The 53,752-nt window shown below is 68.0% G+C and carries 57 protein-coding genes and 6 tRNA genes (1 of these 63 cut by a window edge); 42 read left to right on the top strand and 21 right to left on the bottom strand.

Going from position 1 to position 53,752, the window contains the following annotated elements; translation table 11 throughout:
- The 7 genes from dnaX to E5K04_RS06600 form a co-directional block, all read left to right on the top strand.
- Positions 1–1,469: the 3' portion of a DNA polymerase III subunit gamma/tau gene (dnaX, locus tag E5K04_RS06630; protein ID WP_136552224.1), read on the top strand. It extends 451 nt beyond the left edge of the window; the window shows 1,469 of its 1,920 coding nt (coding positions 452–1,920); its start codon lies off the left edge, out of view; it ends in the stop codon at positions 1,467–1,469.
- 9 nt (positions 1,470–1,478) lie between these two features.
- Positions 1,479–1,814: a YbaB/EbfC family nucleoid-associated protein gene (locus tag E5K04_RS06625; protein ID WP_136552222.1), complete on the top strand. Its 336-nt coding sequence runs from the start codon at positions 1,479–1,481 to the stop codon at positions 1,812–1,814.
- A gap of 55 nt (positions 1,815–1,869) precedes the next feature.
- Positions 1,870–2,466, top strand: a complete 597-nt coding sequence (gene recR, locus E5K04_RS06620; protein WP_136552220.1) for a recombination mediator RecR — start codon at positions 1,870–1,872, stop codon at positions 2,464–2,466.
- Positions 2,467–2,581: 115 nt separating this feature from the next.
- The gene (locus E5K04_RS06615; protein WP_136552218.1) at positions 2,582–2,776 is read left to right on the top strand and encodes a hypothetical protein; all 195 of its coding nucleotides are present in this window, start codon (positions 2,582–2,584) and stop codon (positions 2,774–2,776) included.
- 91 nt (positions 2,777–2,867) lie between these two features.
- A complete protein-coding gene (locus E5K04_RS06610) occupies positions 2,868–3,353 on the top strand; it encodes a YajQ family cyclic di-GMP-binding protein (RefSeq protein ID WP_136552216.1) in 486 nt (161 codons plus the stop codon).
- Between the two features lie 126 nt (positions 3,354–3,479).
- Positions 3,480–4,442 (top strand): DMT family transporter, encoded by a 963-nt coding sequence (locus E5K04_RS06605; RefSeq protein ID WP_136552213.1) that lies wholly within the window; start codon positions 3,480–3,482, stop codon positions 4,440–4,442.
- Positions 4,443–4,510: 68 nt separating this feature from the next.
- A complete protein-coding gene (locus E5K04_RS06600; RefSeq protein WP_136552210.1) occupies positions 4,511–5,149 on the top strand; it encodes a CoA pyrophosphatase in 639 nt (212 codons plus the stop codon).
- Between the two features lie 139 nt (positions 5,150–5,288).
- Here E5K04_RS06600 and nadC read toward each other — a convergent pair whose 3' ends face one another.
- A complete protein-coding gene (gene nadC / locus E5K04_RS06595; RefSeq protein WP_136552208.1) occupies positions 5,289–6,128 on the bottom strand; it encodes a carboxylating nicotinate-nucleotide diphosphorylase in 840 nt (279 codons plus the stop codon).
- A 102-nt stretch (positions 6,129–6,230) separates the two neighbouring features.
- Between nadC and E5K04_RS06590 the strand changes: the two genes are divergently transcribed.
- Both E5K04_RS06590 and E5K04_RS06585 read left to right on the top strand, forming a co-directional pair.
- Positions 6,231–6,896 (top strand): energy-coupling factor ABC transporter permease, encoded by a 666-nt coding sequence (locus E5K04_RS06590; protein ID WP_136552206.1) that lies wholly within the window; start codon positions 6,231–6,233, stop codon positions 6,894–6,896.
- 21 nt (positions 6,897–6,917) lie between these two features.
- Positions 6,918–7,298 carry an MAPEG family protein gene (locus E5K04_RS06585; RefSeq protein WP_136552203.1) on the top strand — a complete coding sequence of 127 codons (381 nt, stop codon included), beginning with the start codon at positions 6,918–6,920 and terminating at the stop codon, positions 7,296–7,298.
- 1 nt (position 7,299) lies between these two features.
- Here E5K04_RS06585 and murB read toward each other — a convergent pair whose 3' ends face one another.
- From murB to E5K04_RS06570, 3 genes are all read right to left on the bottom strand, one after another.
- Positions 7,300–8,325, bottom strand: a complete 1,026-nt coding sequence (gene murB, locus E5K04_RS06580; protein ID WP_136552201.1) for a UDP-N-acetylmuramate dehydrogenase — start codon at positions 8,323–8,325, stop codon at positions 7,300–7,302.
- Positions 8,322–9,725, bottom strand: coding sequence for an MATE family efflux transporter (locus tag E5K04_RS06575; protein ID WP_136552198.1), 1,404 nt, complete (start codon positions 9,723–9,725; stop codon positions 8,322–8,324). Before E5K04_RS06575 ends, murB begins: the two co-directional genes overlap by 4 nt.
- 68 nt (positions 9,726–9,793) lie before the next feature.
- A complete protein-coding gene (locus tag E5K04_RS06570) occupies positions 9,794–10,102 on the bottom strand; it encodes a hypothetical protein (RefSeq protein ID WP_136552196.1) in 309 nt (102 codons plus the stop codon).
- 289 nt (positions 10,103–10,391) lie between these two features.
- On the opposite strand from E5K04_RS06570, the gene pcnB reads away from it, so the two are divergent.
- The 6 genes from pcnB (at position 10,392) to panD (ending at position 15,038) form a co-directional block, all read left to right on the top strand.
- Positions 10,392–11,735 (top strand): polynucleotide adenylyltransferase PcnB, encoded by a 1,344-nt coding sequence (gene pcnB, locus E5K04_RS06565; RefSeq protein WP_136552194.1) that lies wholly within the window; start codon positions 10,392–10,394, stop codon positions 11,733–11,735.
- A complete protein-coding gene (gene folK, locus E5K04_RS06560; RefSeq protein ID WP_136552192.1) occupies positions 11,732–12,220 on the top strand; it encodes a 2-amino-4-hydroxy-6-hydroxymethyldihydropteridine diphosphokinase in 489 nt (162 codons plus the stop codon). The genes pcnB and folK overlap by 4 nt, the downstream gene beginning before the upstream one ends.
- A gap of 27 nt (positions 12,221–12,247) precedes the next feature.
- Complete coding sequence (locus E5K04_RS06555) at positions 12,248–12,883, top strand: deoxynucleoside kinase (RefSeq protein WP_136552190.1); 636 nt, start codon at positions 12,248–12,250, stop codon at positions 12,881–12,883.
- Between the two features lie 59 nt (positions 12,884–12,942).
- Complete coding sequence (panB, locus tag E5K04_RS06550; RefSeq protein ID WP_136552188.1) at positions 12,943–13,734, top strand: 3-methyl-2-oxobutanoate hydroxymethyltransferase; 792 nt, start codon at positions 12,943–12,945, stop codon at positions 13,732–13,734.
- Between the two features lie 14 nt (positions 13,735–13,748).
- Positions 13,749–14,582: a pantoate--beta-alanine ligase gene (panC, locus tag E5K04_RS06545; protein WP_136552186.1), complete on the top strand. Its 834-nt coding sequence runs from the start codon at positions 13,749–13,751 to the stop codon at positions 14,580–14,582.
- Positions 14,583–14,654: 72 nt separating this feature from the next.
- Positions 14,655–15,038 carry an aspartate 1-decarboxylase gene (gene panD / locus E5K04_RS06540; protein ID WP_136552184.1) on the top strand — a complete coding sequence of 128 codons (384 nt, stop codon included), beginning with the start codon at positions 14,655–14,657 and terminating at the stop codon, positions 15,036–15,038.
- A 57-nt stretch (positions 15,039–15,095) separates the two neighbouring features.
- On the opposite strand, the gene E5K04_RS06535 is transcribed toward panD, so the two are convergent.
- Positions 15,096–16,235: an OmpA family protein gene (locus tag E5K04_RS06535; RefSeq protein WP_136552182.1), complete on the bottom strand. Its 1,140-nt coding sequence runs from the start codon at positions 16,233–16,235 to the stop codon at positions 15,096–15,098.
- Positions 16,236–16,877: 642 nt separating this feature from the next.
- Here E5K04_RS06535 and E5K04_RS06530 point away from each other — a divergent pair.
- Entirely contained in the window at positions 16,878–17,990 is a 1,113-nt protein-coding gene (locus E5K04_RS06530; protein WP_136552180.1) for a 50S ribosomal protein L11 methyltransferase, read from the top strand.
- Here E5K04_RS06530 and E5K04_RS06525 read toward each other — a convergent pair.
- The 3 genes from E5K04_RS06525 to E5K04_RS06515 all read right to left on the bottom strand — a co-directional run bounded on the left by E5K04_RS06525 (position 17,987) and on the right by E5K04_RS06515 (position 22,681).
- Entirely contained in the window at positions 17,987–19,183 is a 1,197-nt protein-coding gene (locus E5K04_RS06525; protein ID WP_136552178.1) for a lipase family alpha/beta hydrolase, read from the bottom strand. The genes E5K04_RS06530 and E5K04_RS06525 overlap by 4 nt on opposite strands.
- Before the next feature lie 124 nt (positions 19,184–19,307).
- Positions 19,308–20,426, bottom strand: a complete 1,119-nt coding sequence (locus E5K04_RS06520) for an OmpA family protein (RefSeq protein ID WP_136552176.1) — start codon at positions 20,424–20,426, stop codon at positions 19,308–19,310.
- Between the two features lie 56 nt (positions 20,427–20,482).
- Positions 20,483–22,681 carry a YgiQ family radical SAM protein gene (locus tag E5K04_RS06515; protein ID WP_136552174.1) on the bottom strand — a complete coding sequence of 733 codons (2,199 nt, stop codon included), beginning with the start codon at positions 22,679–22,681 and terminating at the stop codon, positions 20,483–20,485.
- Positions 22,682–22,878: 197 nt separating this feature from the next.
- Here E5K04_RS06515 and E5K04_RS06510 point away from each other — a divergent pair, with 197 nt between their 5' ends.
- On the top strand, positions 22,879–24,084 hold the full coding sequence (locus tag E5K04_RS06510) for a DUF1615 domain-containing protein (RefSeq protein ID WP_136552172.1): 1,206 nt from the start codon (positions 22,879–22,881) through the stop codon (positions 24,082–24,084).
- On the opposite strand, the gene E5K04_RS06505 is transcribed toward E5K04_RS06510, so the two are convergent.
- From E5K04_RS06505 to E5K04_RS06490, 4 genes are all read right to left on the bottom strand, one after another.
- On the bottom strand, positions 24,069–24,641 hold the full coding sequence (locus tag E5K04_RS06505) for a DedA family protein (RefSeq protein ID WP_168929170.1): 573 nt from the start codon (positions 24,639–24,641) through the stop codon (positions 24,069–24,071). The genes E5K04_RS06510 and E5K04_RS06505 overlap by 16 nt on opposite strands.
- A 106-nt stretch (positions 24,642–24,747) precedes the next feature.
- Positions 24,748–24,823, bottom strand: a tRNA-Ala gene (locus E5K04_RS06500).
- A 5-nt stretch (positions 24,824–24,828) separates the two neighbouring features.
- Positions 24,829–24,904, bottom strand: a tRNA-Glu gene (locus E5K04_RS06495).
- Between the two features lie 33 nt (positions 24,905–24,937).
- A tRNA-Ala gene (locus E5K04_RS06490) sits at positions 24,938–25,013 on the bottom strand.
- A gap of 205 nt (positions 25,014–25,218) precedes the next feature.
- On the opposite strand from E5K04_RS06490, the gene hpnC reads away from it, so the two are divergent.
- The 6 genes from hpnC to radA all read left to right on the top strand — a co-directional run bounded on the left by hpnC (position 25,219) and on the right by radA (position 30,979).
- The gene (gene hpnC, locus E5K04_RS06485; protein WP_136552168.1) at positions 25,219–26,031 is read left to right on the top strand and encodes a squalene synthase HpnC; all 813 of its coding nucleotides are present in this window, start codon (positions 25,219–25,221) and stop codon (positions 26,029–26,031) included.
- 12 nt (positions 26,032–26,043) lie between these two features.
- Positions 26,044–26,889, top strand: a complete 846-nt coding sequence (gene hpnD, locus E5K04_RS06480; RefSeq protein ID WP_136552166.1) for a presqualene diphosphate synthase HpnD — start codon at positions 26,044–26,046, stop codon at positions 26,887–26,889.
- 2 nt (positions 26,890–26,891) lie between these two features.
- Positions 26,892–28,172 carry a hydroxysqualene dehydroxylase HpnE gene (gene hpnE / locus E5K04_RS06475; RefSeq protein WP_136552164.1) on the top strand — a complete coding sequence of 427 codons (1,281 nt, stop codon included), beginning with the start codon at positions 26,892–26,894 and terminating at the stop codon, positions 28,170–28,172.
- Entirely contained in the window at positions 28,169–28,918 is a 750-nt protein-coding gene (locus E5K04_RS06470) for an SDR family oxidoreductase (protein ID WP_136552162.1), read from the top strand. Before hpnE ends, E5K04_RS06470 begins: the two co-directional genes overlap by 4 nt.
- 11 nt (positions 28,919–28,929) lie before the next feature.
- On the top strand, positions 28,930–29,442 hold the full coding sequence (locus tag E5K04_RS06465; protein WP_136552160.1) for a hypothetical protein: 513 nt from the start codon (positions 28,930–28,932) through the stop codon (positions 29,440–29,442).
- 178 nt (positions 29,443–29,620) lie between these two features.
- Positions 29,621–30,979: a DNA repair protein RadA gene (gene radA, locus E5K04_RS06460; protein WP_136552158.1), complete on the top strand. Its 1,359-nt coding sequence runs from the start codon at positions 29,621–29,623 to the stop codon at positions 30,977–30,979.
- Between the two features lie 2 nt (positions 30,980–30,981).
- Here radA and E5K04_RS06455 read toward each other — a convergent pair whose 3' ends face one another.
- Positions 30,982–31,545, bottom strand: coding sequence for a type II and III secretion system protein (locus E5K04_RS06455; RefSeq protein ID WP_136552156.1), 564 nt, complete (start codon positions 31,543–31,545; stop codon positions 30,982–30,984).
- Positions 31,542–33,227, bottom strand: coding sequence for an ABC1 kinase family protein (locus tag E5K04_RS06450; RefSeq protein WP_136552153.1), 1,686 nt, complete (start codon positions 33,225–33,227; stop codon positions 31,542–31,544). Before E5K04_RS06450 ends, E5K04_RS06455 begins: the two co-directional genes overlap by 4 nt.
- 107 nt (positions 33,228–33,334) lie before the next feature.
- On the opposite strand from E5K04_RS06450, the gene E5K04_RS06445 reads away from it, so the two are divergent.
- The 14 genes from E5K04_RS06445 (at position 33,335) to infA (ending at position 44,294) form a co-directional block, all read left to right on the top strand.
- On the top strand, positions 33,335–33,820 hold the full coding sequence (locus tag E5K04_RS06445; protein ID WP_235844295.1) for a C40 family peptidase: 486 nt from the start codon (positions 33,335–33,337) through the stop codon (positions 33,818–33,820).
- A gap of 98 nt (positions 33,821–33,918) precedes the next feature.
- On the top strand, positions 33,919–34,143 hold the full coding sequence (locus tag E5K04_RS06440) for a hypothetical protein (RefSeq protein WP_136552149.1): 225 nt from the start codon (positions 33,919–33,921) through the stop codon (positions 34,141–34,143).
- Complete coding sequence (locus E5K04_RS06435; protein ID WP_136552147.1) at positions 34,140–35,384, top strand: lipoprotein-releasing ABC transporter permease subunit; 1,245 nt, start codon at positions 34,140–34,142, stop codon at positions 35,382–35,384. The genes E5K04_RS06440 and E5K04_RS06435 overlap by 4 nt, the downstream gene beginning before the upstream one ends.
- Entirely contained in the window at positions 35,377–36,060 is a 684-nt protein-coding gene (gene lolD / locus E5K04_RS06430; protein WP_136552145.1) for a lipoprotein-releasing ABC transporter ATP-binding protein LolD, read from the top strand. The genes E5K04_RS06435 and lolD overlap by 8 nt, the downstream gene beginning before the upstream one ends.
- Before the next feature lie 35 nt (positions 36,061–36,095).
- Positions 36,096–37,373 (top strand): mechanosensitive ion channel family protein, encoded by a 1,278-nt coding sequence (locus E5K04_RS06425; RefSeq protein WP_235844293.1) that lies wholly within the window; start codon positions 36,096–36,098, stop codon positions 37,371–37,373.
- Between the two features lie 9 nt (positions 37,374–37,382).
- Positions 37,383–37,985: a response regulator transcription factor gene (locus E5K04_RS06420; protein ID WP_136552135.1), complete on the top strand. Its 603-nt coding sequence runs from the start codon at positions 37,383–37,385 to the stop codon at positions 37,983–37,985.
- The gene (gene nudB / locus E5K04_RS06415; protein ID WP_136552133.1) at positions 37,985–38,434 is read left to right on the top strand and encodes a dihydroneopterin triphosphate diphosphatase; all 450 of its coding nucleotides are present in this window, start codon (positions 37,985–37,987) and stop codon (positions 38,432–38,434) included. The genes E5K04_RS06420 and nudB overlap by 1 nt, the downstream gene beginning before the upstream one ends.
- Positions 38,435–38,455: 21 nt before the next feature.
- Positions 38,456–39,634, top strand: a complete 1,179-nt coding sequence (gene kch, locus E5K04_RS06410; protein ID WP_136552130.1) for a voltage-gated potassium channel protein — start codon at positions 38,456–38,458, stop codon at positions 39,632–39,634.
- A gap of 65 nt (positions 39,635–39,699) precedes the next feature.
- The gene (locus E5K04_RS06405; protein WP_136552128.1) at positions 39,700–40,449 is read left to right on the top strand and encodes an endonuclease/exonuclease/phosphatase family protein; all 750 of its coding nucleotides are present in this window, start codon (positions 39,700–39,702) and stop codon (positions 40,447–40,449) included.
- 216 nt (positions 40,450–40,665) lie between these two features.
- The gene (locus E5K04_RS06400) at positions 40,666–41,403 is read left to right on the top strand and encodes a methionine ABC transporter ATP-binding protein (RefSeq protein ID WP_136552126.1); all 738 of its coding nucleotides are present in this window, start codon (positions 40,666–40,668) and stop codon (positions 41,401–41,403) included.
- Complete coding sequence (locus E5K04_RS06395; protein WP_136552124.1) at positions 41,404–42,090, top strand: methionine ABC transporter permease; 687 nt, start codon at positions 41,404–41,406, stop codon at positions 42,088–42,090.
- Between the two features lie 39 nt (positions 42,091–42,129).
- A complete protein-coding gene (locus tag E5K04_RS06390) occupies positions 42,130–42,939 on the top strand; it encodes a MetQ/NlpA family ABC transporter substrate-binding protein (RefSeq protein ID WP_136552122.1) in 810 nt (269 codons plus the stop codon).
- Positions 42,940–43,011: 72 nt separating this feature from the next.
- Entirely contained in the window at positions 43,012–43,740 is a 729-nt protein-coding gene (locus tag E5K04_RS06385; protein WP_168929169.1) for a CHAD domain-containing protein, read from the top strand.
- 299 nt (positions 43,741–44,039) lie between these two features.
- Entirely contained in the window at positions 44,040–44,294 is a 255-nt protein-coding gene (gene infA, locus E5K04_RS06380) for a translation initiation factor IF-1 (protein ID WP_136552118.1), read from the top strand.
- 60 nt (positions 44,295–44,354) lie between these two features.
- Here the strand turns inward: infA and E5K04_RS06375 are convergent, their stop codons facing one another.
- On the bottom strand, positions 44,355–45,275 hold the full coding sequence (locus E5K04_RS06375) for a 2-hydroxyacid dehydrogenase (RefSeq protein WP_136552116.1): 921 nt from the start codon (positions 45,273–45,275) through the stop codon (positions 44,355–44,357).
- Between the two features lie 105 nt (positions 45,276–45,380).
- On the opposite strand from E5K04_RS06375, the gene E5K04_RS06370 reads away from it, so the two are divergent.
- Positions 45,381–45,593 (top strand): sigma factor-like helix-turn-helix DNA-binding protein, encoded by a 213-nt coding sequence (locus tag E5K04_RS06370; RefSeq protein ID WP_136552114.1) that lies wholly within the window; start codon positions 45,381–45,383, stop codon positions 45,591–45,593.
- A 1-nt stretch (position 45,594) separates the two neighbouring features.
- On the opposite strand, the gene dnaE is transcribed toward E5K04_RS06370, so the two are convergent.
- Positions 45,595–49,038, bottom strand: coding sequence for a DNA polymerase III subunit alpha (dnaE, locus tag E5K04_RS06365; RefSeq protein WP_136552112.1), 3,444 nt, complete (start codon positions 49,036–49,038; stop codon positions 45,595–45,597).
- An 84-nt stretch (positions 49,039–49,122) separates the two neighbouring features.
- Positions 49,123–49,368: a PhaM family polyhydroxyalkanoate granule multifunctional regulatory protein gene (locus E5K04_RS06360; RefSeq protein ID WP_136552110.1), complete on the bottom strand. Its 246-nt coding sequence runs from the start codon at positions 49,366–49,368 to the stop codon at positions 49,123–49,125.
- Between the two features lie 112 nt (positions 49,369–49,480).
- On the opposite strand from E5K04_RS06360, the gene E5K04_RS06355 reads away from it, so the two are divergent.
- The 4 genes from E5K04_RS06355 (at position 49,481) to E5K04_RS06340 (ending at position 53,106) form a co-directional block, all read left to right on the top strand.
- Positions 49,481–50,272, top strand: coding sequence for a ChaN family lipoprotein (locus tag E5K04_RS06355; RefSeq protein WP_168929168.1), 792 nt, complete (start codon positions 49,481–49,483; stop codon positions 50,270–50,272).
- Positions 50,273–50,350: 78 nt separating this feature from the next.
- Positions 50,351–50,869: a DUF2062 domain-containing protein gene (locus tag E5K04_RS06350; RefSeq protein WP_136552106.1), complete on the top strand. Its 519-nt coding sequence runs from the start codon at positions 50,351–50,353 to the stop codon at positions 50,867–50,869.
- Between the two features lie 94 nt (positions 50,870–50,963).
- Positions 50,964–52,598, top strand: a complete 1,635-nt coding sequence (locus tag E5K04_RS06345) for an NAD(P)/FAD-dependent oxidoreductase (RefSeq protein ID WP_136552104.1) — start codon at positions 50,964–50,966, stop codon at positions 52,596–52,598.
- A 118-nt stretch (positions 52,599–52,716) separates the two neighbouring features.
- Entirely contained in the window at positions 52,717–53,106 is a 390-nt protein-coding gene (locus E5K04_RS06340; protein WP_136552102.1) for a diacylglycerol kinase, read from the top strand.
- A 59-nt stretch (positions 53,107–53,165) separates the two neighbouring features.
- Here the strand turns inward: E5K04_RS06340 and E5K04_RS06335 are convergent.
- The 4 genes from E5K04_RS06335 to E5K04_RS16735 all read right to left on the bottom strand — a co-directional run.
- Positions 53,166–53,240, bottom strand: a tRNA-Thr gene (locus tag E5K04_RS06335).
- Between the two features lie 7 nt (positions 53,241–53,247).
- Positions 53,248–53,324: transfer RNA gene (locus tag E5K04_RS06330), tRNA-Asp, on the bottom strand.
- 1 nt (position 53,325) lies between these two features.
- A tRNA-Asn gene (locus E5K04_RS06325) sits at positions 53,326–53,401 on the bottom strand.
- Between the two features lie 110 nt (positions 53,402–53,511).
- Positions 53,512–53,752, bottom strand: a 241-nt coding sequence (locus E5K04_RS16735) for a hypothetical protein (RefSeq protein ID WP_205700310.1), incomplete at its 5' end; no start/stop codon positions are given.

Genomic DNA, 53,752 nt, shown 5'->3' with positions numbered 1-53,752 from the left:
AGTTCATCCTGGCGACCACCGACCCGCAGAAGGTGCCGGTGACGGTGCTCTCGCGCTGCCTGCAGTTTTCCCTGCGCAACATGACGCCGCAGCAGGTGTCGGGCCACCTCGCACATGTGCTGGACGTCGAGGGTGTCGCCTTCGAGGCGCCGGCGCTCGCGCTGTTGGGACGCGCGGCGCAGGGTTCGATGCGTGACGCGCTGTCGCTGCTGGACCAGGCGATCGCCTACGGCGTCGGCGAAGTGCGCGAAGACGGCGTGCGCGCGATGCTGGGCGCGGTCGACCGCAGCTACCTGTTTTCCCTGCTGTTGGCGCTGTCCGCCGGCGACGGCGTGCGCCTGATGCGCGAGGCCGAGGTTTTGGCCGACCGCGGTGTCGGTTTCGACGCCGCGCTGACCGAATTGACCGTGCTGTTGCAGCAGGTCGCGCTCGCGCAGGCCGTCCCTGCGGCGATCGCGGACGACGACCCGGAGCGCGACACCCTGTTCGCGCTCGCCGACGCGATGGCGCCGGCCGACGTGCAGCTGTACTACCAGATCGCGGTGCACGGCCGGCGTGACCTTGCGCTCGCGCCGGACGAGCACGCCGGCTTCACGATGGCGCTGATCCGCATGCTCGCCTTCCATCCGGTGCACCAGGCAGAGCTGGCCGAGCGCGCGCCGCGCACGCAAGCGCCGTCCGCGCCGCCGCCGTCGGCCGCCGCCGCGCATGTCGCGCGCAGCGGCATGGACGAGGCGCGCGCGCTGTTGGCAAGACACGATGCCAAGCCGGTACGCCCGGCGGCCCGTCCGGCCGAACCTGAGGCAGCGGCAGCCGCCGAGCCGTCGGCCGAGGCGGACAGCGAACCCGAACCCGCGCCGGCGCCCGCAGCGGCTGCACCGGCACCGGCTCCAGCGGCCGAGCCGTCGCTGCCCGCTTACGCCGAGGCCGGGCCGGACGGGTTGACGCCCGTGCCGGATAGCGCTCCTGAGGCCGACGACGAGCGGGACGGCGACGTGCTGCCCGACGAGGCGCCGCCGGTAGACGAGGACGCCGACAGCTACGTGCCGGCCGAATTGCTGGCCGAAGAGCGGGAGAAGCCGGTGTTCGACGGCGACTGGCCTGCGCTGGTCGCCGGCGTCGGCCCGCGCATGGGCAGCGCCCGCATGCTCGCGCAGAACGCGGTGCTCAAGGCCTGGCGGGACGGCGCGCTCCGGCTTGCGGTGCCGGAGGCGTTCCGTCATCTGGCCGGGCGTGACTACCAGGAAAAACTGAAGGCGGTGCTGTCCGAGCATTTCGGCCGGCCGTTTGCCGTCGAAGTCGTCGTCGAGGAGACCGGCGCCGAGACGCCGGCGATGCGCGGCGCGCGCGAGCGCGGCGAAGCGCGCGAGGCGGCCCGGCGCTGCCTCGAGGAAGATCCCAAAGTCCAGCAGCTGATGCGCGAATTCGGTGCGACGCTGCTGGCGGATACCATTCAACCCGTTGTTTGAGGAGTTACCATGTTCGGCAAAGCCGGGATCGCGGGCCTGATGAAGCAGGCCCAGCAAATGCAAGACAATATGAAGAAGGCGCAGGAAGAGCTCGCCCGCGTCGAGGTCGAGGGCCAGTCCGGCGCCGGTCTCGTCAAGGTGGTGATGACCTGCTCGCACGATGTCAAGCGCGTGTCGATCGACGACTCCCTGCTGGGTGACGCCGAGGACAAGGAGATGCTCGAGGACCTGATCGCCGCCGCGTTCAACGACGCCGTGCGCAAGGCCGAAGCGACCTCGCAGGAAAAGATGGCCGGCTTTACCGCCGGGCTCAACCTGCCGGCGGGCATGAAGCTGCCGTTCTGATCCGCATCCCCGGCGCGGCCCTGGCCGCGCCGGCACCCTCTCGCTGTCCTCGCGCATGAAGAATCCTCCCTCACTCGACTCGCTGGTGTCCGCGCTCAAGGTGCTGCCCGGGGTCGGTCCCAAGTCCGCGCAGCGCATGGCCTACCATCTGCTGCAGCGCGACCAGGCCGGCGCCGAGCGTCTGGCGCGCGCGCTCGACAACGCGCTGACGCGCCTGACCCACTGCGAGCGCTGCAACACCTTCAGCGAGACGCCGGTGTGCGCGCTGTGCGCGGACCCGACCCGCCGGCAGGATTTGCTGTGCGTGGTCGAGATGCCGGCCGACCTCGTGATGCTCGAGCAGGCGCGCTGTTTCGACGGCCTCTACTTCGTGCTGATGGGGCGGGTGTCGCCGATGGACGGGCTCGGCCCGCGCGAGGCGAACCTCGACAAGCTCGCCGCGCGCGCGCTGGACGGGGTGACCCGCGAGGTGGTCGTCGCGACCAACTTCACCGCCGAGGGCGAGGTGACCGCGCACCTGATCGCCGAACTTTTGAAGGGGCGGGGGCTGGGCTTGTCGCGCATCGCGCGCGGCATGCCCTTGGGCGGCGAGCTCGAACACGTCGACCCGGGCACGCTCGCGCAGGCGGTGTACGAGCGGCGCAGCCTGTAAGCAGGATTGCATTTGCCGGCCTTTGCGCATAAGGTGGCTGTGTTGCGGTGCCACAAGTGCCGTGATCAGGAGGTTTGACGCTGCCTTTCCCTGTCTTCTTGCGATCGGAGGCTGTATGAATCGAAGCGAGTTTCTGATGGAGCGTGACCGTGCGCTGATGATGAAGGCGATCCGCAACCGTGCCGTCGGCGGACCGCAGAAGTGTTCACAGCAGGACAGGGCGCGTAACGACGCGCTGCGCGAGATCGAGTCCCGCCGTTGGGACAGGGAAATGGACATGGAGGACCGCCTAGGCGGTCCTTTTTGTTGACGGGCAGGCAGGGCCGCTCGCTGCGGCCCTTTTTGCTGTGGGGCTTGCGTGGCGCTAGAATGTGCGGCCCAACCCCCCAAGGAATTTCAACATGCCGTCTTTTGACATCGTCTCCGAAGTTAATCTCGTCGAAGTGCGCAACGCCGTCGAGCAGTCGGTCAAGGAAGTCGGTACCCGTTACGACTTCAAGGGCTCGTCCGCCAAGATCGAACAGGCCGACAAGGTGCTGACGATCTACGCCGACTCCGAATTCCAGATCGACCAGGTCAAGGACATCCTGCTGGGCAAGCTCTCCAAGCGCGGCATCGACGTGCGTTGCCTCGACCACGGCAAGCTCGAAACGATCGGTGGCAACAAGGCCAAGCAGGTGATCACGGTCAAGGAAGGCATCGAGACCGAACTTGCCAAGAAGCTGACCCGTATGATCAAGGACTCCAAGCTCAAGGTGCAGGCGAGCATTCAGGGCGAATCGGTGCGCGTCACCGGCGCCAAGCGCGACATCCTGCAGGAAGTGATCGCGATGATGCGCAAGGAAGTGACCGATTTCCCGTTGCAGTTCAATAATTTCCGCGACTGATCGCCTCAATGGGGCGTTTTGTTGCTTTGTTTGTAGATTGTATACAATCTTGCGCGAGATCAAGGTGACAGGAAGGGGCCGGGCTTAGTATCCGCGCTTCTTCCGTTTTCCTTGTCCTGCACTGCCATGCCGTCCCCCGCTCCCAGCAGCACCGCCCGTCCGGTGCTGCTTGTCGTTCTTGCCATCCTGTTCTGGGCGAGCAATGTCGTGATCGCCCGCGCGTTCCGCGCCGAACTGACCCCGCTGTGGCTCGCCTTATGGCGCTGGGGCGGGGCGACCGTCGTGCTGTTCCCCTTTGTCTGCCGCACGCTGGTGCGCGAGCGCGCCGCCCTGTGGGCGGTACGCCACCGCCTGGTGTGGCTCGCGCTGTTCGGCATCGTCGGCAACAACGCGCTGATCTACCTGGGCGTCGCCAGCGCCAGCGCGACCAGCGCGGCCGCGCTGCAGACCTTCACGCCGGTGTGGATCCTGCTGTTGGGCGCGACCCTGCTTGGGCGGCGCCTGCCGGCCCGCGCGTGGGCCGGTGTCGCCTGCGCGCTGGCCGGGGCCTTGCTGATCGCGACCGGCGGGCGGCCGCAGGCGCTGATCGAGCAGGGGATGGGGGCGGGTGAAATGTGGCTCTTGGGCGCGAGCCTGTGCTGGGCGATCTACACGCTGATCGTTTCCACCTTGCCGCGCGGGCTGGACGGCAGCGTCTTGCTGTTGGTGCAGACGGCGCTGGGGACCGCCATGTTGCTGCCGCTCGCGCTGGTGTTCGAGCCGGCGACGCTGGTGCCCGCGCTGTGGAGCGGCGAGACCGCCGCCGCCGTGGTCTACCTGGCGGTGTTCCCGTCGGTGCTCGCCTACGTGTTCTATAACCGCGCCGTCGTCCAGTTGGGGTCGGAGCGTACCGGCAACTTCATGAACCTGCTGCCGGCGGCGTCCAGCCTGCTGTCGTTCGCCTTCCTTGGCGAGACGCTGGCGGTCTTCCATCTGGCCGGTTTCGCCGCGATCATGGGCGGCATCGTGTTGTGCGCGGCGCGCGTCCCCGATCTGCCGCCGTGGTTGCGTGCCTTGTTGCAGGGCGACGCGCTGCCGATGGGGCGCTGACAGGACGCGAACAGCAACGCCAACCAATCCGGCTGGCGTTTTTTTTGGTTGGCGATCAAGATAAGAGCATGACTCGCCTATACCCCGAGACGCCGCTGTGGCGGCTGGATGACCCGCGTGCCGCGCACGAAGTCCTGTGCGCGCGCCTGCGTCAGGCGCCGCGGCCGCCGTCGCCCGAGCTGTCGCAGGCCTTTCCCGCGCATGTGGCGCTGCGCGAGGCTGCGGTGCTGATCGTGCTGGTCTGGCACCGGGGCAAGCCCACGGTACTGCTGACGCGGCGCTCCGAGCAGCTCAACAGCCACGCCGGGCAGATCAGCTTTCCCGGCGGCAAGGTCGAGGCGAGCGACGAGGGCGTGGTGGCCGCCGCGCTGCGCGAGGCGAACGAGGAGGTCGGGCTGGATACCGCGCGGGTGAGGGTGGCCGGCGTGATGGAGGCCTACCCGACGCTGTCGGGGTTCCGCATCCACCCGGTGGTGGCGGTGGCCGAGCCGCCGCTTGCGCTCGCGGCCGACCCGGGCGAAGTCGCCGAGGTGTTCGAGCTGCCGCTCGAGCTTGCGCTGAACCTTGCAGGCTACCAGACCCACCCGTTCGAGCGTGGCGGCCTGCGAGGCCAGTTCCGCGCGCTCGACTACCAGGGCCGCTTCATCTGGGGGGCGACCGCCGGCATGCTCTACCAACTGGCCGCCTGCCTCTCCGACTCCGCTTAGAACCTGTTCACGATCTGCTGCGCATCGACGATACAGCGTTGAAATCGGCTTCGAAATGCTCATGTAACACCTGTACATTCCGCTTTCTCAGCCGTTTTCGCCTTGTCTCGCCCTCGCTCGCGAGAGCGTGAATACGCTCTTAGGCGAAGCGCATCGACAGGTCGAGCGCACGCACGTCCTTGGTCAGCTTGCCGACCGAGATGCGGTCGACGCCGGTCTCGGCGATCGCGCGGATGCTCTCAAGGTTTACCCCGCCCGATGCCTCCAGTTCGGCGCGGCCCGCGCTGCGCGCGACCGCCTCGCGCATCTCGTCCAGCGACATATTGTCGAGCAGCACGAGGCGGGCGCCGGCCTCCAGCGCCTCGTCAAGCTCGGCAAGCGTCTCCACTTCCACCTGCACGCTGACCCCCTCGGGCGCCAGCGCGAACGCGGCCATCAGCGCCTGGCGGATCGAGCCGGCCGCCGCGATATGGTTTTCCTTGATCAGGATGCCGTCGAACAGGCCGACCCGCTGGTTGCAGCCGCCACCGGCGGTCACCGCGTACTTCTGCGCGAAGCGCAGGCCGGGCAGCGTCTTGCGGGTGTCGAGCACGCGCGCGCGGGTGCCGGCGAGCACGTCGACGTAGCGGCGCGCCTCGCTGGCAACGGCGGAGAGCAGTTGCAGGAAGTTCAGCGCGGTGCGCTCGGCGGTCAGCAGCGCGCGTGCCGGCCCCTCGATCTCGCACAGCGTGCGGCCGGCCTCTACGGTTTCGCCTTCCTTGGTGAGCCACAGCACGCGGCAGCGCGTGTCGACCTGACGGAACGCTTCGTCGAACCAGGCTTGCCCGGCGATCACGCCGGCTTCGCGCGCGATGACGCGGGCGCGGCCGTTGGCGTGTTCGTCGACGAGTTCGGCGGTCCAGTCGCGCGCGCCGATATCTTCGGCGAGGGCACGGCTGACGTCGGCGGCGATCAGGTGGGCGGCAGGAAGCGTGGGCATGGTCGGGTCCGTGACGGCAAAAGGGGGATTCTACCGTGCGGCGGGGCCGGGTGTCGTGCCGCTCTGCTATCATCCGGCGATGACAAATAAAACCCGATTGCCATGAACCTGTTCGCCGCGCCGTTTCCTGCAGGGTGGCTGATCGCCAGCGCCGTGCTGTCATGTTGCGTGCTGTCGCTCGCGCTGGCGTGGCTGCGGACGCGGCCGCCGGCGCCCCATCTGGCCGGCGCGCTCGCGGGCGCGACCGTCTGCGTGCTCGCCGCGTGGCTGATGTCGGGCGGCGTGCGCGAGGGCCTGTCGTTCCATCTCTTGGGCGCTGCGCTGCTGACGCTGATGGGCGGGCCGGCGGCGGCGCTCGTCTCGCTCGCGCTGGTGATCGCGGCCGTCAGCGTGGTCGGGCAGGCAGGCCTGTTGGCCTTCGGGCCCAACTTCATCGCGATGGCGTGCGTGCCGGTGGCGTGGGTGTGGGCGGTGTTCGTGCTCGCACGGCGCCACCTGCCGGCCAACTACTTCGTCTACCTGTTCGTGGTCGCCTTTGTCGGCGGTGGCAGCAGCCTGCTTTTCGCGTCGCTCGCCGCCCTCGCGCAGCTCCATCTTGCCGGTGCGTACCCGGCAGACGTGTTGCTGGAGGAGGGCTTGCCGTTTTATTTCCTGCTGTCCTGGTCGGAGGCGTTCATGACCGGGCTGATGGCGGCGGTGCTGGTGGTCTACCGTCCGCAGTGGGTGTCGACGTTCGACGACGCGCATTACCTCAGGCGCGAAGACTGAGGAAGATCCGGGGACAAATTGATGCAGTTGGCGCTGGCAAGCTTGCTGGTCGCGGCCTTGTTGCCGCTGGTGTGGACGGTGTGCGCGAAGGCGGGCGCGCCGTACGACAACGCCCGTCCGCGCGAGGTGCTCGCGCGCGCCGTCGGTTACCGGCAGCGCGCGAACTGGGCGCAGCAGAACGCGTGGGAAGCACTGCCGGTGTGGCTGGGCGCGCTGTTCGCCGCGTGGGTGACGCAGCTGCCGCCGGCGCTGGTCGACGCGGCGGCGCTGGTGTTTGTCGCCGGCCGCGTGCTGCACGGCGTGTTTTATATCGCCGACCGGCCGACGCTGCGCTCGTTCGCGTGGCTCGCCGCGTTCGCGTCGGCGATGGTGCTCTACGGCGCGGCGCTCTTGCGCGCCTGACTCAGATCACCAGCGGCTCGGGTTCGAGCTCGACGCCGTAGCGCTCGCGCACCGTCTCTTGCACCCGACGGGCGAGGGCGAGCAGTTCGGCGCCGCTGGCCTCGCCATGGTTGACCAGCACCAGCGCCTGCTTTTCGTGCACGCCGGCGTCGCCCGCGCGGTAGCCCTTGAGCCCGGCTTGGTCGATCAGCCAGCCGGCGGCCAGCTTGACGCGCCCGCCCGGCGCCGGGTAGTGCGGCAGCGTCGGGTGGCGTTCGATCAGGCGCGCGGCGGCGTCCGCGTCGAGCACCGGGTTCTTGAAGAAGCTGCCGGCGTTGCCGAGCACGGCCGGGTCGGGCAGCTTGCGCCGGCGGATCGTGCACACCGCCTCGCCGACCTCGGCCGGCGTCGGTGCGCCAATGCCGCGCGCGGCGAGCTCGGCGCCGATGTCGCCGTAGGCGGTATTGGCCACGCCGCCGCGCGTAAGCGCGAAGCGTACTGCGGTGACCAGCAGGCGGCCGGCCATCTCGTGCTTGAACACGCTGTCGCGGTAGCCGAAGCGGCACTCGGCGTTGGAGAGCACGCGCAGGGCGCCGCCGGCGGCAAGGTCCGCGCACACCACCTCGGTAATGCTGTCCTTCACCTCGACCCCGTAGGCGCCGATGTTCTGCACCGGGCTGGCGCCGACCGTACCCGGGATCAGGCTGAGGTTCTCCAGGCCCGACAGGCCCAGCGCGAGGGTGTGGCCGACAAAGTCGTGCCAGGTTTCGCCCGCGGCTGCCTCGATAATGACGCGGTCGCCGGCGTCTTCGACTACGCGTACGCCGCGGGTGGCGACGCGCACGACCAGGCCTGCCCAGTCGCGGGTGAACAGCATATTGCTGCCGCCGCCCAGCCACAGCACCGGCCCTTGCCGGTAGGTGGTGTGCGCCAGCAGCGCGGGCAGGTCGGCGAGGTCAGACAGTTCCGCGTAGTGCGCGGCGCGCGCGTCAAGGCCGAAGGTGTTGAACGGGCGAAGCGAAACGTCTTGGCGGACGGTCAGGGTCATGCGGCGGCCTTCACGGAGACTTGGCGCGCGAGCCTTTTCCGGCTCTCGCGTGCGAGGTAGTAGACGAGGAACAGCGCGGCAGCGCTCAGGCTGATGACGAGTGCGGCCCAGAAGCCGGTCACGCCCATCGCCGGCACCAGGTAGTCGGTCAGGGCGAGCACGTAACCCAGCCCCAGCCCCAGCACCCAGAACGAGAACAGGTGGATCGCCAGCGGCACGCGGGTGAGCTTGTAGCCGCGCAGTGCGCCGGAGGCGACCGTCTGCACCGCGTCGGTCAGTTGGTAGGCGGCGGCGAACCACAGCAGCGTCAGGCCCAGCGCGACGACCTGCGGGTCGTTGGTGTACATGCGGATGATGGGCTCGCGCAGCAACAGCACGGCGACCATGGTGATGGCAGAGGCGACAAGGCCGGTGACGAGGCCGACGCCGGAGGCGAAGCGCGCCTTCAGGTAGTCGCCGGCACCGACCGCGTGACCGACGCGCACGGTCAGCGCGACCGACAGGCTCTGCGGCAGCATGTAGATGATGGTCGTGAAGTTGAGCACCGCCTGGTGGCCGGCGACGACCAGCGTGCCGAGCTGGGCGACCAGCAGCGCGATGAAGGAGAACAGGCTCACCTCGACGAAGAACGACATGCCGATCGGCACGCCCAGCTTGAGGAATTCGCCGAAGCGCGCGAAATCGGGGCGCGAGAAACGCGCGGTCAGCGCGTATTTCTGCAGCGCAGGCGTCTTCGCGATATACGCGAACAGCGCCAGCGCGTTGAACCAGAACACCAGGGCGGTCGCCCAGCCGCAGCCTGCGCCGCCGAGCTTGGGCAGGCCGAACAGGCCGTGGATCAGGATGTAGTTGAGCGGGATGTTCAGCGCGAGCGCGGCGAGGCTGACCAGCATGATCGGCCGCGGGTGGCCAAGGCTGGACGCGTACGCGTGCAGGCTGCGGTGCATCATCGCCGCGGGCATGCCCAGGGCCGCGCCGGCGACGTAAAGCACGGTCATGTCTTCCACATGCGCGGGCAGGTCGAGCCAGGCGCGCAGCAGCGGCATGCTGGCGAACATCAGCAAGGTGCCGATCACGCCGATGAGGAGGCCGAACCACAGGCCCTGGCGGCCGGTCTCGCCGACGCGCGCGTGCGCTTTCGCGCCCAGGAGGTGGGACAGGATGGGGTTGAGCGCGGCGACCACGCCCATCAGCGTGACGTAGACGGTGATGAATACGCTGGAGCCCAGCGAGACGGCGGCCAGGTCGTCGGTGCTGACGTTGCCGGCCATCACGGTGTCGACAAAGCCTGTGCCGACCTGGGCGATCTGCGCGATCATCATCGGTAGCGCGAGGTGGATCAGCGCGCGCGCTTCGCTGGCGATGGCGCCACGCGGTGCGCGGTTCAGTTCGAACAGCATGGGGGGAAGTCGGGACGGGGAAAGCCCGCTATTGTAGCGGGCCCTTTCCCTTTTGTCCGCGCCGCGTCCTAGCCCGGCAGCGGCACGAAGCCGTCTATGCGCAGCTCGCAGCGGATGGCAAGCTCGGCGCCGAAGGCCGCGTCAAGCTGCAGCGCGTGCTCGAGGCTGACGTCCAGCACCCGCACGCGCTCGCCGTGGTGGCGGCACTCGTAGCCCAAGGCGCTGGCGTGCGCGACCAGGCGGGAGAGGGTGCTTTGCCTGGCAGGCTCCGGGCTGATCGCCTCGAGCGGGCCGCATAGGCCGCTGCGCGGGGGGGGCGGCCGGCCGGTCTGGCCGTACTGGAAGTCGGTATAGGTGTCGGTCTGGCAGTCGTACATGGTCTTTCCTTGTCGTCGCGCGGGGTCGCCTCATGTGCTCGCCCGGCGTACGCGCAGGCGTCGCTTTAGCAGGATTTTTCTGGCGCCCTGCAATTTGTCGATTAAATCGGCGCCGGGGCTTGCGCCCCGTTGGACCGTCCGGATGGTGAAACCCGGACAGCAACGGCAGCGTATGTTGCGGCGCGTGGGCGTGTCAAGCTCTATGCGGGACGGTGTTTCACGCTATAATCCGCCGAATGTCTGCCGCGGCGTCCCGTGGCCAAAAACGAAATCCGCTATCCGCTTCCACATGATCCGCAAGTTCATCCGGCGAGTGCTCGCCCTGCCCAGTGCGCTGGGTGGTGGCCGCAGCAGGCCCAAAGTCATTCCCTTTGCCATGCACGGCATACGTCGCGACCAGTTGAGCCGCGGCGCCTTGCGCGTGACCTCGACGCTGCAGGAGGCGGGCTTCTCCGCCTTCGTCGTCGGCGGCGCGGTGCGCGACCTGATGCTCGGCGTCTCGCCCAAGGACTTCGACGTCGCGACCAACGCGACCCCCGAACAGGTCCACCACCTGTTCCGCCGCTCGCGCATCATCGGCCGCCGCTTCAAGATCGTGCACGTGATGGTCGGCCCCGAGACGCTGGAGGTGACCACCTTCCGCGGCGGCGAAGTCGGCCGCCGCAACGAGGAAGGCCGCATCATGGCCGACAATAGCTACGGCTCGCAGGAAGAGGACGCGCACCGTCGCGACTTCACCGTCAACGCGCTGTTCTACAACCCGGCCGACGAGAGCGTCGTCGACTTCCACAACGGCATGCGCGACATCAAGGCGAAAAAGCTGGTGATGATCGGCCAGCCGGCGCGCCGCTACCAGGAAGACCCGGTGCGCATGCTGCGCGCGGTGCGCCTGGCGGCCAAGCTCGGCTTCGAGATCGACGAGGGCACCCGCCGCCCGATCGCGCAGCACGCGGCCTTGCTGCGCAACGAGCCGGCGGCGCGCCTGTTCGACGAGTTGCTCAAGCTGCTGCTCAGCGGCCACGCCTACGCGTGCCTTGCCAAGCTGCGCGACGAGGGGCTGGCGCAAGGCGCGTTCCCGCTGCTGGACGCGGTGCTCACCGAGATGGGCGAGGGCAGCTTCGTGCGCCGCGCGCTCGACAGCACCGACGCGCGCATCCGCGAAGAGCGGCCGGTGTCGGTCGGCTTCCTGCTGGCGTCCTTGTTGTGGCCGCAGGTCGAGAAACGCTGGCGCGAGCTGCAGGCCGAGGGCGAGAAGCCGGTGCCGGCGCTGGCGCAGGCGATGGCCGACGTCGAGTCGACGCAGGACAACGATTTTGCGATCCCGCGCCGCTTCAGCACGACGATGCGCGAGATCTGGGTGCAGCAGCCGCGCTTCACTTCGCGTGCCGGCGCGCGCCCGTTCCGCTTCCTCGAGCAGCCGCGATTCCGCGCCGCCTACGACTTCCTGGCGCTCAGGGGCGCTGCCGGCGAGGTGCCGCAGCCGCTGGTCGACTGGTGGACCGCGTTCCAGCGCGCCGACGCCGACGCGCGCCAGGCGCTGGTCGACAACGTGCACGACGACGAAGGCCCGGCCAAGAAGCGCCGCCGCCGGCCGCGCCGCAAGAAGCCGCAGGCAGACGGAGAGACGGCTTGACCCTCGCCTATGTCGCGCTGGGCAGCAACCTCGCCTCGCCCGCCGTGCAGGTGCGCCGCGCGCTCGACGGGATCGCCGCGCTGCCGGCCACCCGCCTCGTGTCCGCCTCCAGCCTGTACCGCACCGCGCCGGTCGGCTACGCGGACCAGCCCGATTTCGTCAACGCGGTCGCCTGCGTCGACACCACGCTCTCGCCGCAAGCCTTGCTCGCGGCGCTGCTGGCGCTGGAGGCCGAATTCGGCCGGGTGCGCAGCTTCCGCAACGCCCCGCGCGTGCTCGACCTCGACCTCTTGCTGTACGAGGGCACCGAGTGCGCAGACGACGCGCTGACGCTGCCGCACCCGCGCATGCACGAGCGTGCGTTCGTGATGGTGCCGCTCTCAGAGATCGCGCCGGACTGTGTCATTCCCGGCCACGGCGCGGCCGCCGACCTTGCCTCGGCGCTGGATAAGGGTGGCATCGAGCGGCTGTCGGCGCTATCGTAAGTCGCTTGTCATTTGAGGGAGTCCCGCATGCATCCTTTGCGATACGTCGTGGTGGAAGGGCCGATCGGCGCCGGCAAGTCGACGCTGGCCAGGCGGCTGGCCGAACACTGGCAGGTCGACCTGCTGGCCGAGGCCCCCGAGCGCAACCCCTTCCTGCCGCGTTTTTACCGCAGCATGGCGCACCACGCGCTCTCGACCCAGCTCTCCTTCCTGCTCGAGCGCCAGGCCGCCGCGCGGCTGATGATCAGCGGCGAGCTGTGCGGGGTGCCGGTGGTGTCGGACTTCCTGTTCGAGAAGGACGCGCTTTACGCGCAGGCCAACCTAGACGCGGACGAATTCGCGCTCTACCAGCGCATGGCGCCGGCCTTGCTGCCGGCGTACCCGTCGCCTGACCTGGTGATCTACCTCGAAGCGTCCGAGGACGTGCTGCTGTCGCGTGTCGCGCAGCGCGGCGCCGAGTACGAGACGCCGTTCCCCGAGGGCTACCTCAAGCGGATCCACGCGGCCTACCAGCAGTTCTTCCACCGCTACGAAGGCGCGCCGCTACTGATCGTCAACACCGACCACCTCAACCTGGTTGAGGGCCGCGAAGATTTTGAATTACTGTTGCGCTGCATCAGCGAAATGCGCGGGCAGCGCAGCTACTTCAACAAGAGCGCTTGAGGCGGCGGCCACAAGCCGTCGCCGCGCAGTCCCGTCCATCCATGGAGACTTCCGTAAAGATGAAAACAACCGTCAGCACGCTGCACAAGATGGCGGCCGAAGGCCGCAAGATCACCATGATGACCTGCTACGACGCCAGCTTCGCGACCCTGCTCGATACGGCCGGCGTCGACATCCTGCTGGTCGGCGATTCGCTGGGCATGGTGATCCAGGGGGGCGACTCGACGCTGCCGGTCACCCAGCAGGAAATGGAATACCACGTGCGCTGCGTCGCGCGCGGCACCAAGAACGCACTGGTGCTGGGCGACATGACCTTCGGCGCCTACCAGCAAAGCCCGCAGCAGGCATTCGAGAACGCCAGCCGCCTGATCCAGGCCGGCGCGCACATGGTCAAGCTCGAGGGCGGCGCGTACATGGCCGAGACCGTACGCTTCCTGGTCGAGCGCGGCGTGCCGGTGTGCGCGCATATCGGCCTCACCCCGCAGTTCGTCAACGCCTTCGGCGGCTACAAGGTGCAGGGGCGCAGCGAGGACGACGCCCGCCGCATCGTCGAGGACGCGCGTACGCTCGCCGACGCCGGCGCGAGCATGGTGCTGATGGAATGCGTGCCGGCGCCGCTCGCGCGCGAGATCACCGAGGTGGTGCGGGTGCCGACCATCGGCATCGGCGCGGGCCCGGACGTGTCCGGCCAGGTGCTGGTGCTCTACGACGCGCTGGGTGTCTACCCGGGCAAGAAGGCGCGCTTCGTGAAGAATTTCATGGCCGAGGCGGGCAGCATCCAGGGCGCCGTCGAGGCTTACGTCAACGCGGTGCGCGACGGCAGCTTCCCGGCCGCCGAACACTGCTTCTGAGAAAGGGTGCTCCCATGCAAGTGATCCGTTCGATCGCCGAGTTGCGCAACTGGCGCAAGGACGCCGGCACGGTGGCTTTCGTGCCGACGATGGGCAACCTGCACGCCGGCCACCTCGCGCTGGTGGCCGAGGCGCACCGCCACGCGCAAAAGGTCGTGGTCAGCATCTTCGTCAACCGCCTGCAGTTCGGCCAGGGCGAAGACTTCGACGCGTACCCGCGCACCTTCGACGCAGACTGCGCGAAGCTTGAAGCTGCCGGCGTCGACGTGCTGTTCTTCCCCACGGAAGCCGAGCTCTACCCGCGCGTGCGCCAGGCCTACAACGTCGAGCCGCCCAACCTGCAGAACGAGCTGTGCGGCGCGTTCCGCCCGGGGCATTTCCGCGGCGTCGCCACCGTGGTGACCAAGCTCTTCAACATCGTCGAGCCCGACTTCGCGTGCTTCGGCAAGAAGGACTACCAGCAGCTGGCGGTGATCCGCGGCATGGTCGAAGACCTGAACAGCCCGGTGGTGGTGGTGCCGGTCGATACTGGCCGCGCCGACGACGGGCTCGCGCTCTCTTCGCGCAACGGCTACCTGTCGGACGCCGAGCGGGCCGAAGCGCCGCGCCTCTACCGCAACCTGTCGCTGATCCGCGAGGCGCTGGCCGGCGGAGACAGCGACTACGCGGCGCTCGAGGCGCGCGCGAAGGATGACCTGACCGCGCACGGCTGGCGCGTCGACTACGTCGAGGTGCGCCACGCGCACTCGCTGGAGGTCGCGCACGCCGGCGAGAAACACCTTGTGGTGCTCGCCGCCGCCCGCCTGGGGCGCACCCGCCTGATCGACAACATCGAAGTCGACCGCTGAGACCACGCAGGCTCAAGGCCACGCCGCATGACGCGGCGTGGTTTTTTACTTGAACAAAGGGGAAGTACCGCCATGCTCAGAAGCATGCTCAAGTCCAAGCTGCACCGGGTGACCACCACGCATTCGGAGCTGCACTACATCGGCTCGTGCGCGATCGACGAAGACCTGCTCGAGGCCGCCGACATCCTCGAGTACGAGGAAGTCGAGATCTGGAACGTGACCAACGGCGAGCGTTTCGCGACCTACGCGATCCGCGCCGAACGCGGCTCGGGCATCATCTCGGTCAACGGCTCGGCCGCCCGCCGCGCCGCGCCGGGCGATTTGCTGATCATCGCGACTTTCGCGCAGATGGATGGCGCCGAGATCGCCGCGCACAAGCCGGCGCAGGTGTTCGTCGACGCGGATAACCGGATCACCGAAGTCAAGTACGGCGCGACGCCGACCCAGCAGGCGTAAGCTGCAGAGCCGCACAAGAGAAACCCGCCTCAGGCGGGTTTCTCTTTTTGGTGCCGATCAGTCTGTGCTGACGTCGACGCGTCGGGCCGTCCTGTCGTCGCCCTGGTCGCCGACGCTGTTGTCTGGCACCAGCACGTCGATCTGCTCGCCGGGTACACCCGCTTCGATCAGCAGTGCCTTGACTGCATCGCCCCGTCCTTGCGCGAGCGCCTTGTTGTGCGCTGCGTCCCCGTTCTTGTCGTGGAAGCCGCTGACGGACAGGCGCTTGCCCGGGTTTGCCTTGGCGAAGTCGGCCAGCGCCTGCAATTGCTGCATGCTCCCCGCGGGCGGCGTCGTCACGTCGATGTCGAAGAAAATGCTGGCAGGCTGAGGGCTGGCCGGCTGCTCGGTCGCAATGGCCGGAACGGCAGGCACGGGAAGGCTAGCCGTTGGCACCGCCGGCTCAGGGATGGCGACGGCGGCGGGCGCAGACGCTGTCGGCAAGGCGGGCGCTGTTTCATCGCAGCCGCGAAATTGCGTCAGTAGCCACAAGGCGAGTGCACCGATCAGCAGCAACGGCAACCAGCGCTTCCAGCCTGCCTTGTGGACGGTTTCGGCCGGCGGGATGGACGCCGCAGCGGCAGCTGCGGCGGCGGGTTTGGCGGCCGACGCGCCGCCGAACAGCGAGCCCAGTCCGAGTAGCGACATCAGCGCGGCTGAAATCTTGCCGGAAAGCGCCGGTGCCAGGTTGGCTAGCAGGCCTTTCAAACCGGCGGCGTCGATGGTTCCACCGCCAGCCTGGCGGCGCAGCAGGCCGAGGATGAAGGGCAGGGCTAGCGGCAGGAGCTTGCCCACAGTCTCTGTCGGCAAGGCGCCTTGCGTGGCCAGCGCGCTGCCAAGGCCGCCGAGCTTGTCCCCGAACAGGGTGTTCGCTTGCCCCCTCCCCATGTCGAGCAGGGCGCCGACCTGATCCGGGGCGGCCAGCAGGCGCTGTGCGTCTTCCGGCTGCGGCAGGTTGCGGGCATTGAGCAGGCCGAGCAGGGTATTGACCCCGTCCGGCGTGCCGTTGGCCTTGAGCATGGTGCCCAGCGTGGCCGGCACCAGCGCGCCTAGCGTACTGCCGACGTCCTTGGCTGGGGCGCCAAGATGGCCTGCCAATTGCTCTGCGAAGGGTCCGGCGAGGCTTTTTGTGACGAAGTCCGCAAGGTTGAAGTCCACTTTCAGCTCCTTGACTGTGATTTGAAATGCCGAAAGCCCTTTTTAATCAAGGATCTGCATCGGATTGTCCAAGCTAGTCTTTCGCATGGGGCTTTGCCACTTTTGTATTGCGTGTGTTGTGCTGGTCTGCTGCGGGGGGGGCCGATAGGGCCGGCGCGACTATCCGTCGATGCGAATGGCCGCACCACCAAAATCTAGAAGGGCGCGATGCCGACCCCGTAGGCGTAAGCCTCTTTGCGCCGTCCTGCAGGACCCGACCGTGACACCGGCACGGCGGGTTATTTTTCTTGTCCGGACGCACCTCTGGGCGGCAAGCGGCGGCAGGGATGAATGACGTTTGCAGCAGTCCGGCCAGTTTGGCGTGCCGTGTGCCTGAAAGTTGCGCTGCCTTGGCCCGGGCTTGTCGCGCGGGGTGACGCCCCGGCGCTTAAGCCTTAGAATCCCGCACCTTGCGTGCCAAGCGCCACCGCGCTTGCCCGTGTCTGCCGCCCGGTGCTGGCAGGCGCTTTGTGTCCCGCTTTTCCCGTCCCGTCAGGCAAAGCCTTTTATTCCCCCGTTTGCCGCCTGCGCCCAGTCGCTGTCAGCCGGCCAGGTGTGTTCCCGATGACTTCTGCTGTAACCGCGAGCGCTTCAGGCGCAGTGATGACTGCCCATTGGCAGGAAGCCGGCGCCCAATGCAGCGCGCGCTGGCGCTCCGAGGCCGGCTTGATGCCCCCGGCCCGCATGCTGGCCGTCGACGACAGCCTGAGCGCCGACAAGGCGTACAAGCTGGCGTGCGAAGGCACCACCTTGCTGTGGCGCGGCGACTACCACAACGCGCGCCAGCTGCTGCAGGCCATGGCCCGCCGCGTCGACCGCAAGCCCGCCCGGGCCGGCGCCACCGCCTGCGAATCGTTCCACCTGCACCGCCAGGCGCAGGGGCGGCGTGCGCAGATCCTCTCCAAACTGGTGTTGCCGCTGGACGCCGACTACCGGCTGCCGCTGCGCCGCGCGCCCGACGTGAGTGCTGCCTGTTTCGAGGCGTATGGTGCGTCCGGCGGCGCGTCGCTGGTCTCGCTCAGGGAGTTGCAGGGGCTGATCGGCGCGCATGAGTGGCGCCGCAAGGGGGTGATGGTCAAGGCGCTGGACGCGGCCATCCATCCGCACTACGGGGTGTTTGCCCCGATCCGCGGCGAGTATGTGGACCTGGTCGCCGAGGCGCCGCTGCCGTCGACGACGCTGGCGTTCGATATCGGTACCGGCAGCGGCGTGCTCGCCGCCGTGCTGGCAAGGCGCGGAGTGGCGCAGGTGGTCGCGACCGACCAGGATCCGCGGGCCTTGGCCTGCGCCGGGGAAAACCTGGCGCGGCTGGGCCTGACGCAACAGGTGACGCTGCTTGAGGCCGACCTGTTTCCCGCCGGGCGGGCGCCGCTTGTCGTCTGCAATCCGCCGTGGCTGCCGGCCAAACCGGTCTCGGCGATCGAGTACGCGGTGTACGACCCGGACAGCCGCATGCTCAGGGGCTTTCTGGCCGGCCTTGCCGATCACCTGACGCCGGGGGGCGAGGGCTGGCTGATCATCTCGGACCTGGCCGAGCATCTGGGCCTGCGTTCGCGCGAGACGCTGCTCGAATGGATCGCGGCGGCCAACCTTACGGTGCTGGGCCGGCTGGACGTCAAGCCCACGCACAAGAAGGCGCTGGCCTCGGGCGACACGCTGGCCGCGGCCCGTGCCGCCGAAGTCACCAGCCTGTGGCGGCTGGGCGCAGCGATCTAGGGCGCTGCCAGCCAGGCGAGCAGTTGCCGGCCTACCTCCGGGGAGGATAGCAGCTGCATGTGGTGCATGCCGTAGCACACCTGCTGCCTGTGCGGCGCGAAGCACAGGGCACGCGCGGGGTCGTGGTGCTGCCCCAGCGCGCTTTGCAGCGGCACCAGCCCGTCGCCAAGCAGGCGGTCGGCGAGGGCGCCGGGCTTGGCGGTGACGACGGCGGCCACGGCAAAGCAGGCGACCCCTTCCGGCAGCGGCAGCACGGCGTGCGTGTCGCGGTGGTGGTGAAAACGCGCCCAACCCTGCCAGTCTTCGTCCAGCAGCCGGCCCTCGCGCAAGTCGGTGATGCCGGCGCTGCGCACCCTAGCCAAGCCCGCCCACGGCGCGGCATGGGGCAATTTGCCGAGTACGGCTTCCAGATAATTGCCAGCCTGCTCCAGCGGCGCGCCGTGATGCGGCGTGCCCAGGAAGACCATATGCTGCAGGCGCTCCGGCCAGCGCATGCCGGCTTGGCGGGCGTAGTGGCAGGCGCTGCGCAGCACCAGCCCGCCCATGCTGTGCGCGACGACGCTCAGCGCAAGGCCGGGCCTGTCGGCCAGCGCCTTCTCCAGTAGGGCCGCCAGCTCGCGTCCGTTGTGCGAAACATGGCGGCCGCTGTTGTAACGCAGGTAAAGCGGGGTATAGCCGATGCCGGCGAGCACCGCCGCGTAGTCGACGGTTTCTTCGCCGGCATCCTCCCACGCGTATTCGCTCATGCACAAACCATGGATCAGCAGCAGGACCTTGCCGGCCGCGGCCGGCATCGCTTCGGTCTCTTCGTCCGGCGCGCGGTACAGCGCCATCCGGGTGGCCAGCGGGTTGGCCTCTGCCGTCAGCCGGTCTCCGACGATACCGTTCAGCACCGCCAGCAGGCGGGTGCGCCGGGGGGATGCGGCGCTGGTATCTGGCTGCCCCTCCAGGGCCTGCAGCAAATGGTTGGCGCCCTGCGCCAGCAAGCGGCTGATGCCGCGCACGCTTTGGTAGGCGAGGCCGGTCACGCCGCGGGTCCGCCCGGCTTCCTTGCCCGGTGGTGCGCCCAGCGTATCCCATACCTTGCGGTGCACGCCTTCGGCGATGTCGCTGCTGCCGGCGACGGCGGCGTCGGTCAGCAGGATCAGGCCGCGCAACTCGGACAGGGTCAGGCGGGAGGATGGTTTGGGCATGGCGGTGTCCGCGTGGGGGTTGTCGTCAGCGGCCCGGCCTGGCTGGCCGTGCCAGGCGGGCCGCCGGGGCTCGCGGCAGCCGGTCGAAGGCCCTGTCCGTTACGGCCGGCACTGTACTCTGCGCTTACCGAAGCACGACGGTGAGGTCGGCGCGGCGGGCGCGGCGGTTGTCCGCATCGTCGCCCAGCGTCGACGCGGGTGCAACTTCCTCGATCTGCGCGGCGGGTACGCCGGCCTTCTCCAGATACACGCGTGCGGCCTCGGCGCGGCCGGCGGCCAGCGCCGTGTTGAGCGCCTGCGCGCCGTCGCGGTCGTGGTAGCCGCGAATCTCGACGCGCGCGTCGGGGTGGGACTTCAGGAAGGCGACGATGGGCTCGAGCAGCTTTGCGGCGTCGTCGGGCACGCGGGTGACGCTGCGGTCGTAGTACAGGCTGACCGGCGCAGGCGCCTCGGGTGCCGCGGCGGGGGCGGACGCGTCGGTGAGCGCGGCGGGTGCGGAAGCCGCAGGTGCGGACGCGGGCAGGGGGGCAGGCTGTTCGGGGGCCGGGGTCGCCGCCGGCATCGGCATTTCGGCGGTGGACGCGCCGTCCTTGTCGCAGCTTTTCAGTTGCAGCAGGGCGATCACCGCGATCGCGGCGAGCGCAAGCCACGGCAACAGGCGCGACCAGCCGCTTTTGGGGGCGTCGACGGCCGGGGCGGGTGCGGCTACGGCAGGTTTTTTCAGGTCCACGCCTTCGGCGCCGGCCAGCGCCGCGGCCGCCGCGCTGGGTGGCGCCTCGTGGCCGAACAGCCGGGCGAGCGCGGCCGCGCTGACTTCGCCGCCGCCGGCGTCCTTGCGCAGCAAGGCGAGCGCGAACGGGGTGGCCAGCGACAGCAGGCGGGTGATCTCGGTGCGGTCCAGCGCCGAAGCGGCGGCAAGGCCGGTCTCCAGCGGCGCGGCCTGTCCGCCCAGCGCCTTGTCCAGCAGTTGCCCGCCAAGGCCGGCGAGGCGCTCGCGGTGCCCGCCGTCGAGCAGGGTCGACGCTTCGTCGGGGTGGGGCAGGCCGGGGTCGTTGAAGAGGGTGAGCAGCCGGGTCATCCCCTCCGGGCTGTGGCTTGCCTGGGCGAGCTGGCCGACCAGCACCGGGGTGAAGCCGGCGATCAGCGCGCCGAGCGCGTCGGCGCCCAGCGCCTCGCCCTGCGCGGCGGGTGCAACGAAGATATCTTGCAGGCGCTGGGTGAGGCGCTCGGTCAGTTCGGACATGTCAGGCTCCTTGGGGTGGCATGGGTATGCCACCAAGGTAGCCTATGCGCACGCGTTCAGCGCTTGCCCTTGCCTCGCGGGCCCGTTGCCGGGCCGCCGCGGCCGGTGGCGGACGCCGGCTTGCCACGCCCCGGCGCTTGCGGCGCAGGGTTGCGGGGCGCCATCTGCCCCTTGCCGGCGCCGCGCGGCGGCGCGCCACGCTGCGGCTTGTCTTCGGCGCCCCACGGCGGCACCAGGTGCTCGTCGCCGTAGCCGATCAGGTCGGTGCGGCCCATCGCCTCGAGCGCCTGGCGGATCGCCGACCAGTTCTTCGGGTCGTGGAAGCGCAGGAAGGCCTTGTGCAGGCGGCGCCGCGCCGGGTCGCGCACGGTGTCGACCTTTTCCGAGCTGCGTGCGAGCTTCTTCAGCGGGTTGCGGCCGGTGTGCCACATGGTGGTCGCCAGCGCCATCGGCGTCGGCGTGAAGGTCTGCACCTGGTCTGGGCGGAAGCCGTTCTTCTTGATCCAGATCGCCAGGTTCAGCATGTCCTCGTCGGTGGTGCCCGGGTGCGCGGCGATGAAGTAGGGGATCAGGTACTGCTTCTTGCCCGCCTGCCGGCTGTAGCGCTCGAACAGTTCCTTGAAGCGGTAGTAGCTGCCGATGCCCGGCTTCATCATCTTGGAGAGGGTGTTCTCCTCGGTGTGCTCGGGCGCGATCTTCAGGTAGCCGCTGACGTGGTGGGTGACCAGCTCCTTCACGTACTCGGGCGAGCGCACGGCGAGGTCGTAGCGCACGCCCGAGCCGATGGTCAGCCGCTTGACGCCGGGCAGCGCGCGCGCCTTGCGGTAGAGCTGGATCAGCGGGCCGTGGTCGGTGTCCATGTTCTCGCACACGTCCGGGTATACGCAGGAGAGGCGACGGCACGACGACTCGATCTTCGGGTCCTTGCAGGCGAGCCGGTACATGTTGGCGGTCGGCCCGCCCAGGTCGGTGATATGGCCGGTGAAGCCCTCGGTCTTGTCGCGGATCTCCTCGATTTCCTTGAGGATGCTCGATTCGGACCGGCTCTGGATGATGCGCCCCTCGTGTTCGGTGATCGAGCAGAAGGTACAGCCGCCGAAGCAGCCGCGCATGATGTTGACCGAAAAGCGGATCATCTCCCACGCCGGGATGCGTTCTTCGCCGTAGCCCGGGTGCGGGTTGCGCGCGTAGGGCAGGTCGTACACGTAGTCCATTTCCGGCGTGGTCAGCGGCACCGGCGGCGGGTTGATCCACACGTCGCGCTCGCCGTGCATCTGCACCAGCGCGCGCGCGTTGCCCGGGTTCGATTCCAGGTGCAGGGTGCGGCTGGCGTGCGCGTAGAGCACCGGGTCGTAGGCGACCGCCTCGAAGGCGGGGATGCGGATCACCGTCTTGGCACGCGCCTCACGCCGTGCAGCGAGGCGCTCCTCGCGGCTGACGATGCGGATAGGCTGCGCGCCGTCGGGGCCCGAGCTGCTTGCTGGCGCCTGCGACTGCGTGGTGTCGAGGTAGGGGTCGGTGTGTGCGTCGATACGGCCCGGAGTGTCGACGGTGCTCGAATCCATCTCGGTCCAGCCTTCGGGCAGCCAGCCTAAGGGCGCGAGGAAGGCGGTGCCGCGCACGTCGCGGATGTCGGCGAGGCGCTCGCCGGCGGCCGCGCGGTGCGCGACCTCGATCAGCGCGCGCTCGGCGTTGCCGAACAGCAGCATGTCGGCCTTCGAGTAGACCAGCGCCGACTGGCGCACCTTCTCGCTCCAGTAGTCGTACTGCGCGATGCGGCGCAAGGACGCTTCGATGCCGCCGACCATCACGTCGCAGCCCGGGTACGCCTCGCGGCAGCGCTGCGCATACACCGCCACCGCGCGGTCCGGCCGCTTGCCGGCGGCGCCGCCCGCGGTATACGCGTCGTCCGAACGCGGTTTGCGGTCGGCGGTGTAGTGGTTGACCATCGAGTCCATATTGCCGGCGGTCACCGCGAAGAAGAGGCGCGGCTTGCCCAACTGCTTGAAGTCGTCGGCCGACTGCCAGTCAGGCTGGCTGATGATGCCGACCTTGAAGCCCTGGTCTTCGAGCAGGCGGCCGATCAGCGCCATGCCGAAGCTCGGGTGGTCAATATACGCGTCGCCGGTGACAAGGATGATGTCGCAGGCCTGCCAGCCCAGCTGTTTCATTTCCGCGCGGCTCATCGGCAGGAAGGGGGCGGGGCGGATCTTACGGGCGGGGCGCAGGGTCTGGATGGCGGTGACTTCGGACATGGTCGCTGGTGTTTTTTCGCAAGGGGCGCATTGTGCCAGAAAGTGCCTGTGTCTTCAGCGTTTTTTGTTTTGTATCAAGCGCATAGCCCTTGTTTTTGCAGGGTTTTGTCCGCGTCTGAAGAAACTTGTGCCCCGCCGCGGGATTGTGGGCGTGCCGGGCTTGGCGCTAAGCTTCGCGCTTTCCGTATCTGGATGGAATGAACGTGCGCGCCAAGCTCTCCCTGCTCGCTCCCTGTGTATTGCTCGCTGCGTGCTCTTCGGTGAAGACGCCGGCGCCGGTGGTGGTCGCGCCGCCGCCGTCTTCCGCCGTCGAGATCCCGGTGCCCATGCTGCCGCCGCCGGCGGCGAGCGTGCCGGTCGTGCCGCCGCCGGCGCCGGTGGTGCCTGCCCGCATCAGCGAGGCGGAAGCGCGCGCGCTGGCCGGGCGCTTGCTGCCGGCCGGCATCCGCGACCGTGACGGCTGGCGCGACGAGATGGTGACCGCGTTTGGCGCGCTGAAGATCCCGTACAGCAAGGAGCACTTCTGCGCGGCGATCGCGGTGATCGAGCAGGAGTCGAGCTGGCAGGCCGACCCGGTGGTGCCTGGCCTGCCGGGCATGGTGTGGGCGGGCATCGAGAAGAAGGCCTCGCCGGTGCCGATGGCGCTGGTGAAGGCCGCGCTTCTGAAGCCTTCGCGCGACGGACGCAGCTACAAGGCGCGCATCGACAGTCTGCGCACCGAGCGCGAGGTGTCCGAGTTGTTCGACGAGTTGTCGGGCGAGGCGCGCAGGCTGAGTCTGCCCGTCGGCATGGGCAACCCGGTGCGCACCGGCGGGCCGATGCAGGTGAGCGTGGCCTTTGCCGAGGCGCAACTCTCGGCGTGGCCGCATTACCCTTACCCGCGCGCCGGGTCGGTGCGCGCCGAGGTGTTCACCCGCCGCGGCGGGCTCTATTTCGGGATCGCCAACCTGCTGCAGTACCCGGTGAACTACAGCGAGATGAAGTACCGCTTCGCCGACTTCAACGCCGGCCGCTACTCGAGCCGCAACGCGGCGTTTCAGCAGCTGGTGTCGCGCCTGAGCGGCCGCGCGCTCAGTAGCGACGGCGATTTGCTTAGCTACCGCGGCGCGCAGGCGCTGCCCAGCGAGACGCAGTTCGCGCTGGAGGCGATGGGCTCCAGACTCGGGCTGTCGCGTGACGCGATCGCGCGCGACTTGCGCCAGGAGAAGTTTGCCGCCTTCGCGCAGACCGAGCTCTACCGCCGCGTCTACGCGCTCGCTGACGTGCAAGGCTTGCGCGCGCCGCGCGAGGCGATGCCGCAGATCGCGCTGAAAAGCCCGAAGATCACCCGCAAGCTGACCACCGAGTGGTTCGCGGGCAGGGTCGACGGGCGCTACCGTACCTGCCTTCAGCGCGTGCCCTGAGCGGCCGCACGGTGCGCGCGCCGCCGCAGCCAGACAAGCAGCGGCAGCGCGAGCACGGCGAGCAGCGCGAAGAGCAGCCCTTCCAGGTGCGCGATCCTGCCCAGCAGCAATAGCGCGGCCTCGCCGAACAGATAGCCCAGCGTTCCGAACACGCACGCCCACACGAGCGCGCCGGCGAGGTTCCAGCCGACGAAGGTCGCCGCCGGCACCCGTGCGACGCCGAGCAGGACGGGCCCGGCGACGCGCAGGCCGTACATGAAGCGGATGCCGACGATGATGGGTGCGGAAAAGCGTGCGAGCAGGGTATCGATGCGGCCTCGCCGTGCGGCGAGCGATGGGAAGCGGGCGAGCAGGCGTTCGCCCTGCCAGCGGCCGAGCGTGTAGGCGAGGATGTCGCCCAGGCTGCCGCCGGCGGCAGCCACCGCTACCACCAGCGGGAAGTCCAGCCAGCCGCGGTGCGCGGAGAAGCCGGCGAGGATCAGTACGGTCTCGCCCTCGACAAGGGTGCCGGCGAACAGGGCAAGGTAGCCGTAGTGGGCGATCAGTTGGCTGAGCATGGCAGGAGCGGGCAAGTGATGCAGCCATTCTAGACGCGGGTGCGTGGCCATGCCTGCGGCACAAAGCAAAACAGGGTACCGCGATGCGGTACCCTGTCCTGTTTGCTGGTGGAGGTAAGCGGGATCGAACCGCTGACCTCTTGCATGCCATGCAAGCGCTCTACCAACTGAGCTATACCCCCGGCAATGGCGTCCCCACGGGGAGTCGAACCCCGGTCGTCGCCGTGAAAGGGCGGTGTCCTAGGCCTCTAGACGATGGGGACAGTGACGGAAAGCCGTGCTTTCCATCCTGTTTCTGGTGGAGGTAAGCGGGATCGAACCGCTGACCTCTTGCATGCCATGCAAGCGCTCTACCAACTGAGCTATACCCCCACTCGGGATTCGTCGGGCCGCTGTTGCGTCCTGACGAGAACGGCACTATACGCAATCGTATTTTTTCGGTCAAGCGTGTTTTTGGAAAAAATTACGTTTTTTTGCGCGGGCGGCAAGTTATCGCGCCGCACCAGGCTGCCGCCTGTCATGCGCGGCGCGCGCGGCGCCGGTATAATGCCGGCTTCCGCGACCAAACCGCCCTTGCATGTCCGTCGACCATTACGAAAACTTCCCGGTCGGATCGATCTTCCTGCCGCGGCGCGTGCGCCGCGCGGTGCACGCGATCTACCATTTTGCGCGCACAGCCGACGACATCGCCGACGAGGGTGACGCGTCTGCCGAAGAAAGACTGGCCGCGCTCTCTGCGCTGCGCGCCGAGCTGGACGCCATCGCGCGCGGCGAGACGCCGCCAAGCCCGATGATGCAGGCGCTCTCGGCCGAGATTGCGCGGCACGCGCTGCCGCTGCCGCCGTTTTACGACCTGCTCTCGGCGTTCAGCCAGGACGTGGTGAAGACCCGCTACGCGGACTTTGGCGAGCTGGTCGACTATTGCCGGCGCTCGGCCAACCCGGTCGGCCGCCTGATGCTCGCGCTGTTCGGCGAGCGCGACGCGCGCGCGCAGGCGATGTCGGACGGTATCTGTACCGCCTTGCAACTGATCAACTTCCTGCAGGACGTCGCGATCGACTGGCAGAAGGGGCGGGTCTACCTGCCGCAGGCGGACCTTGCCCACTTCAGGGTGGGCGAGGCGCAGATCGCGGCGGGCGACGCCGGCGGCCTGTGGAGCGCGCTGATGAAAAAACAGATCGAGCGTGCCCGCAAGATGCTCGACGCGGGCGCGCCGCTGGGCCGGCGCCTAGGCGGCCGCTTCGGCTTCGAATTGCGGCTGATCATCCTGGGCGGCGAGCGCATCCTGAAGAAACTCTCCGACGCCGGTGGCGACGTGTTCGCGCACCGCCCGCAACTGACCGCCCGCGACTGGGCATACATGCTGTGGCGCGCCTTGCGCGCCCGCTGACAGGAGCGCCTTTTGACGCCGCAACAATATTGCCAGGACAAGGCCGCCCGCAGCGGGTCGAGCTTTACCGTCGCCTTCCGCTTCCTGCCGGCGGCCAGACGCGACGCGATGACCGCGCTTTACGCGTTCTGCCGCGAGGTCGACGACGTGGTCGACGAGGTGCACGACGACGCGGTCGCCCGCGCCAAGCTTGCGTGGTGGCGCGAGGAGATCGGCCGCCTATATGCCGGTGATCCGCAGCACCCGGTGACCCGCGCGCTGCAGCCGCATGTGGCCGCGTTCGACTTGCCGCAGGGCCTGTTCGAAGAAATCATCGACGGCATGCAGATGGACCTCGACGTGCCGCGCTACCCGCGCTTTGCCGATTTGTCCCTGTATTGCCACCGCGTCGCCGGCGTGGTCGGCCAGCTCTCGGCGCAGGTGTTCGGTTACCGGGACCGCGCGACGCTCAAGTACGCGCACGAGCTGGGGCTCGCGCTGCAGCTGACCAACATCATCCGCGACGTCGGCGAGGACGCGCGCCGCGGCCGCCTCTACCTGCCCATCGAAGACCTCGAGCGCTTCGGCGTGCCGGCCGCCGACATCTTCGCCTACCGCGAGAGCGACGCCTTCGCCGCGCTGATGGACTTCCAGATCGAACGCGCGCGCGAACACTACCGCCGCGCGTGGGCGCTGCTGCCCGCGGGCGACCGCAAGGCGCAATCGCCCGGCCTGATGATGGCGGCGATCTACCGCACCCTGCTCGAGGAAGTCGCCAAGGAGGGCGCGGGCAAGGTGCTCAACCAGCATTTGCGCCTCGGCACCGCGCGCAAGGGCCTGATCGCGCTGTCGACCTGGGCGTTCGGCTACCGGCCGTGAATATGGCTGCCAAGCCGCGGGTCGCGGTGGTCGGCGCCGGCTGGGCGGGCTTGTCCGCCGCCGTCGCGCTGTCAGGGTTTGCAAAGCTCACCGTATTCGAGGCCGGCCGCCAGCCCGGCGGACGCGCGCGGCGCGCGCAGGGCGCGGCCGGCCACCTCGACAACGGCCAGCACATCCTGGTCGGCGCCTACCGCGCGACGCTCGATCTGATGCGTACCATCGGCGTCGACCCGGAGCAGGCCTTGCTGCGCCTGCCGCTGTCGTGGCCGATGTGCGACGCGCTGAATTTCACCACCCCCGCGCTGCCGTCGCCGCTGCACGTGCTCGCCGGCCTGCTGGCGGCCAAGCGCCTGGCTTGGCGCGACAAGGCGCTTTTCTTGCGCGCCTTGGCCTCGCTTGCGCGCTCCGGCTACCGGGTCGAACCCGACACCACCGTCCAGGACTGGCTGCTGGCAACAAGGCAGACGCCGGCGCTGATCGACGGCTTCTGGCGGCCCCTGCTGCTGTCGGCGCTGAACACCCCGCCCGACGTCGCGTCGATGGCGACCTTCGCGCGGGTGCTGGGCGACAGTTGCGGCGGCGCGCGCGAAGACGGCGAGCTGTTGCTGCCGCGCACCGACCTTACAAGCGTGCTGCCCGGGCCCGCGTGGCGCTATCTGGCGGGGCAGGGCGCGCGCTGCGTCGCCAGCCATCGGGTCAAGGCGGTTGACTGGCAGGGCGACGGGGTGTGGGTCGACGGCGAGCGTTTCGACGCGCTGGTGCTGGCGGTCGCGCCGTGGCACGCCGCGACGCTATTGCCCGAAGAGGCGAGGGGCACCCTTCAGCAATGGCGGACGCGGCCGATAACAACGATATACGCGAAGACCGACGCGGCGCTGCCGCGGGTGATGACGGGCCTCGCGCACGGCACCGTGCACTGGCTGTTCGACCGTGCGCGCCTGGGCGGCGAGCCAGGCGAGGTCGCCGCGGTGGTGAGTTGCGACGAACTGGACGACACGGCGCTGCAGGAAGGCCTCGTGCGCGACCTTGCCACCGCGTGCGGCCGGCCGGTGGCAGTGCATGAAATGCGGGTGATCCGCGAGCGGCGCGCCACCTTCGAGGCGGCGCTAGGGCTTGCGCGACCAGACACTCGCTTGCAGGTAGAATACGGCTACCTTGCCGGCGACTGGGTGCACCCGGTCTACCCGGCGACGCTGGAAGGCGCGGTACAAAGCGGCCGCGCCGCCGCCGCCGCGCTGATGGCCGACTGGACACACAAACCACGAAAACAGAAACCGACATGAACGACAAAAAGCTTGCCGGCCGCGTGATCCTCGTCACCGGCGCGACCCAGGGCATCGGCGAGGCGGTCTCGCTGCGTTATGCGCAGGAAGGCGCGACGGTGGTGCTGCTCGCGCGCGGCGTGAAGAAACTCGAGGCCTTGTACGACCGCATCGTCGCCGAGGGTGGGCCGGAGCCGCTGGCGATCCCGCTGGACCTTAACGAAGCGAACGACGACACCTTCAACAACCTCGCCTACCAGATCCACCAGGCGGTCGGCCGCCTCGACGGCATCGTGCACTGCGCCGCTTACTTCTACGCGCTCTCGCCCTTGACCGACCAGCGCATGGACGAGTGGCTGAACCAGTACCGCATCAACACCGTGGTGCCGTTCGCGCTGACCCGCGCCTGCCTGCCGCTGCTCAAGGTGTCGCCCGCCGCGTCGGTGCTGTTCGTCGGCGAGACGCACGGCCAGCACCCGGCGCCTTACTGGGGCGCGTTCGGCGCGTCCAAGGCCGGTGTGGCTTACCTGACCCAGGTCGCCGCTAACGAGTGGGACATCTACCCGAACCTCCGCGTCAACCTGATCGCGCCGGGGTCGGTCAACTCGCCGCAACGGCTGCGCACCCACCCGGGCGAGGCGAAGAGCGAGCGCGGTAGCCTGGAAGCACTGGTCGAACACTTCGTCTACTGGATGGGCGACGACAGCGCCCCGCAAAGCGGGTGCATCATCGAGCTGGATTTGCGGCCGCAAGTACAGGCCGTGTAAGGAGGATGGTGATGCGCGTGTTTCTTCTGGCGTTGCCGCTGGTTGCCGGCTGCAACTGGATCGGCAACGTGACCGGGCTTAACGACGACGCCAACAAGGCGATCGGCGCCGCGTGCCGGCAGACCGGCCGTTCGCTGGAAGAATGCTTCCTGCGCAACCCGGACGCGGGGCAGGCGTCGATCTACGCCGGTTGGCGCGAGATGAACGAGTACATGGTGAGGAACAAGTTGGACACCATGGCGCCGCCTGCCGACAAGGCCGGCAAGACAGTCAGCGGTGTCAAGCCTATCGTGGCCAAGCCGCCGGCCACCGTGCAGATGGCGCCGCCCGCGCAGCCGCCCGGCCCGCGCGCGCTGACCACCGAAGAGGCCGACAAGCAGGCCGCCAACGATCCGCAGGTCAAGGCAGTGCTCTCGGCGATGCGCGCACGCGCCGGCAACGAACAGAAGGGCGCCGCGACCGAGGCCGACCAAGAGCGCCTGCTGGAAGTCATCAAGGAAGTCCAGCGGCAGTCGCCAAGCTGAGGATACTCTTTGGCCTGTCACGGTCGAAAACGAGTTCTGAAAGGGGTAGCCGCCCCGACGGCGAACAAGTCCTTTTCGAAGTCATCCCCGCGTTGGCCGGCGTCAGCCGCCACCGCGTCTTGTCCCTGCTGGCGCTGCGCTGAACGCGTACGGCCCCGGCGGGGCCGGAGTCCAGCCTATGGCCAAAAGCAAGACCCTCTACAGTTGTACCGAATGCGGCGGCACGTCCCCCAAGTGGCAGGGGCAGTGCCCGCATTGCAATGCGTGGAACACCCTCGTCGAGACGGTCGACACGCCGCAGACCCAGCGTTTCGAGAGCTGGACCAGCCACGCGAGCCGGGTCGAGTCGCTCGCCGCGGTGCAGGCCGAGGAGGTGCCGCGCACCAGTTCGGGCATGGAAGAGCTCGACCGGGTGCTCGGCGGCGGGCTGGTGGCCGGCGGCGTGATTCTGCTCGGTGGCGACCCCGGCATCGGCAAGTCGACGCTGCTCTTGCAGGCGCTCGCAACGCTGGGCGCGCGCGAGAAGGTGCTCTACGTGTCGGGAGAGGAATCGCCGCAGCAGATCGCCTTGCGCGCGGCGCGCTTGCAACTGGACGCGAACCAGGTTCGCCTGCTCGCCGAGATCCGCCTCGAGGCCATCCTCGCCGCGCTCAAGCACGAGCAGCCCAAGGTCGCGGTGATCGACTCGATCCAGACCCTGTATTCGGACCAGGTCAGCTCGGCGCCCGGCTCGGTGTCGCAGGTGCGCGAGTGCGCGGCGCAACTCACCCGCATCGCCAAGCAGTCGGGCATCACCATCATCCTGGTCGGCCATGTCACCAAGGAAGGCGCGATCGCCGGCCCGCGCGTGCTCGAGCATATCGTCGACACCGTGCTCTACTTCGAGGGCGACAGCCACTCGAGCTACCGCATGATCCGCGCGATCAAGAACCGCTTCGGCGCGGCCAACGAGCTGGGCGTGTTCGCGATGACCGAGCGCGGCATCCGCGGCGTTTCCAACCCCTCGGCGATCTTCCTGTCCTCGTACCGCGACGACGTCGCCGGCTCGTGCGTGACGGTCAGCCAGGAGGGCACGCGCCCCTTGCTGGTCGAAGTGCAGGCGCTGGTCGACGACGCGCACGGCTACCAGCCCAGGCGCCTGGCAGTCGGCCTCGACCAGAACCGCCTCGCGCTTTTGCTTGCCGTGATGCACCGCCACGCCGAGGTCGCCTGTTTCGACCAGGACGTGTTCCTCAACGCGGTGGGCGGGGTGAAGATCGGCGAGCCGGCGGCGGACCTCGCGCTGGTGCTGGCGATGGTCTCGTCGCTGCGCAACAAGCCGCTGCCGGAGAAACTGGTGGTGTTCGGCGAACTGGGCCTCGCCGGCGAGGTGCGCCCGGTGACCCGCGGCCAGGAGCGGCTGCGCGAGGCGGCCAAGCTCGGGTTCACCCGCGCGCTGGTGCCGCTGGCCAACCGGCCACGCCAGGCGATCGAAGGGCTGGAGGTGATCGGCGTCGAGCGCCTGTCGCAGGCGGTCGACTTCATCAGCGAGCGCTAGGCTTAACGCGCGCGCAAAACCCGCAGGCGGATCTCGCTGCCGCCGCCGCTTGAGGCGACTTGGGCGCCGAACACGAAGATGCGCGCGCCACTTGCCTGTTCGTCAAAGCGGCCGACGGTCACCCACTGACCCAGCGGCGCGCTGATCTCGGTGACGAGGCGCCGCCCCTTGACCTGCCCGTCGCCGGCGAAGCGGCTGTCGTCGACGGCGACCGACAGCCTGACGGTGTTCGCGCCGGTGAGCGTGGGCGTCACCCAGAAGCCGCGCACCGCCTGCTGCACGCTGCCGCCGTCCCCGCCTATCCACCACGGTACCGCGCGTTCTTCGCCGAAGGAGATCGACGCGCTCATGCCGTCCTGCACCATCACCGATTGGGTGCTGCCGCCATGGTTGCTGCCGCTGGACAGCGACCAGCCGCCGGCGCCGGACTGCCCCCACTGGATGCTGGCGCCGCCCTGGCGCTGGCTGGCATTCACTTCGACCACCAGCTGCGCGGGCGTGGCGGCGGCAAGCGGGGAGAGGGTGGCCGCGAAGAGGGCGGTGAGCAGGAATCGTCTATTCATCATTCGTAGTCCTTGGACGCGCGCCAGATCGACAGGATCAGCCAGCAGCTGTTGACCAGCGCGATCAAAAAGCCGAACAGCCCCAGCAATGGCAGGCCCAGCAGCTTGGGGCCGGCGTCGACGGTCAGCACGATGGACGAGCCGATGATCAGGCAGCCGGTGACGATGCCCATGGTCAGCCGGTTGCTGCTCTTGTCGATCTGGCGGCCGAAATGGTCGAGGCGGGCGAGGTCGAGGTTGACCCGGAAACGGCCCTGGCGCACGTCGCGCAGCATGCGCACCAGGTCGTGCGGCACGCCGGCGAGCATGGCGACACCGTCGGTGAGCGTGCGCCGACCGCGCGCGGCAACCGCGGCGGGCTTGTAGCGTGCGCGGATCAGCGTGCGCACGAAGGGCGTCACCTGCTCGAGCAGGTAGAAGTCGGGGTCGAGCTGGCGGCCCAGCCCTTCGAGGGTGATCAGCGCCTTGAACAGCATCGCGAGGTCCGGCGGCAGCACGATGCCGTGGTCGCGGATCAGCGACATGATGTCGTCGATCAGCTGGCTCAGGTTGAGCTGGCCCAGCGGCACATGGTCGTACTGGAACATCAGTTCGGAGACGTCGTGCGCGAAGCGCTGCTCGTCGACCGGGTTCCTGCCGACCCACTCGAGCAGGGTGTCGGTCATCGCGCGCTCGTCGTGGCGCGCCAGGGCGAACAACAGGTTGACGATCTCGTCGCGGCGCACGTGCGAGAGGCGGCCGACCATGCCGAAATCGATGAAGGCGATGCGGTTGCCCGCGAGGTAGAACACGTTGCCCGGGTGCGGGTCGGCGTGGAAGAAGCCGTTGATCAGGATCATCCTGAGCACCGCGTCGGCGCCGCGCCGTGCCAGTAGCCTAGGGTCGAGCCCGGCGCCGGCGAGCAGGTCGAGGCGGCCGGCCGGCACGCCGTCGACGAAGTCCTGCACGTTCACTTCGCTGTTGCTGCACGCCCAGTAGACGCGCGGCACCCGCACGTTGTCGTCCTCGGCGAAGTCGCGGCCGAAGCGCTCCATCGCCCGCCCCTCGGCGGCGAGGTCGAGTTCGCGCTTGAGCGAGCGGCTGAACTGGTTGACGATCTCGCGCGGCTGGAAGTGGCGGGCGTCGGGGAATTCCAGTTCGATCAGGTAGGCCAGATGCGCGAGGATGCGCAAGTCGGCGTCGACCTTGGCGACGATGCCCGGCCTTCTTACCTTGACTGCGACCGCGGTGCCGTCGGGCAGGGTGGCACGGTGCACCTGCGCGATCGACGCCGAGCCAATCGGCGCGCGCTCGAAGCTGGCGAACACGTCTTCGAGCGGCCGGCCCAGGCTGTGTTCGATCAGCGACTCGATGTCGGCGCCGGGCAGGGCGGGGACGCGGTTTTGCAGCTTCTCGAATTCGGCGACCCACTCGGGCGGGAACACGTCAACCCGGGTCGACAGGATCTGGCCGAGCTTGATGAAGGTCGGCCCCAGCGCCTCGAGCGCGCGGCGCAGGCGCACCGGGGTCGGGACATCGCTCTCGCCCTCCGGGGGCGGCGCCTCGAAAAAGCCGGCCACGCGGGCCACCGTGCGCGGCAGCCCCAGCCGCTCGGCGAAGCGGCCGAGCCCGTGGCGGATCAGGATGCCGGTGATTTCCTTCAGGCGGGGAAGGTCGCGCATCGCGACCAGCGTCTCTCTGAGCATGAAACTCCCGTGTTTCGGGGCTTGGCTTTACACTCAAGCCCTCGTTCGATAGAGTGCAGTGTATGAAATTGCCCCTATCCTTGCTAGCGCTGATTTTCGCACTCTTTATGAGTAGTGCATACGCAGCGCCGGTGTCTGCCGACGAGGCCGCGCTGGCGGCCGAGCAGGCCGACCCGATCGCCCGTTTTGCCCAGAGTTCGGGCGAGGAAGCCGTGGGCGACTTGCTGCTGCAGGCGATGAGCCTGTTGGGGGTCGCCTACCGTTTTGGCGGCAATTCGCCGACTTCCGGCCTCGATTGCAGCGGCTTCATCAAGTACGTGTTCGAGAAATCGCTGAAGGTGAACCTGCCGCGCACTTCGGCCGAGATGGCCAAGGTCGGCCGCGCCATCGACCGAGGAGACTTGGTGCCCGGCGACCTGGTCTTCTTCGACACGCGGGGATTCCGCAATTCGCACGTCGGAATCTATCTTGGCGGCAACAAGTTCATCCATTCGCCTCGCACCGGCAAGACCATCGAAGTGGCGAACATGGGGCAGTCTTACTGGGCGGGCCGCTATAATGGAGCCCGTCGCGTCCAGCGCGGCGCGAATTGACACGTTAACGGCCCGGGCGGCTTGAAGCCGCGGGGCCAGCATACACCCGGCCGGTGCCCGCCTTGGCGGGCATCGGCTTTTTGAAGGGAAGCGAGCGAATGACGCCAGAACTGCCGGTGTGGCGCGACGCGGACGGCAACGTCCTCGCCTGCGTCGAGAAGATCAAGGTGATGCGCGAGAACATCGAGGAGCTCGCCCAGCTCGCGCAGGATGCGTTCGAGGACGCGCTGCTGATGGGCTGCGCCGAGGCGCAGATCCGCGACTACCTGGTCGAGCTGATGCGCGGGCTCGACAACCCCTACCGCCAGGGGCCGGACGCATGAGCGTGCCCTTCGAGGTCATGATCGGCCTGCGCTACCTGCGCGCCAAGCGCCGCAACGGCTTCATCTCCTTCATCTCGCTGGCGTCGGTGATCGGCATCGCGCTGGGCGTCGCCGCGCTGATCATCGTGCTCTCGGTGATGAACGGCTTCCAGAAGGAGATCCGCGGCCGTCTGTTGGGCGTCGCCTCGCACGTCGAGGTGTCTGGCCTGCAAGGCCCGCTCTACGATTGGCCGGGGGTGGCCCGCATGGCCAAGCAGGAGCCGGGCGTGGTCGCCACCGCGCCTTTCGTGTCGGCGCAGGGCCTGCTCAGCGCCGGTGGCGCGGTGCGCGGGGTGATGGTGCGCGGCATCGACCCGGTGCAGGAAGACCGCGTGGTCGACGTTGGCCGCCATATGGTCAAGGGCAAGCTTGCCGACCTGAAACCGGGCGAGTACGGCGTGCTGCTGGGTACCGAGCTTGCCCGCCAGCTCGGGGTCGGCGTCGGCGACAAGGTCACGCTGATCACCCCGCAGGGCAACGTGACGCCGGCCGGCATGATGCCCAGGCTCAAGCAGTTCACGGTCAAGGGGCTGTTCAAGGTCGACATGTACGAGTACGACTCAAGCTTCGCGATGGTCGACCTCAAGGACGCGCAGACGCTGTTCCGCATGGGCGACGGCGTCTCCGGCGTGCGCCTGAAGCTCGCCGACCTGTTCGCCGCGCCCCTGACCAAGGCCGCGCTGCAGCAGAAGCTGCCCGAGGCGTGGGTGACCGACTGGAGCGACCTGAACGCCAACTATTTCCGCGCGGTGCAGATCGAGAAGCGCATGATGTTCATCATCCTGACGCTGATCGTCGCGGTCGCCGCGTTCAACCTGGTGTCGACGCTGGTGATGGTGGTCACCGACAAGCAGTCGGATATCGCCATCCTGCGCACGCTGGGCGCGTCGCCTGCGAGCATCATGAAGATCTTCATGATCCAGGGCGCGGTCGCCGGTGTGCTGGGCACGTTAGGCGGGGTTGCCGGCGGCGTTGCCGTCGCGCTCAATCTCGACGTGATCGTGCCGGCGATCGAACGGCTGATCGGCACCAAGATCCTCTCCAGCGAGGTCTACCTGATCGACTACCTGCCGTCCGACGTGCAGATGTCCGACGTTTCGACCATCGCGCTGGTGTCGCTGCTGCTCGCCTTGCTGGCGACGCTCTACCCCAGCTATCGCGCGGCGCGCACCCAACCTGCGGAGGCGCTGCGCTATGAGTAAGGTGATCGAGGCGGTGGGCCTCGCCAAGGTGTACGACGAAGGCGGGCTAGGCGTCGAGGTATTGTCCGGCATCGACCTCTCCGTCGGGCAGGGCGAGCGCATCGCGATTGTCGGCGCGTCGGGTTCGGGCAAGAGCACGCTGCTGCACCTGTTGGGCGGGCTCGACGTGCCAAGCGCCGGGCGCGTCAGCGTCGCCGGGCAGGACCTGGCACGCCTGGGCGAGGCCGAGCGCGGGCGCCTGCGCAATGAAAAGCTCGGCTTCATCTACCAGTTCCACCATTTGTTGCCGGAATTCACCGCGCTGGAAAACGTGATGATGCCGCTCCTGATCCGGCGCCAGCCGCGCGAGGCAGCCGCCGAGGCCGCCACCGCGATGCTGGCGCAGGTGGGGCTGGGCAGGCGCCTCGCACACAAGCCGGGCGAGCTCTCCGGCGGCGAGCGCCAGCGCGCGGCGATCGCGCGCGCGCTGGTGACGCGGCCGGCCTGCGTGCTGGCCGACGAGCCGACCGGCAACCTCGACCGCAAGAACGCCGACGCGGTGTTTGGCCAGATGATGGAGCTGAACGCTGAACTGGGCACGGCGCTGGTGATCGTCACCCACGACCACGAGCTGGCCGCGCGTGCGCAAAGGACGCTGCAACTGGACGCGCAGGGGCTGCGCGCGCTAGAGCGCTGATTTTCAAACCTGAACCGAAGTACGGAGTATTTGTTTTGCTGAACCGGAATGAACTGATTTTTGACTCGCTGAGCGCCGTCCTGCAGACGGTGCCCGGCCTGACCCAGCTGGCGGTCGCGCTTGCGTGCGTCGCACTGGGCTGGCTGTTCGGCAGTTACGTCTACCGGCATTATTACCGCAGTCACCCCGAGCGCTCAGAGCGCTTCTTCTCCTACCTCGGCCTGCGCCTGGCGATGCCGGCGATGGCCACCTTGCTGTTGATCGGCGCTGCGATCGGCTGGCACATGGTGACCGCGACCGGCGGCAGCGTGCTGCGCACCTGCGCGACGCTGATGTTCTGGCTGTCGCTGATCCGCGTGGTTTCGGCGGTGCTGCGCCAGGCGCTGCCGCGCGGCCGCTTCGAGCGAGGCAGCGAACACCTGATGGCGTCCGTGCTGTGGCTGTTTTACGCGGCGTGGGCGGTCGGCATCGACGCCGTGGTGCTCGAGTGGATGACGTCGATCTCGTTCACCATCGGCAAGACCCGGCTCGACCTTCTGATGATCGTCAACGCCATCCTGTGGGTGACGGTGATCGTGATCGGCGCACTGTGGGTCAGCCGCGTGATCGAGTCGCGCCTGATGCGCGTGAAGGACCTCGACCTGTCGCTGCGCATCGTGTTCTCCAAGATCGCGCGCACGGTGCTCTTGGTTGCCGCGGTGCTGATCGCGCTGCCGGTGGTCGGCATCGACCTGACCGTATTGTCGGTGTTCGGCGGTGCGCTCGGTGTCGGTCTCGGTTTCGGCTTGCAGAAGATCGCGTCGAACTACGTGTCGGGTTTCATCATCCTGCTCGACCGCTCGATCCGCATCGGCGACCGTCTCGAGGTCGAGGGGCGGCTCGGCGTGGTCACCAAGATCACCAGCCGTTTCGTGGTGCTCAAGAGCGCCGACGGCTCGGAGGCGCTGGTGCCGAACGAGGCGCTGATCTCGAGCACGGTGATCAACACCTCGTACTCGGACAAGGCGGTGTGGACCAGCCTTCCGGTCGGCGTCGCCTACGGCACCGACCTTGAGTTGGCGCTGCGTCTGCTCAAGGAGGCGGCCGACCATCCGCGCGTGCTGAAGGACCCGGGGCCGAACGCCTTCGTCGTCGAGTTTGCCGACTCCAGCGTCAACCTGACCCTCGGGGTGTGGGTCAGCGACCCGGAAAACGGTTTCCTCGGCCTCAAGTCCGACATCAACATGGCGATCTGGCGCAAGTTCCAGGAACACGGCATCCAGATCCCGTTCCCGCAGCGCGAAGTGCGCCTGCTCGGGGACAGCCAAGCTTAAGGGGGCGGTATGCAGGCGCTGGCCATCATCGACGACGACGCGGCGGTCCGCGACGCGCTGGTCTGGTTGCTCGAAGGGCAGCCGTACGCGGTCACCGGCTTTGACAGTGCCGAGGCGCTGCTCGAAAGCGGTGACGCCGGCCGCTTCAACTGCCTGATTCTCGACTTGCGCCTGGGCGGTGCCAGCGGGCTGGTGCTGCTCGAGGAGCTGAAGGCGAGGGCGTACTGCCCGCCGGTGATCATGCTCACCGCGCACGGCGACGTGCCGCACGCGGTCGCCGCGCTCAAGCTGGGCGCGGCCGACTTCCTGGAAAAGCCGTTCGACGACGAGCGCTTGCTCGCGCTGATCGCCGACTGCATGGCGCGCGACGCGAGCGCGCGCGCCGAACACCTGCGGCTCAGCCATGTGCGCGAGGCGCTGTCCGCGCTGACCGAGCGCGAGCGCGAAGTGATGGCGCTGGTGTTGGGCGGCAAGCTCAACAAGCAGATCGCCGACGAGCTGGCCATCAGCATGAAGACGGTCGAGGTACACCGCGCGCGCGTGTTCGACAAGATGGGCGTCAAGTCGGCGGTCGAGCTGGCCGGTCGCCTGCAGGCGCTGAAGGAGGCGTGATGGCCGGAGACAAGCAGCCGGTGTCGGTGCTGGTGCTGATCCATACCGCGGCAGGGCGCGTGCTCCTGATCGAGCGCGCCGACCGGCAGGGCTTCTGGCAGTCGGTCACCGGCAGCCGCGAGGCGGACGAGGCGCTTTCGGACACCGCGCGGCGCGAACTGCTGGAAGAAACCGGTTTCGAGGCCGAAGCCGGGGTGCTGGAGAACTGGCAGCAGCGCAACGTCTACGAAATCTACCCGCACTGGCGCCACCGCTACGCGCCGGGGGTCACCCACAATACCGAACATGTGTTCGGCTTCTGCCTGCCCGCCGAACTGGCGCCCGTGCTTAGCCCGCGCGAGCATACCGCGTTTGAATGGCTAGACTGGCAGGAGGCCGCCTGCCGGGTGTTCTCGCCATCAAACGCGGCCGCGATCCGCGAACTTGGGTGCCGCCTGGCGCCCGCCTGACCATACCGCAAAGGGGGCGCCTTGCTCGGCGAACGACTGCAGCAGTGGCACCGTTTCGTGCCGCAGTGGCCATTGGCGTTCTTGATGCTCGTCGAGGCGTCGTGGCTGGGCTATCCGCTGGCCACCGAGTTGCCGAGGGTGTTGCCGCACAACTTCTGGCACGCCGAGGCGGTGATCCTCGCCGAATTCAGCTGGGTGATGCTGCCCAGGTTGTTGCTGGTCGCAGGGCTGGTGCTGATGGGAGCGGGGTTGTTGTTGCGCGCCCGCGCGGCCTGGTTCTTTGCCGTGCTGCTCTTGGTGCTGGTTACGCCATTGCTGTGGCACACCGGCCTTGCGCAGCGCGCGCCGCTCGCGCTGTCTTGGGCTCTGGTCATCCTGCTGGTGGTGTTCCGTAACAGTTTCCAGCGCTCCAGCGTCGCCGCGGGTGCGCTGGTGACGCTGCTGGTGGTCAGCGCCTTGCTCTGTTACGCGATGTTCGGCTCGCTGTCGCTGGGCGGGGACTTCGCGCCGCCCATTCTCAACCCGATGACAGCGCTGTACTTCAGCCTGGTCACCATGACGACGGTCGGCTACGGCGATATCGTCCCCAAGAGCGACGGCGCGCGGTTGTTCACCCTGTCCATCATCATCCTCGGCATCACCGTGTTCGCCGCGGCACTCAGTACGCTGGCCGGGCCGATGATCAATTCGAGCATGCAACGCATCATCAAGGGAAAGGGACGCCGGATGAAACGCTCCGGGCATTTTCTGATCGCCGGTTTTTCGCCGCTCGCGCAAAACCTGTACGCCGACCTCTCCGCGCGCGGGCTGAAAGTGACCGTGCTGTTGCCGCCCGAGCGCGCGCAGCACAGCCTGCCGGACGACGCCGACGTGGTGGTCGGCGAGACCTCCGACACCACCGTGCTCAAGGGGGTCGGTGCCGACATGGCGCACTCGGTGCTCGCGCTGGGCGACGACGACGCCGAGAACGCCTTCGTGATCCTCGCGATGAAGGACCTCGCCGCCGACGTGCGCACCGTCGCGCTGCTCAACGACAGCCGCCACCTGGAAAAGGTGCGCCGCTGCCAGCCCGACGTGCTGCTCGCGCCGCAGCTTCTGGGCAGCCAGTTGCTCGCGCGCCTGCTCAACGGCGAGTCGATGGACAAAGACACCATCACCACCTTGCTGCTGCAGGGCGACCCGGGCAAGCTTGGCGATTGAGCGCGTTTGACGCAGGACAGGGAAAGGCTGCGCCCCAAGTGCCAAGCTGTAGCCAGAGGTGAGCGATGAAACCGCTGAGCATGGCGACGTACAACATCCACAAGGGGATGTCCCCGCTGAACCGGCGCGTGCAGCTGGGCGAGATCGCGCGCGCGTTGGACACGCTGTCGGCCGACGTGGTGTTCCTGCAGGAAGTGCAGGGGCGCAACGCGCTGCGTGCGCTCAAGCACGACAACTGGCCGCGCCAGCCGCAGCACCAGTTCCTCGCGCGCGAACTGGGCAGCCGCGCGACCTACGGGCTCAACGCCTCGTACGACCACGGCCACCACGGCAACGCGGTGCTGTCGCGCTTTCCGGTGGTCGAGTGGTGCAACCTCGACATCAGCGTCAACCGCTTCGAGAGCCGCGGCATCCTGCACTGCCTGCTGCAGCCTTCCGGCTGGAAGACGCCGGTGCTCGCCCTGTGCGCGCACCTGAACCTGCTCTCGCGCGACCGGCGCAAGCAGTTCGAGGCGGTGACCCGCTACCTCGAACACAATGTGCCGCCCAGCCTGCCGCTGATCCTGGCCGGCGACTTCAACGACTGGCGCGACGAGGCGAGCCGCATCCTCGCCGAGCGTGCCGGGCTGACCGAGGTGTTCCGCACATTGCAGGGCGAGTGCGCGAAGAGTTTTCCGGCGCGCATGCCGATGCTGCCGCTGGACCGCATCTACGTGCGCGGCTTGCGCCCGGTCGCCTGCGAGGTGCACCGCGGCCAGCCTTGGGCACGCCTGTCCGACCACTTGCCGCTCTCCGCGCAACTGCTGCCGGCTTAGGGTGAAAATATTCTGTATACAGTCTATTGACGAAGCCGGGCGCTTCTTGTAGATTTTGACACCAGATAAACGCCGATTTGACACAGCTTGCGGGCGTAAAACAGCTAAAGCGTGGGGCAGACCGCAGGGTCTGTGCCGTCTCCGTCACAGGGGAACTCCCATCGCATCTGGCCCGCCGCAGCTAATCGGCGGGCTTTTTGTTTTGGAGCGAACCCGATGATTTCCCTAGGCAGCGTCAGCAAGCGTTTCCGCCACCCGGACGGTGGCTGGTTCGACGCGATCAACGATGTATCCCTGTCGGTCAAGGCCGGTGAAGTGTTCGGCCTGATCGGCTTCTCCGGTGCCGGCAAGTCGACCCTGCTGCGCCTGATCAACCTGCTCGAGCGTCCGGACGCCGGTTGCGTGCTGGTCGACGGCCGCGAACTGACCGCGCTGTCCGCCGCCGAGTTGCGTCGTGCCCGCCAGAATATCGGCATGGTGTTCCAGCAGTTCAACCTGCTCGCCAACCGTACGGTCGCCGAGAACGTCGCCTTCCCGCTGGAGATCGCCGGCTGGGACAAGGCCGCGATCCGCGCGCGTGTCGCCGAGTGCCTGGAGGTGGTCGGCCTCGCCGACCGCGCCGAGCATTACCCGGCGCAGCTCTCCGGCGGCCAGAAGCAGCGTGTCGGCATCGCCCGTGCGCTGGCGCCGCGCCCCAAGGTCATCCTCGCCGACGAGCCGACCTCGGCGCTCGACCCGAAGACCACGCAGAGCGTGCTCGAGTGTCTGGCCGACATCAACCGCCGCTTCGGCGTCACCATCGTCATCGTCACCCACGAGATGGGTGTGGTGCGCGCGATCTGTCACCGCGCCGCCTTGCTCGAATCCGGTCGCCTGATCGAGGTGATGGACGTCGCCGGCGGCGAAGTCGAGGCGAACAGCGCCGCCGCGCGCGAACTTCTGGAGGCCGCGTAAATGGAAGAACTCACCCTCGCCCAAGCCTGGGAAAACCTGGTACTGCTCGGGCCTGAAATCTGGCAGGCGTCGCTGGAAACCGCGCTGATGCTCGGCATCGGCCTCACCGCCGCCATCCTGATCGGCGGGCCCCTGGGCGTGTGGCTGTATCTGGCCCAGCCCGGCCAGATACTCGCCAACCGTTTCGTCGCCGGGGTGCTCGGCTGGCTCGTCAACCTGGTGCGCTCCTTCCCCTTCATCATCCTGATGGTGTCGCTGGTGCCGCTTACCCGCATCCTGGTCGGCAGCACGATCGGCCCGGTCGCCGCCGCGGTGCCCTTGTCGTTCGCCGCGATTCCCTACTTTGCGCGTCTGGTTGAACAGACGCTGCGCGAAGTGCCGCGCGGGGTGGTCGAAGCGGCCGAGGCGATGGGCGCGAGCCCGCTGGAGATCGTGTTCAAGGTGCTGCTGCGCGAGGCGCGCGCGGGCCTGGTTGCCAGCCTGACCATCCTCACCATCAGCTTCCTCAGCTACTCGGCGGTCGCCGGCGTGGTCGGCGGCGGCGGCATCGGCGACCTTGCGATCCGCTACGGCTACTACCGTTTCCAGACCGAGGTGATGGTCGCGATGGTGGTGCTCTTGGTCGTCGTCGTGCAGCTGATCCAGTTTGCCGGCAACCGCATCGCCCAGAAACTCGACAAGCGTTAACCCTACCCATCCAGAAGCAATACCCACAAGGAGAAAACCATGCGTAGAACCCTGCTCAAGTCCATCGCCGCTGCCGCTGTCGGCGTCGCCCTGTCCGCCACCGCCTTCGCCGCCGACCCGGCCAAGAACTCCATCGTGATCGGCACCACCGTCGGCGACTTCGGCGACATGGTGAAGCTCTCGATCAAGCCGATCCTGGAAAAGCAGGGCTATCAGGTGAAGCTGGTCGAATTCACCGACTACGTGCGCCCGAACCTTGCGCTGGCCGAAGGCTCGCTCGACGTGAACGTGTTCCAGCACAAGCCCTACCTCGACAACTTCTCCAAGGAGCACAAGCTCGACCTCGCACCGGCGTTCCAGGTGCCGACCGCGCCCTTGGGCGTTTATCCGGGTAAGCTCAAGTCGCTGAAGGACGTGAAGCCGGGCAGCACGCTGGCCGCGCCGAACGACCCGTCCAACTTCGCCCGTGCGCTGGTGATGATGGCCGACCTTGGCTGGATCAAGCTCAAGCCGGGCGTGAACCCGCTGACCGCGTCCGAACGTGACATCGCGGAAAACCTGAAGAATGTGAAGATCGTCCAGCTTGAGGCTGCGCAGCTGCCGCGTGCCCGTGGTGACGTGGACTTCGCGGTGATCAACGGCAACTACGCGACGAGCTCGGGCATCAAGCTGACCGAGGCGCTGTTCCAGGAGAAGAGCTACGCCTACGTCAACTGGGGCGCGATGAAGCGTGCTGACGTGAACAAGCCGTGGGCCAAGGACGTGATCGCCGCCTACAATTCCGACCAGTTCAAGAACTGGGCGAAGCAGAAGTACGTCGGCTACAAGTACCCGCAGACCTGGAAGTAAGACGATCCACGCGTCTTGAAGCTGAGGGGCGGCACGCCGGGCGTGCCGCCCCTTTGTCTATGGGAGGGTGCCGTGCACCTGCAGGTTGAAGCGCTCTGCAAACGCTGGGCGGCGGCGCGTTTGGCGCTGGCGGACCCGGCGCACCCGGCCCACCCGGACGCGGTGCACGAGGTGCTGCGCATCGTGCGCGTGCTGCTCGCGGCCGTGCCGTCAAGGCACGCCCGCGTCTTGCGTGCTGAACTGGGCCGCGCCTACCGTGACAGCACCACCGCGCGTGAACTCGAGGTGATGCTCGCGCTCGCGAGCCGGTTGTTGGGCGGGCAGGGGGAGGCGCTTGCCCTGCGCTACGCACCAGCGCTGGCAGCCTTGCGGGTGGCGCTTGCCACGCGTCTTGCGGCGCTTGCCGCGGCTGGGGGTGCGTTCGCGCTGCTGTCAGCCGAGCGCGTGTCTGGGCGACGCGTGCGCCAGCACGCCAAGCAGCTCTGGCGGGCCGTGCTCGCGATGCGGCGGCGCGCAAGGCGCAAGGGCGGCGAGGCGCGCTGGCACGCGCTGCGCATCGCGCTCAAGCGTTGCCGCTTTTACGGCGAACTGTTCGCGGCCGTCCTGCCGGCCAAGGCCGCGGACAGGACCCGCCGTTGCCGGCGCCTGCAGGGCTTGCTCGGCCAGTGGCGGGACCTGGCCGCTTTGGATGCGTTTCTCGCCAAGGAGGGCGGGGCGCTCGCCGGCGCGCGCGTAAAGGTCGGGGCGCTGGCTGCCGAGGCGTTCGCCGATGCGCGGCGGGCCGCCGCACGGCTGCGCTAAACTGTGGCATAATCTGCCGTTTCGTCGCGGCAGGTGGCGCGATGGTGCAAACCATTTCACGTCACTTGCGGTATACTCCGCGCAGGAAAAGCTGTGCTGCCCGTTGGCTGAGCGCGTCTGCAACCGGTTTCGCCGGGTCCCGCCCGCCTCGTTTTGCCTCGTTTCCCGCCACGACCCTGCCGCCAGGCAGCTTCCGTCAGCCTTGCGGCTGCGGGGGACGGTCAATGAGGGGGCAGACCACGCATCAATCGATAGAAGACGCCCGCCGCCACGCGACGCGGGCAATCGGAGAAGGTTTTATGGCTAAAGAAGAACTGTTGGAACTGCAGGGCGTCGTCGTCGACGTCATGCCGGATACGCGCTTCAAGGTGCGTCTGGAGAACGGCGTTGAAGTCGTCGCTTACGCGTCGGGCAAGATGCGCAAATTCCGCATCCGCATCCTGGAAGGCGACAAGGTGACCGTCGAGATGTCGCCGTATGACCTGACCAAGGCGCGCATCAGCTTCCGTCACAAGGAAGAGCGTAGCGGCCCGCCGCCGCAGCACCGCCGCTAAGCGCAGGCGATCCAAAAAGGCGACGGCACCTTCGGGTGCCGTCGCCTTTTTGCTGTGCGCTCAGTAGCCGCGCGTGCGCTCGACGAGGCCCGCCACCGGCTCGTCCCGCGCCAGTTGTCGCAGCTTGCTGGCGATCTGTGCCGCCGCGTCGGCCGGCATTGTCTGCGCGGCGACATGCGGGGTGACCGTAACCCTCGGGTGCGTCCACAGCGGGTGCCCCGCCGGCAGCGGCTCGTCGGCGAACACGTCAAGCAGCGCGAAGCGCAGTTGCCCGCTCTCCAGCGCGGCGAGCAGCGCGTCTTCGTCAAGCTGGCTGCCGCGCCCGGCGTGTACCAGCGCGGCGCCGCGCGGCAGGCGGGCGAGTGTGCGTTCGTTTAACAGGTGGCGGGTCTCGGCGGTGGCCGGCAGCAGGTTGACGACGACGTCGCTGCCCCCCAGCAGTGCCTCCAGCGCGCCTGCGCCCGACAGGCAGCGCACGCCGTGGATATCTCGCGCGGTGCGTGCGAGGCCGCTGACGCGGTAGCCGTCGGCGGCGAGCGCCGCCGCGACATGGCCGCCCATCTCGCCCAGGCCCAGCACGCCGACGCGTACCTCGCTGCGGGCGACGGCCGGCAGTACCTGCCAGCGTTGTTCGGCCTGCTGCGCACGGTAGCGGTCGAAGTCACGCTGCCAGGCGAGCACGCCGTAGCGTGCGTACTCGATCATCTGGCTAGCCATGCCGGCGTCGGTCAGGCGGATCAGCGGTACGTGGGGAGGCAGGTCGTTGCGCGCGAGTAGGTGGTTGACGCCGGCGCCGAGCACGAACACCGCGCGTGGCGCGGCAAAACGCTTGAAGAAGCCGGCCGGCGGCTGCCAGCAGACGAAATAGGCGTCGCTGCCGTCGGGCGCGTCGTCGGCGGCGATCACGTGTTCGCCAGGCAACGCGGCCGCCAGCGCGACGATATAGCGTGCGCCTTCCTGCGGGTGGTGGACGATGATCATGGGCACTCCTTGGTTTGGGGTCGGCAGCGTCGACCTTTGCACGAATACTGCAAGCCTCTATGCTGGAAAAAGCCGGCGTACGCCGACCGTCAAGGAGGGCATCCGATGCGTCTTGATATCTTCAACCAGGTCGCCGACCTGATCGGCCTCAAGAAGCGCTCGCGCGAGGCGGTGTGGCTGATCGAGATCGACGGCATGACTTGCAGCGGCGCCGCCCGCCAGATGGACCTGTCGGTGTCGACCGTCTCCCGCGCGCACGCGCGTTTCAGGCGGGCGATCGGCGCGATCAACGCGCTGACGCCCCATTTGCCGATCTGACTTACCAGACGATCCTGACCTTGCCCTCGCCGATGACGTCGGTGAGCGTCTCCAGCAGGCTGTCGTCCAGCCTGACGCCCCACGCCGGCGGCAGCATCATCTCGCCGGTGGCGCTCGCGTTGCGGTAGCTCATGCGCACCGGGCAGCCGGCGTCTTCGCTGCGGTAGCCCAGCAGCGCCGCGCGCAGGCGGCCGACGTCGATACTCTCGTCGATAGATAGCGCGAGGCTGCGCGCGTAGCGGCTCCTGGCCTCGCCCAGTTCGTACAGGTGGTCGGCGAGGATGCGGATGCCGCCGTTGAAGCGGTCTTCCCCGACCTTGCCTTCGACCACCAGTACCGTGTCTTCCTTGAGCTTGTCTCGGTTGGCCTCGAAGGCCTCGGCGAACAGCGAGACCTCGAGCTTCGCGCTGCCGTCGTCCAGCTGGACGAAGGCCATCTTGCCGCGGTTGCCGACCTTGACGCGGATGCCGGTGACAAAGCCCGCCATCAGCTGTGCTTCCTTCTTCGGCGTCAGGCGCGCGAGCGAAGTCTTGATGAAGCCGCGCACCTCCTGCTCGTACGGCTTGAACGGGTGGCCGGACAGGTAGTAGCCGATCGCCGTCTTCTCCTCGGCCAGCTCGACCGCCGGTGTCCACGGCTTTTGCTGCGTCATCTCGATGGCGGGCGCCAGCTCGTCGCCGAACATGTCGAACAGGCCGCCCTGGCCCTCGTTGGCCGCTTCCTGGTCGGCCGCCTCCATCGCGAGGCCGACGTTGGCCAATAGCCGCGCGCGGTTGCGCTCGATCGCGTCAAAGGCGCCGGCGCGGATCAGCGCCTCGATGGTGCGCTTGTTGACGAGCTTCTTGTCGGTGCGCCGGCAGAAGTCGAACAGGTCGGTGAACGGGCCGCCAGCCTCGCGCACCGCGACGATATGGTCGACCGCCGACTCGCCGGTGCCCTTGATCGCGCCCATCGCGTAGCGGATATGCTTGCGGTCGGTCGGCACGAAGCGGTAGAAGCTCTCGTTCACGTCCGGCGGCAGGAAGGTGAGGCCGTTGGCGAGCGAGTCGTCGTAGAACACCTTGAGCTGGTCGGTGTTGTCCAGTTCGCTCGACATGGTCGCCGCCATGAACGCCGAGCAGTGGTGCGCCTTCAGCCAGGCCGTCTGGTACGACACCACCGCGTACGCCGCGGTGTGCGACTTATTGAAGCCGTACTCGGCGAACTTCGCCATCAGGTCGAAGAGGTGGGTCGCCAGCTCTTTCGGGTAACCCTTCTTTTCCGCGCCTTCGGTGAAGATGCCGCGGTGCTTGTCCATCTCCTCGGCTTTTTTCTTGCCCATCGCGCGGCGCAGCATGTCGGCGCCGCCGAGCGTGTAGCCGCCGATGATCTGCGAGATCTGCATCACCTGTTCCTGGTACACGATCACGCCGTAGGTTGGGTCCAGGCAGGCGGTCAGATCCGGGTGGAAGTAGTCGACCTCCTGCTTGCCGGCCTTGCGCAGAATGAAGTCGTCGACCATGCCCGAACCCAATGGACCCGGGCGGTACAGCGCCAGCACGGCGATGATGTCTTCGAAACGGTCGGGCTTGAGCTTCTCCAAGAGGCGCTTCATGCCGTCCGATTCAAGCTGGAACACTGCGGTGGTGTTCGCCGTCTGCAGGATGCGGTAGGCGGCCGGGTCGGTGAACTCCAGAAGGTTGAGGTCGGTGTTAAAGCTCGGGTCGAGCGCCTTGATGTAGCGCTCGGCCAAGTCGATGATGGTGAGGTTTCTCAGCCCCAGGAAGTCGAACTTCACCAGGCCGATCTTCTCGACGTCGTCCTTGTCGAGCATGGATACCGGCACCGCGTCGTCGCCGGAAGCCTGGTAGAGCGGGCAGAAGTCGGTGAGTCTGCCCGGCGCGATCAGCACGCCGCCCGCGTGCATGCCGATGCCGCGGGTCAGGCCCTCGAGCTTCTTGGCGAGCACCCACAGCTGGGCGACTTCCTCCTCGTTCTCCAGGCGCTGCTTGAGTACCGGCTCCATCTCGAGCGCGTCGTCGAGCGAGTACTGCTTGCCCGGCGCGGCCGGGATCAGCTTGGAGAGCTGGTCGCAGAAGGTGTACGGCAAGTCGAGCACGCGGCCGACGTCGCGGATCACCGCCTTGGCGGCCATGGTGCCGAAGGTCGCGATCTGGCTGACCGCCTCGTGGCCGTACGCCTCGCGCACGTATTCGATCACCCGGTAGCGGTTGTCCTGGCAGAAGTCGACGTCGAAGTCAGGCATCGACACCCGCTCGGGGTTGAGGAAGCGCTCGAACAGCAGCGCGTATTCGAGCGGGTCGATGTCGGTGATCTTCAGGCTGTACGCGACCAGCGAGCCCGCGCCCGAACCGCGGCCGGGGCCGACCGGGCAGCCGTTGAGCTTGGCCCAGTTGATGAAGTCGGCGACGATCAGGAAGTAGCCCGGGAAGCCCATCTGGATGATGGTGTCGGTCTCGAACTTGAGCCGGTCTTCATACCGCTGCCGCTGCGCCTCGCGCTCGGCCGCTTCCGGGTAGAGGTCGGCCAGGCGCTCTTCCAGCCCCTCCTTGGCGCGCAGCACCAGGAAGTCGTCGAGGCTCATGCCGTCCGGCGTCGGGAAGTCTGGCAGGTAGTTTTTGCCCAGGCCAATGGTCAGGTTGCAGCGGCGCGCGATCTCGACGCTGTTCTGTAGCGCCTCGGGGATGTCGGCGAAGCGCTCGAGCATCGCGTCGGTGCCGAGGAAGTGCTGGCAGTCGGCAAATTTCTTCTGGCGGCGCTTGTCGGAGAGCGTGTAGCCCTCGGCGATGCACACCCGCGCCTCGTGCGCCTGGAAGTCGTCCGGGTCCATGAACTGGATCGGGTGGGTGGCGACCACCGGCAGGTCGGTCTCGCCGGCGACCCACAGCGTCTGCTGGACGATCTGTTCGATCTGCGGGTTGTCGAGCCGCTGCAGTTCGAGGTAGAACGCGCCGGGGAAGCGCTCGGCCCAGTGGCGCGCGCGTGCGATCGCCTCGTCCGGGTTGCCGTTGGCAAGCGATACGCCGACGTCGCCCAGGTGCGCGCCGGACAGGCAAATCAGCCCGCTGTTGTCGCCGGTGTTAAGCCATTCGCGGCGCAGCTCGGCGCGGCCGCGCACCTGGTTATGGGTGAACGCGTCGGCCAGCAGCTCGCACAGGCGGCCGTAGCCGTCGCGGTTCTTGGCGAGCAACAGCAGGCGGGTCGGCTTGTCGGCGTCGGCCGGGTTCTCCAGCCACACGTCGCAGCCGATCAGCGGCTTGACCCCCGCGTCGCGGCAGCCCTTGTAGAACTTGACCAGGCCGAACATGTTCATCAGGTCGGTCATACCGAGCGCAGGCATGCCGTCGGCCTTGGCGCGACGGATCGCGTCGTCGAGGCGGACGATGCCGTCGGTCACGGAAAATTCGGAGTGCAGCCTAAGGTGGGCGAAGCGGGGTGTAGTCATCCGCGCATTCTAGCGGCTTGCCGGCTGGCGCACCAATGGCGCGCGCGGCGCTACAATCGGACGATGACGGCGTGCTTGGGCTGGCTACTTGTCGGGCTTGGCCAGCGCGTCAAGCGCGGCTTTCTGCATCTCGAGGGTCTTGATCTGCATCGCGAGCATGCCCATGTTCATCGCCATCCAGTTCTCGATCACGCGAAGCTCGGCGAGCTTGCGTTCGATCTCTTCGGCCGACAAGGGCGGCAGGAAGGCCGGCGGGGTCGACGGCGCGGCTGTCTGCCAGAACTGGCGGAGCAGCGCGAAGGGATCGGCCGGGTTGAATTCCTGACTCATGGTTCACCCTTTCCGGCGGCCTGGCCGCCCAATACATGCAAGGAGCGTAACGGACGCGATGGCTGGCACGCAACAAGGAAGGTGGAGGAGGGGAGCGCTGGCGCTCGCGCTTGTGGCAAATCTGTCCGCGGCGGAGGGTTCCGGCGCGCCGGCGGGTGTCGCCGCCGCCATGCAGGGCGACGCCGTGGTGCTGCTGGGCGAGGTGCACGACAACGCGACCGGCCACGCGCTGCGCGCGCGCTGGCTCGCGGGTGCGCTGGCCGCAGGCTGGCGTCCGGCGCTGGTGTTCGAGCAGTTCGAGGCGGCGCGCGACGGCGTGCTTGCCGCGGCCCGCGCCGCGTGCGCCCGCGACGCAGGCTGTCTGATCGAACGCACGGGTCGCGAAGGGTGGGACTGGCCGCTATACCGGCCGCTGCTGCAACTGGCGCTCGACTACGACCTGCCGATTGTCGGCGCCGGCATCGGCCGCGGCGAAATGGGTGCGCTGCGTCAAGGCGGCTACCCGGCGCTTTTCGACACGGCGACGCTTGCGCGCTACCGGCCCGACGCTGCGCCGGCGGACCTGTTGGCAGGCCAGCGCCGCGCGATCGAGGCAGGCCACTGCAACAAGCTGCCCGCGCGTGCGGTCGACGCGATGCTGCCGATGCAGCTGTCCCGCGACATCATGATGGCCGACGCGTTGCTGCGGCACGCGCGAAGCGGCGCGGTGCTGATCGCCGGCAACGGCCATGTCCGCCAGGACCTGGGCGTGCCGCGCTGGTGGCGCGGCAAGGTGGAACCGCGCGTGGTCGGCTTTGTCGAAGCCGGTCACGCCGACGTGCCGTTCGACGTGACGGTGACCGTGCCGGCCGCACCGCGCGAAGACCCTTGCGCGGCATTTGCCACGCTGCCCGGCAAAGGCTAGGAGGCGACCGGCTTTTGATAGCCCGCCTTGTATGCGGCGCGCTAAGATTGTATTGAGTTCAATTTAACGAGGCTGAACGTGAAAAAGACGCTGCGCCGCTGGTTGCCGGACGCGAAGACCGTGCGCGAGAACAGGTCGCTCAGGTGGCTCGCGCCCTTTCTCGGCCGCGACGAATTGTGGTACCTGAGCCGGCGCGGCGTCGCGCTGGGGATGGCCGTCGGCGTGTTCTTCGGCCTGCTCACCCCGTTCGCGCAGATCCTGTTCGCCGTCGCGGTGTCCATTCTGCTGCGCGCCAACGTCGCCGCCGCCGCGCTCTCCACGCTGGTGACCAACCCGGTGACCTTCGCGCCGGTGTACTGGCTCGCCTACCGGGTCGGGCAGTGGTTGCTGGGCGGCTCCGGGGCGCCGCCGGCGGATCACTCAAGCCTGCTCGCCGACCTGACCGGTGTCGGCAAGCCGCTGCTGGTCGGCCTCGTGCTCTTCGCGTTCACCGTTTCGCCGCTGGTTTACTTCGGCGTCAACGGGCTGTGGCGGGCGAGTTCCGCCTGGGCGTGGCGACGCCGAAGCCGGCGCCGTGCGCGCGCCGCTGGCGCTTAGCCCCTATCTTCGGCGCGGCGCGTCTTCTACAATGCGCACCTTGTTGATTTTGCATGCCTTGCCCGCCGGGCAGGGCTGAGGATGCCTGACCCCCATGTTGCGATTGTCCGAGATCAAGCTGCCGCTCGATCACGCCGACGACGCGCTGCGCGCAGCGATCGTCGGCAAGCTTGGTGTGCCTGACGCCGAGCTCGTCTCCTTTACCGTTTACAAGCGCAGCTTCGACGCGCGCCGCAAGGTGATGGCGCTCACCTATATCGTCGACGCCGAAGTGAAGAACGAGGCGAAGCTGCTCGCGCGCTTTGCGCGCGACGCGCATGTGCAGGCGACGCCCGACATGGCGTACCACTTCGTCGGCGCGGCGCCTCAAGACCTTGCCGAGCGCCCGCTGGTGGTCGGTTTCGGCCCGTGCGGCATCCTCGCCGCACTGGTGCTCGCGCAGATGGGCTTTCGCCCCATCGTGCTCGAACGCGGCAAGAAGGTGCGCGAGCGCACCAAGGACACCTGGAAGCTGTGGCGCAACAATGAGCTTAACCCCGAGTCGAACGTGCAGTTCGGCGAGGGCGGCGCTGGCACCTTCTCCGACGGCAAGCTCTACAGCCAGATCAAGGACCCGCGCCACCTGGGCCGCAAGGTGCTCGAGGAGTTCGTCAAGGCCGGCGCGCCCGAGGAAATCCTCTTTGTCGGCCGCCCGCATATCGGCACCTTCCGCCTGGTCAGCATGGTCGAGAAGATGCGCGCCGAGATCGAGCGCCTGGGCGGCGAGATCCGTTTTGAATCCAAGGTCGCCGACGTGCTGCTCGAGGACGCGGGCGACGGCCGGCAGGCGATCAGCGGCGTGGTGCTGGAAGGCGGCGAGACGCTCGCCTCGCGCCATGTGATCCTCGCGCTGGGGCACAGCGCGCGCGACACCTTCGAGGTGCTGCACGGTCGCGGCGTGTATATGGAGCGCAAGCCCTTCGCGGTGGGCTTCCGCATCGAACACCCGCAAAAGCTGATCGACGAAGTGCGCTGGGGGCCGCATGCCGGCCACCCGCTCCTGGGGGCCGCCGACTACAAGCTGGTGCACCAGGCGAGCAACGGCCGCGCGGTGTACAGCTTCTGCATGTGCCCGGGCGGGCAGGTGGTCGCCGCAACCAGCGAACCCGGCCGCGTCGTCACCAACGGCATGAGCCAGTACTCGCGTGCCGAGCGCAACGCCAACGCGGGGCTGGTGGTCAACATCAACCCCGAAGACATGCCGGGCGACGACCCGATGGCCGGCGTGCGCCTGCAGCGCGAGCTCGAATCTCGCGCGTACGAGCTGGGCGGACGCAGCTACAACGCGCCGGCGCAGCTGGTCGGCGACTTCCTCTCGGGTCGCGCGTCGACCAAGCTGGGCTCGGTGGTGCCGTCGTACCAGCCGGGGGTGACCCCGACCGACCTGTCCGGCGCTTTGCCCGCGTTCGCGATCGAGGCGATGCGCGAGGCGATCCCGGCCTTCGCCAAGAAGATCCGCGGTTACGACATGGCTGACGCGGTGCTCACCGGCGTCGAGACCCGCACCTCCAGCCCCTTGCGCATCAAGCGCGACGCCAGCTTGCAGAGCCTGAACGTCAAGGGCCTGTATCCGGCGGGCGAGGGTGCCGGCTACGCGGGAGGCATCCTTTCTGCCGGCGTCGACGGCATCAAGGTCGCCGAGGCGCTCGCCTGCGACATGCTCGGCATCGCGCCCGCAGTGGCGGATTGAGCCGGGCCGCCGGACGGGAAGTAAGGCAGGCGCCCCTGCACGGCCGGGGTGTCGCATTCTTGGGGCGGGCAGCGCTGCTGGGCCGCCCGCAACGCGGGATCAAATACATCAAGGCACGATGCGACACAAGTTCCTGGGGACCGGCGAGCCGGGGTATCACCCGCTGCGCAAGTTGCGCACCATCCTTTCCGGCCTGCGCTACGCGGTGCTGTACGACTTCAGTGTCGCGTGGAAGCTGCTGTTTTCGCTGGGGGTGTTGGGCTTCGCGCTGTACGCCCGCGACTGGGTTGACTCATTGCTGATCATCGTGGTGACCGGCCTCGTGATCGTCGCCGAGATCATGAACAGCGCGATCGAGGCGCTGTGCGACTTCGTCGAGACCCGTCACAACGAGAAGATCAAGATCATCAAGGACATCGCCGCCGCCGGGGTGGGGGTCGCCATGCTCGCCTGGTTGCTGGTATTGGGGTTCGAACTGGAGCGGATGTTGCGGATATTCTGGGCGTGAGGCTTTTTTAGCGCCGCGCAAATGAAAACAGCCGGATGCAATGCATCCGGCTGTTTATCTGGTGCCCATGGGCAGAATTGAACTGCCGACCTCTCCCTTACCAAGGGAGTGCTCTACCCCTGAGCTACATGGGCCAAACTTTGGCGGAGTGGACGGGACTCGAACCCGCGACCCCCGGCGTGACAGGCCGGTATTCTAACCAACTGAACTACCACTCCATGGCTCCCCGAGCAGGGCTCGAACCTGCGACCTGCGGATTAACAGTCCGTCGCTCTACCAACTGAGCTATCAGGGAATAGGTGTGCGATTATATTCGAGAGATTTTAAAATGCAAGCCTTTTCCGGAAATAAATCGATACTTTCTGCTGGTTGCCATTTTGGGGGTATCCGGAGGGCTGCCCTTCCTTATAAAGATTTCGGAAGGTGGATTTGCCGCTGTCTGGCAGCTAGATGCGGTGTTCGCAGGCAGGTAAATCCCATGTTCGCCTGCGTGGCCGGGACGGTGGTGAGGAAATATTGAATGAAATCATTGGCATGACGATTTTGTTGCGGTTTTCGTGCGGCCGGGTGTTGACGGAGGCGGGCCGCAAACGTATAGTTCGCCACCTCGACGCAACGCACACAACGCGAAACGTCACTGCTCTTT

The sequence above is a fragment of the Crenobacter intestini genome, from assembly GCF_004919095.1.
GTDB lineage: Bacteria > Pseudomonadota > Gammaproteobacteria > Burkholderiales > Chromobacteriaceae > Craterilacuibacter > Craterilacuibacter intestini.
The sequence above is the reverse complement of the archived record's forward strand: the minus strand, read 5'-3'. Positions and strand labels throughout refer to the sequence as shown.

What these genes read in the sequence shown, in the direction of transcription:
- E5K04_RS06625 (WP_136552222.1), top strand. Translation starts at nt 1,479, where the DNA reads ATGTTCGGCAAAGCCGGGATCGCGGGCCTGATGAAGCAGGCCCAGCAA.
- recR (WP_136552220.1), top strand. Translation starts at nt 1,870, where the DNA reads ATGAAGAATCCTCCCTCACTCGACTCGCTGGTGTCCGCGCTCAAGGTG.
- E5K04_RS06615 (WP_136552218.1), top strand. Translation starts at nt 2,582, where the DNA reads ATGAATCGAAGCGAGTTTCTGATGGAGCGTGACCGTGCGCTGATGATG.
- E5K04_RS06610 (WP_136552216.1), top strand. Translation starts at nt 2,868, where the DNA reads ATGCCGTCTTTTGACATCGTCTCCGAAGTTAATCTCGTCGAAGTGCGC.
- E5K04_RS06605 (WP_136552213.1), top strand. Translation starts at nt 3,480, where the DNA reads ATGCCGTCCCCCGCTCCCAGCAGCACCGCCCGTCCGGTGCTGCTTGTC.
- E5K04_RS06600 (WP_136552210.1), top strand. Translation starts at nt 4,511, where the DNA reads ATGACTCGCCTATACCCCGAGACGCCGCTGTGGCGGCTGGATGACCCG.
- nadC (WP_136552208.1), bottom strand. Translation starts at nt 6,128, where the DNA reads ATGCCCACGCTTCCTGCCGCCCACCTGATCGCCGCCGACGTCAGCCGT.
- E5K04_RS06590 (WP_136552206.1), top strand. Translation starts at nt 6,231, where the DNA reads ATGAACCTGTTCGCCGCGCCGTTTCCTGCAGGGTGGCTGATCGCCAGC.
- E5K04_RS06585 (WP_136552203.1), top strand. Translation starts at nt 6,918, where the DNA reads ATGCAGTTGGCGCTGGCAAGCTTGCTGGTCGCGGCCTTGTTGCCGCTG.
- murB (WP_136552201.1), bottom strand. Translation starts at nt 8,325, where the DNA reads ATGACCCTGACCGTCCGCCAAGACGTTTCGCTTCGCCCGTTCAACACC.
- E5K04_RS06575 (WP_136552198.1), bottom strand. Translation starts at nt 9,725, where the DNA reads ATGCTGTTCGAACTGAACCGCGCACCGCGTGGCGCCATCGCCAGCGAA.
- E5K04_RS06570 (WP_136552196.1), bottom strand. Translation starts at nt 10,102, where the DNA reads ATGTACGACTGCCAGACCGACACCTATACCGACTTCCAGTACGGCCAG.
- pcnB (WP_136552194.1), top strand. Translation starts at nt 10,392, where the DNA reads ATGATCCGCAAGTTCATCCGGCGAGTGCTCGCCCTGCCCAGTGCGCTG.
- E5K04_RS06555 (WP_136552190.1), top strand. Translation starts at nt 12,248, where the DNA reads ATGCATCCTTTGCGATACGTCGTGGTGGAAGGGCCGATCGGCGCCGGC.
- panB (WP_136552188.1), top strand. Translation starts at nt 12,943, where the DNA reads ATGAAAACAACCGTCAGCACGCTGCACAAGATGGCGGCCGAAGGCCGC.
- panC (WP_136552186.1), top strand. Translation starts at nt 13,749, where the DNA reads ATGCAAGTGATCCGTTCGATCGCCGAGTTGCGCAACTGGCGCAAGGAC.
- panD (WP_136552184.1), top strand. Translation starts at nt 14,655, where the DNA reads ATGCTCAGAAGCATGCTCAAGTCCAAGCTGCACCGGGTGACCACCACG.
- E5K04_RS06530 (WP_136552180.1), top strand. Translation starts at nt 16,878, where the DNA reads ATGACTGCCCATTGGCAGGAAGCCGGCGCCCAATGCAGCGCGCGCTGG.
- E5K04_RS06525 (WP_136552178.1), bottom strand. Translation starts at nt 19,183, where the DNA reads ATGCCCAAACCATCCTCCCGCCTGACCCTGTCCGAGTTGCGCGGCCTG.
- E5K04_RS06520 (WP_136552176.1), bottom strand. Translation starts at nt 20,426, where the DNA reads ATGTCCGAACTGACCGAGCGCCTCACCCAGCGCCTGCAAGATATCTTC.
- E5K04_RS06515 (WP_136552174.1), bottom strand. Translation starts at nt 22,681, where the DNA reads ATGTCCGAAGTCACCGCCATCCAGACCCTGCGCCCCGCCCGTAAGATC.
- E5K04_RS06510 (WP_136552172.1), top strand. Translation starts at nt 22,879, where the DNA reads ATGAACGTGCGCGCCAAGCTCTCCCTGCTCGCTCCCTGTGTATTGCTC.
- E5K04_RS06505 (WP_168929170.1), bottom strand. Translation starts at nt 24,641, where the DNA reads ATGCTCAGCCAACTGATCGCCCACTACGGCTACCTTGCCCTGTTCGCC.
- hpnC (WP_136552168.1), top strand. Translation starts at nt 25,219, where the DNA reads ATGTCCGTCGACCATTACGAAAACTTCCCGGTCGGATCGATCTTCCTG.
- hpnE (WP_136552164.1), top strand. Translation starts at nt 26,892, where the DNA reads ATGGCTGCCAAGCCGCGGGTCGCGGTGGTCGGCGCCGGCTGGGCGGGC.
- E5K04_RS06470 (WP_136552162.1), top strand. Translation starts at nt 28,169, where the DNA reads ATGAACGACAAAAAGCTTGCCGGCCGCGTGATCCTCGTCACCGGCGCG.
- E5K04_RS06465 (WP_136552160.1), top strand. Translation starts at nt 28,930, where the DNA reads ATGCGCGTGTTTCTTCTGGCGTTGCCGCTGGTTGCCGGCTGCAACTGG.
- radA (WP_136552158.1), top strand. Translation starts at nt 29,621, where the DNA reads ATGGCCAAAAGCAAGACCCTCTACAGTTGTACCGAATGCGGCGGCACG.
- E5K04_RS06455 (WP_136552156.1), bottom strand. Translation starts at nt 31,545, where the DNA reads ATGATGAATAGACGATTCCTGCTCACCGCCCTCTTCGCGGCCACCCTC.
- E5K04_RS06450 (WP_136552153.1), bottom strand. Translation starts at nt 33,227, where the DNA reads ATGCTCAGAGAGACGCTGGTCGCGATGCGCGACCTTCCCCGCCTGAAG.
- E5K04_RS06445 (WP_235844295.1), top strand. Translation starts at nt 33,335, where the DNA reads ATGAGTAGTGCATACGCAGCGCCGGTGTCTGCCGACGAGGCCGCGCTG.
- E5K04_RS06440 (WP_136552149.1), top strand. Translation starts at nt 33,919, where the DNA reads ATGACGCCAGAACTGCCGGTGTGGCGCGACGCGGACGGCAACGTCCTC.
- E5K04_RS06435 (WP_136552147.1), top strand. Translation starts at nt 34,140, where the DNA reads ATGAGCGTGCCCTTCGAGGTCATGATCGGCCTGCGCTACCTGCGCGCC.
- lolD (WP_136552145.1), top strand. Translation starts at nt 35,377, where the DNA reads ATGAGTAAGGTGATCGAGGCGGTGGGCCTCGCCAAGGTGTACGACGAA.
- E5K04_RS06420 (WP_136552135.1), top strand. Translation starts at nt 37,383, where the DNA reads ATGCAGGCGCTGGCCATCATCGACGACGACGCGGCGGTCCGCGACGCG.
- nudB (WP_136552133.1), top strand. Translation starts at nt 37,985, where the DNA reads ATGGCCGGAGACAAGCAGCCGGTGTCGGTGCTGGTGCTGATCCATACC.
- E5K04_RS06405 (WP_136552128.1), top strand. Translation starts at nt 39,700, where the DNA reads ATGAAACCGCTGAGCATGGCGACGTACAACATCCACAAGGGGATGTCC.
- E5K04_RS06400 (WP_136552126.1), top strand. Translation starts at nt 40,666, where the DNA reads ATGATTTCCCTAGGCAGCGTCAGCAAGCGTTTCCGCCACCCGGACGGT.
- E5K04_RS06395 (WP_136552124.1), top strand. Translation starts at nt 41,404, where the DNA reads ATGGAAGAACTCACCCTCGCCCAAGCCTGGGAAAACCTGGTACTGCTC.
- E5K04_RS06390 (WP_136552122.1), top strand. Translation starts at nt 42,130, where the DNA reads ATGCGTAGAACCCTGCTCAAGTCCATCGCCGCTGCCGCTGTCGGCGTC.
- infA (WP_136552118.1), top strand. Translation starts at nt 44,040, where the DNA reads ATGGCTAAAGAAGAACTGTTGGAACTGCAGGGCGTCGTCGTCGACGTC.
- E5K04_RS06375 (WP_136552116.1), bottom strand. Translation starts at nt 45,275, where the DNA reads ATGATCATCGTCCACCACCCGCAGGAAGGCGCACGCTATATCGTCGCG.
- E5K04_RS06370 (WP_136552114.1), top strand. Translation starts at nt 45,381, where the DNA reads ATGCGTCTTGATATCTTCAACCAGGTCGCCGACCTGATCGGCCTCAAG.
- dnaE (WP_136552112.1), bottom strand. Translation starts at nt 49,038, where the DNA reads ATGACTACACCCCGCTTCGCCCACCTTAGGCTGCACTCCGAATTTTCC.
- E5K04_RS06360 (WP_136552110.1), bottom strand. Translation starts at nt 49,368, where the DNA reads ATGAGTCAGGAATTCAACCCGGCCGATCCCTTCGCGCTGCTCCGCCAG.
- E5K04_RS06345 (WP_136552104.1), top strand. Translation starts at nt 50,964, where the DNA reads ATGTTGCGATTGTCCGAGATCAAGCTGCCGCTCGATCACGCCGACGAC.
- E5K04_RS06340 (WP_136552102.1), top strand. Translation starts at nt 52,717, where the DNA reads ATGCGACACAAGTTCCTGGGGACCGGCGAGCCGGGGTATCACCCGCTG.